This window comes from Vogesella urethralis (genome assembly GCF_007644045.2).
Lineage (GTDB): Bacteria > Pseudomonadota > Gammaproteobacteria > Burkholderiales > Chromobacteriaceae > Vogesella > Vogesella urethralis.
This window is the reverse complement of the sequence record NZ_VMDW02000057.1, coordinates 1-57,171: the sequence shown is the minus strand read 5'-3', so window position 1 is coordinate 57,171 and position 57,171 is coordinate 1. Positions and strand designations below refer to the sequence as shown.

The 57,171-nt window shown below is 62.9% G+C and carries 47 protein-coding genes and 1 tRNA gene (1 of these 48 only partly in view); 27 read left to right on the top strand and 21 right to left on the bottom strand.

All coding sequences use genetic code 11. From position 1 onward, the window contains the following. The 5 genes in view from FLQ03_RS04095 to FLQ03_RS04075 are tightly spaced (at most 11 nt apart) and all read right to left on the bottom strand, a layout consistent with a single transcriptional unit that may run on beyond the window. Window positions 1–619, bottom strand: the 5' end (the start) of a protein-coding gene (locus FLQ03_RS04095; protein WP_144372759.1) for a type IV pilus secretin PilQ. The gene continues 1,520 nt to the left of window position 1, outside the view; 619 of the gene's 2,139 nt are visible here — the first part of the coding sequence; the start codon lies at window positions 617–619; its stop codon lies beyond the left edge, outside the window. Then, entirely contained in the window at window positions 616–1,134 is a 519-nt protein-coding gene (locus FLQ03_RS04090; protein WP_206210854.1) for a pilus assembly protein PilP, read from the bottom strand. Before FLQ03_RS04090 ends, FLQ03_RS04095 begins: the two co-directional genes overlap by 4 nt. Window positions 1,135–1,145: 11 nt before the next feature. Next, on the bottom strand, window positions 1,146–1,751 hold the full coding sequence (locus FLQ03_RS04085; RefSeq protein ID WP_144372758.1) for a type IV pilus inner membrane component PilO: 606 nt from the start codon (window positions 1,749–1,751) through the stop codon (window positions 1,146–1,148). Beyond that, window positions 1,748–2,323, bottom strand: a complete 576-nt coding sequence (locus FLQ03_RS04080; protein WP_144372757.1) for a PilN domain-containing protein — start codon at window positions 2,321–2,323, stop codon at window positions 1,748–1,750. Before FLQ03_RS04080 ends, FLQ03_RS04085 begins: the two co-directional genes overlap by 4 nt. Further along, complete coding sequence (locus FLQ03_RS04075) at window positions 2,324–3,364, bottom strand: pilus assembly protein PilM (RefSeq protein ID WP_144372756.1); 1,041 nt, start codon at window positions 3,362–3,364, stop codon at window positions 2,324–2,326. It lies immediately after the preceding gene. A gap of 213 nt (window positions 3,365–3,577) precedes the next feature. Here FLQ03_RS04075 and FLQ03_RS04070 point away from each other — a divergent pair, with 213 nt between their 5' ends. Beyond that, window positions 3,578–5,953 (top strand): penicillin-binding protein 1A, encoded by a 2,376-nt coding sequence (locus FLQ03_RS04070; protein ID WP_144372755.1) that lies wholly within the window; start codon window positions 3,578–3,580, stop codon window positions 5,951–5,953. A 156-nt stretch (window positions 5,954–6,109) separates the two neighbouring features. Here the strand turns inward: FLQ03_RS04070 and arsC are convergent, their stop codons facing one another. Then, complete coding sequence (gene arsC / locus FLQ03_RS04065) at window positions 6,110–6,454, bottom strand: arsenate reductase (glutaredoxin) (protein ID WP_144372753.1); 345 nt, start codon at window positions 6,452–6,454, stop codon at window positions 6,110–6,112. 70 nt (window positions 6,455–6,524) lie between these two features. Here arsC and FLQ03_RS04060 point away from each other — a divergent pair, with 70 nt between their 5' ends. Then, window positions 6,525–7,727 (top strand): multidrug effflux MFS transporter, encoded by a 1,203-nt coding sequence (locus FLQ03_RS04060; protein ID WP_144372751.1) that lies wholly within the window; start codon window positions 6,525–6,527, stop codon window positions 7,725–7,727. Between the two features lie 7 nt (window positions 7,728–7,734). On the opposite strand, the gene ybaK is transcribed toward FLQ03_RS04060, so the two are convergent. From ybaK to FLQ03_RS04040, 4 genes are all read right to left on the bottom strand, one after another. Further along, window positions 7,735–8,217 (bottom strand): Cys-tRNA(Pro) deacylase, encoded by a 483-nt coding sequence (ybaK, locus tag FLQ03_RS04055; RefSeq protein WP_144372750.1) that lies wholly within the window; start codon window positions 8,215–8,217, stop codon window positions 7,735–7,737. A 31-nt stretch (window positions 8,218–8,248) separates the two neighbouring features. Next, window positions 8,249–8,863, bottom strand: coding sequence for a protein-methionine-sulfoxide reductase heme-binding subunit MsrQ (locus tag FLQ03_RS04050; protein WP_240802196.1), 615 nt, complete (start codon window positions 8,861–8,863; stop codon window positions 8,249–8,251). An 11-nt stretch (window positions 8,864–8,874) separates the two neighbouring features. Further along, on the bottom strand, window positions 8,875–9,783 hold the full coding sequence (gene msrP, locus FLQ03_RS04045; protein WP_144372748.1) for a protein-methionine-sulfoxide reductase catalytic subunit MsrP: 909 nt from the start codon (window positions 9,781–9,783) through the stop codon (window positions 8,875–8,877). 76 nt (window positions 9,784–9,859) lie between these two features. After that, window positions 9,860–10,039, bottom strand: coding sequence for a protein MIGRI (locus FLQ03_RS04040; RefSeq protein WP_144372747.1), 180 nt, complete (start codon window positions 10,037–10,039; stop codon window positions 9,860–9,862). 180 nt (window positions 10,040–10,219) lie between these two features. On the opposite strand from FLQ03_RS04040, the gene metX reads away from it, so the two are divergent. The 5 genes from metX (at window position 10,220) to pbpC (ending at window position 21,724) form a co-directional block, all read left to right on the top strand. Beyond that, window positions 10,220–11,362, top strand: coding sequence for a homoserine O-succinyltransferase MetX (metX, locus tag FLQ03_RS04035; protein ID WP_144372746.1), 1,143 nt, complete (start codon window positions 10,220–10,222; stop codon window positions 11,360–11,362). Continuing rightward, window positions 11,359–11,958, top strand: coding sequence for a methionine biosynthesis protein MetW (gene metW / locus FLQ03_RS04030; protein ID WP_144372745.1), 600 nt, complete (start codon window positions 11,359–11,361; stop codon window positions 11,956–11,958). The genes metX and metW overlap by 4 nt, the downstream gene beginning before the upstream one ends. Before the next feature lie 64 nt (window positions 11,959–12,022). Next, a complete protein-coding gene (locus FLQ03_RS04025; protein WP_144372744.1) occupies window positions 12,023–13,702 on the top strand; it encodes an AmpG family muropeptide MFS transporter in 1,680 nt (559 codons plus the stop codon). A gap of 143 nt (window positions 13,703–13,845) precedes the next feature. Then, window positions 13,846–19,524, top strand: a complete 5,679-nt coding sequence (locus tag FLQ03_RS04020) for an alpha-2-macroglobulin family protein (RefSeq protein ID WP_240802195.1) — start codon at window positions 13,846–13,848, stop codon at window positions 19,522–19,524. After that, on the top strand, window positions 19,493–21,724 hold the full coding sequence (gene pbpC / locus FLQ03_RS04015; RefSeq protein WP_144372741.1) for a penicillin-binding protein 1C: 2,232 nt from the start codon (window positions 19,493–19,495) through the stop codon (window positions 21,722–21,724). Before FLQ03_RS04020 ends, pbpC begins: the two co-directional genes overlap by 32 nt. Before the next feature lie 8 nt (window positions 21,725–21,732). Here the strand turns inward: pbpC and wrbA are convergent, their stop codons facing one another. Continuing rightward, window positions 21,733–22,323, bottom strand: coding sequence for an NAD(P)H:quinone oxidoreductase (gene wrbA / locus FLQ03_RS04010; protein WP_026107906.1), 591 nt, complete (start codon window positions 22,321–22,323; stop codon window positions 21,733–21,735). A 61-nt stretch (window positions 22,324–22,384) separates the two neighbouring features. Between wrbA and FLQ03_RS04005 the strand changes: the two genes are divergently transcribed. Next, on the top strand, window positions 22,385–23,590 hold the full coding sequence (locus FLQ03_RS04005) for a YihY family inner membrane protein (protein WP_144372740.1): 1,206 nt from the start codon (window positions 22,385–22,387) through the stop codon (window positions 23,588–23,590). Here the strand turns inward: FLQ03_RS04005 and FLQ03_RS04000 are convergent. From FLQ03_RS04000 to ispB, 3 genes are all read right to left on the bottom strand, one after another. Next, complete coding sequence (locus FLQ03_RS04000; protein ID WP_144372739.1) at window positions 23,536–24,369, bottom strand: DUF3025 domain-containing protein; 834 nt, start codon at window positions 24,367–24,369, stop codon at window positions 23,536–23,538. The two genes, FLQ03_RS04005 and FLQ03_RS04000, sit on opposite strands and share 55 nt — an antisense overlap. A gap of 190 nt (window positions 24,370–24,559) precedes the next feature. After that, a tRNA-Arg gene (locus FLQ03_RS03995) sits at window positions 24,560–24,634 on the bottom strand. Between the two features lie 20 nt (window positions 24,635–24,654). Next, a complete protein-coding gene (gene ispB / locus FLQ03_RS03990) occupies window positions 24,655–25,626 on the bottom strand; it encodes an octaprenyl diphosphate synthase (RefSeq protein WP_144372738.1) in 972 nt (323 codons plus the stop codon). A 191-nt stretch (window positions 25,627–25,817) separates the two neighbouring features. Here ispB and rplU point away from each other — a divergent pair, with 191 nt between their 5' ends. The 12 genes from rplU (at window position 25,818) to tpx (ending at window position 38,448) form a co-directional block, all read left to right on the top strand. Beyond that, window positions 25,818–26,129, top strand: a complete 312-nt coding sequence (rplU, locus tag FLQ03_RS03985; RefSeq protein WP_144372737.1) for a 50S ribosomal protein L21 — start codon at window positions 25,818–25,820, stop codon at window positions 26,127–26,129. A 12-nt stretch (window positions 26,130–26,141) separates the two neighbouring features. After that, on the top strand, window positions 26,142–26,417 hold the full coding sequence (rpmA, locus tag FLQ03_RS03980) for a 50S ribosomal protein L27 (protein WP_017508668.1): 276 nt from the start codon (window positions 26,142–26,144) through the stop codon (window positions 26,415–26,417). Window positions 26,418–26,557: 140 nt separating this feature from the next. After that, window positions 26,558–27,760: a GTPase ObgE gene (gene obgE / locus FLQ03_RS03975; protein WP_144372736.1), complete on the top strand. Its 1,203-nt coding sequence runs from the start codon at window positions 26,558–26,560 to the stop codon at window positions 27,758–27,760. A 50-nt stretch (window positions 27,761–27,810) separates the two neighbouring features. Beyond that, window positions 27,811–29,082 (top strand): hypothetical protein, encoded by a 1,272-nt coding sequence (locus tag FLQ03_RS03970; RefSeq protein WP_240802194.1) that lies wholly within the window; start codon window positions 27,811–27,813, stop codon window positions 29,080–29,082. Further along, a complete protein-coding gene (locus FLQ03_RS03965; protein ID WP_144372735.1) occupies window positions 29,083–29,811 on the top strand; it encodes a hypothetical protein in 729 nt (242 codons plus the stop codon). Further along, a complete protein-coding gene (locus FLQ03_RS03960; protein ID WP_144372734.1) occupies window positions 29,811–32,621 on the top strand; it encodes an AAA family ATPase in 2,811 nt (936 codons plus the stop codon). The genes FLQ03_RS03965 and FLQ03_RS03960 overlap by 1 nt, the downstream gene beginning before the upstream one ends. Window positions 32,622–32,793: 172 nt before the next feature. After that, entirely contained in the window at window positions 32,794–33,531 is a 738-nt protein-coding gene (locus tag FLQ03_RS03955) for a M48 family metalloprotease (protein ID WP_144372733.1), read from the top strand. A gap of 119 nt (window positions 33,532–33,650) precedes the next feature. Continuing rightward, entirely contained in the window at window positions 33,651–34,520 is an 870-nt protein-coding gene (locus FLQ03_RS03950; protein ID WP_144372732.1) for an MBL fold metallo-hydrolase, read from the top strand. A 394-nt stretch (window positions 34,521–34,914) separates the two neighbouring features. After that, window positions 34,915–36,375: a high affinity choline transporter 1 gene (locus tag FLQ03_RS03945; protein ID WP_144372731.1), complete on the top strand. Its 1,461-nt coding sequence runs from the start codon at window positions 34,915–34,917 to the stop codon at window positions 36,373–36,375. A gap of 153 nt (window positions 36,376–36,528) precedes the next feature. Further along, the gene (locus FLQ03_RS03940; RefSeq protein WP_144372730.1) at window positions 36,529–37,422 is read left to right on the top strand and encodes a DMT family transporter; all 894 of its coding nucleotides are present in this window, start codon (window positions 36,529–36,531) and stop codon (window positions 37,420–37,422) included. A gap of 23 nt (window positions 37,423–37,445) precedes the next feature. Next, complete coding sequence (locus tag FLQ03_RS03935; protein ID WP_144372729.1) at window positions 37,446–37,847, top strand: carboxymuconolactone decarboxylase family protein; 402 nt, start codon at window positions 37,446–37,448, stop codon at window positions 37,845–37,847. A 103-nt stretch (window positions 37,848–37,950) separates the two neighbouring features. Further along, the gene (gene tpx, locus FLQ03_RS03930; protein WP_144372728.1) at window positions 37,951–38,448 is read left to right on the top strand and encodes a thiol peroxidase; all 498 of its coding nucleotides are present in this window, start codon (window positions 37,951–37,953) and stop codon (window positions 38,446–38,448) included. 79 nt (window positions 38,449–38,527) lie between these two features. On the opposite strand, the gene FLQ03_RS03925 is transcribed toward tpx, so the two are convergent. Together FLQ03_RS03925 and FLQ03_RS03920 are read right to left on the bottom strand one after the other, a co-directional pair. Next, window positions 38,528–40,180 carry a methyl-accepting chemotaxis protein gene (locus FLQ03_RS03925; protein WP_144372727.1) on the bottom strand — a complete coding sequence of 551 codons (1,653 nt, stop codon included), beginning with the start codon at window positions 40,178–40,180 and terminating at the stop codon, window positions 38,528–38,530. Window positions 40,181–40,358: 178 nt separating this feature from the next. Beyond that, a complete protein-coding gene (locus FLQ03_RS03920; RefSeq protein ID WP_144372726.1) occupies window positions 40,359–40,916 on the bottom strand; it encodes a gamma carbonic anhydrase family protein in 558 nt (185 codons plus the stop codon). A gap of 69 nt (window positions 40,917–40,985) precedes the next feature. On the opposite strand from FLQ03_RS03920, the gene FLQ03_RS03915 reads away from it, so the two are divergent. From FLQ03_RS03915 to FLQ03_RS03900, 4 genes are all read left to right on the top strand, one after another. After that, window positions 40,986–43,028 (top strand): M3 family metallopeptidase, encoded by a 2,043-nt coding sequence (locus FLQ03_RS03915; protein ID WP_144372725.1) that lies wholly within the window; start codon window positions 40,986–40,988, stop codon window positions 43,026–43,028. A gap of 244 nt (window positions 43,029–43,272) precedes the next feature. Next, window positions 43,273–43,926 carry a TIGR02594 family protein gene (locus FLQ03_RS03910; protein ID WP_206210852.1) on the top strand — a complete coding sequence of 218 codons (654 nt, stop codon included), beginning with the start codon at window positions 43,273–43,275 and terminating at the stop codon, window positions 43,924–43,926. 197 nt (window positions 43,927–44,123) lie between these two features. Beyond that, window positions 44,124–44,432, top strand: a complete 309-nt coding sequence (locus tag FLQ03_RS03905; protein WP_144372724.1) for a hypothetical protein — start codon at window positions 44,124–44,126, stop codon at window positions 44,430–44,432. Window positions 44,433–44,630: 198 nt separating this feature from the next. After that, complete coding sequence (locus tag FLQ03_RS03900; RefSeq protein WP_144372723.1) at window positions 44,631–45,629, top strand: CE1 family esterase; 999 nt, start codon at window positions 44,631–44,633, stop codon at window positions 45,627–45,629. Window positions 45,630–45,638: 9 nt separating this feature from the next. On the opposite strand, the gene FLQ03_RS03895 is transcribed toward FLQ03_RS03900, so the two are convergent. Beyond that, complete coding sequence (locus FLQ03_RS03895) at window positions 45,639–46,424, bottom strand: hypothetical protein (protein WP_144372722.1); 786 nt, start codon at window positions 46,422–46,424, stop codon at window positions 45,639–45,641. 297 nt (window positions 46,425–46,721) lie between these two features. Here FLQ03_RS03895 and FLQ03_RS03890 point away from each other — a divergent pair, with 297 nt between their 5' ends. Further along, complete coding sequence (locus FLQ03_RS03890) at window positions 46,722–47,096, top strand: VOC family protein (protein WP_144372721.1); 375 nt, start codon at window positions 46,722–46,724, stop codon at window positions 47,094–47,096. A 154-nt stretch (window positions 47,097–47,250) separates the two neighbouring features. Here the strand turns inward: FLQ03_RS03890 and FLQ03_RS03885 are convergent, their stop codons facing one another. Then, a complete protein-coding gene (locus FLQ03_RS03885; RefSeq protein ID WP_170252301.1) occupies window positions 47,251–47,868 on the bottom strand; it encodes a LysE family translocator in 618 nt (205 codons plus the stop codon). Between the two features lie 738 nt (window positions 47,869–48,606). Here FLQ03_RS03885 and FLQ03_RS03880 point away from each other — a divergent pair. Both FLQ03_RS03880 and FLQ03_RS03875 read left to right on the top strand, forming a co-directional pair. Then, window positions 48,607–49,800 (top strand): tyrosine-type recombinase/integrase, encoded by a 1,194-nt coding sequence (locus FLQ03_RS03880; RefSeq protein ID WP_144372719.1) that lies wholly within the window; start codon window positions 48,607–48,609, stop codon window positions 49,798–49,800. 354 nt (window positions 49,801–50,154) lie between these two features. Then, window positions 50,155–50,400: a hypothetical protein gene (locus tag FLQ03_RS03875; protein ID WP_144372718.1), complete on the top strand. Its 246-nt coding sequence runs from the start codon at window positions 50,155–50,157 to the stop codon at window positions 50,398–50,400. A gap of 727 nt (window positions 50,401–51,127) precedes the next feature. Here the strand turns inward: FLQ03_RS03875 and FLQ03_RS03870 are convergent. The 3 genes from FLQ03_RS03870 to FLQ03_RS03860 all read right to left on the bottom strand — a co-directional run bounded on the left by FLQ03_RS03870 (window position 51,128) and on the right by FLQ03_RS03860 (window position 57,075). After that, a complete protein-coding gene (locus FLQ03_RS03870; protein ID WP_144372717.1) occupies window positions 51,128–54,532 on the bottom strand; it encodes a DEAD/DEAH box helicase family protein in 3,405 nt (1,134 codons plus the stop codon). Window positions 54,533–54,688: 156 nt separating this feature from the next. Next, entirely contained in the window at window positions 54,689–56,434 is a 1,746-nt protein-coding gene (locus FLQ03_RS03865) for a GmrSD restriction endonuclease domain-containing protein (RefSeq protein WP_144372716.1), read from the bottom strand. 2 nt (window positions 56,435–56,436) lie between these two features. Then, window positions 56,437–57,075 (bottom strand): restriction endonuclease subunit S, encoded by a 639-nt coding sequence (locus FLQ03_RS03860; RefSeq protein ID WP_206210851.1) that lies wholly within the window; start codon window positions 57,073–57,075, stop codon window positions 56,437–56,439. Between the last annotated feature and the right edge of the window lie 96 nt (window positions 57,076–57,171).

Genomic DNA, 57,171 nt, shown 5'->3' with positions numbered 1-57,171 from the left:
GGTCGATCACGACGTTCTTGCCTTCCCGCTTGATATCGACTGGCGTGCTGGCACTGTTGAGGTCGATCAGTACCCGAGCTTCGCCGTTGTCGCCGCGTTTGAAGTCCACGTTCTGGACCACGCCATTCGGCGCAATGGCATTCGGTGCCGCAGCAAAGACCGGTGGCAGGATTTCGGTTGGTGCTTCCTGGATGCGGCTGGCAGGCGCGCTGACTGGCTGGCTGGCACTGCCAGGGGCATTCAGCGTGATCAGCAGCTTGTTATCTTCCAGTTTGCTGGTATAGGCAGTCGATTTGTTCAGGTTCAGTACCAGGCGTGCCTTGCCCTGGCCTTCTACCACCGTGGCGGCGTTGAGCAGGCTGGCGGCAAAGGGCAGCTGGGTCTTTCCGGTCTGGTTGCGGGTATCGGGAAAGTCGAATGCCACCCGTGGCGGATTGGAAATGGCAAAGCTGTTGGGCGAGACGGGCAGCGGGTTGCTGAAGGTCACCGCCAGCACTTGCTGTTCCTGGGCATTCTTGAGCAGTTCGATCTGGGTAATGCTGTTGGCCGCAATGGCCAGGCCGGAAAGGCCGGCAAGGGTAAGGGCGGCGGCCAGCTGCGTCAGGGTCATTGTTTTCATGGTGCTTTTCCTTGTTCCTGAAGCAGGTAGAGGTTGTTATCCTGCTTTACCCACTCGCCGTTTACATCTTCGACAGTTTCTTCCAGTTTGATTTCGGTTTCGCTGACAGCACGCACAATGCCGTAATTCGGGCCGATAAAGCTACCGATGCGTACCCGGTAGATTCCCCCTTCCGGCGTCTGGATCAGCCCGATGCGTTCTTTTTGCAGCAGCATGGTGCCCACCAGCTTCAGTTTGTCCAGTTCGTAGTTTTCCAGTATTTCCCGTGGGCGACCGGTGTCAGGCAGGTTGCTGCTGGCATTCTTGCGTGCCAGTTGCAGACGGTTGGTGTCGAATGGCGAGACCAGGTCCTGACCACGGTACTGGTAGGGCTTGTAGGGCTCGATCTGGGGCAATGGCTCGACCTGACCATGCAGGCCGCTACCGGCCTGCTGCATCCATTGCTCCAGGTCGTCCTGCTCGGTCAGGCTGCAGGCTGACAGCAGCAGTAGCAAGACAGGAAACAGTCTAGACATCGTGATTGTGCTCATTTCGGTGCGGCGACTTTCTCTTCCGCTTCCAGCGCGCGGTAGGTCTTGGCCGTGGCCATCATCACCAGGCGGCTGTTTTTGGCATCGGCGGGTGTCAGCGAGATGTCGCCGATGGTGACGATGCGCGACAGCTGGGAAACGTCGGTCGCAAAGGCTGCCAGTTCGTTATAGGTGCCGGTCAGGCGAATCTGGATCGGCATCTCGGCCATCTGGTCGGTTTTGACTTCGGTGGCCGGGCGAAACAACTCGAACTGCAAACCGCGGCCGATGCCGGCCTGGTTGATTTCGGTCAGCAGCGCGTCCATTTCCGACTTGCTGGGCAATTGCTTGAGCAGCGTGCCAAACGAGGTTTCGATCTGTTTGAGCTGGTTTTCCAGTGCAGCCAGGTTGCTGGCCTGACGCTTCTTGTCGACGAAGGTCTGCCGCAGCTCTTCTTCTTTCAGTTTGGCCTGGGCAATTTCATCCTGTATGGACGAAAACACAAGCAGGTAAGCTGCCCCCAGTACCATCAGGATCATCACGAGCAGGGCGGCCAACTGGCCTTGCAGCGGCCAGTTGGGCATGTCCTTGAAGTCAAGGGTGCGCAATTCGTCCAGGGTCATTTGGCGGCTCCTTGCGGCGGTGCGGCGGCATGTTGTGCCTTCAGTGTTACGCTCAGGCTGAACTGGTTGGCACGGATCTTGTCGACGTTGGTGGCGCTGACTTCGATCAGCACCGGGTCGGCGAAAGTATTCGATTCTGCCAAGCTGCGCATCAGCAGCGATACACGGGCACTGGACAGGGCGACGCCGCTAAGGGCGATGTTACTGCCTGTCTGGCGGAAGTCCTTCAGAAACACGCCTTCCGGCATCAGGCGGATCAGCTCGTCAAAAATGTACACAGCCTGGGTACGATCGTACTGCAGGCGTTCCACCAGCTGTTTGCGCGCCAGCAACTCGGCTTTTTTCTGGCGTAGCGACTCGATATTGCTGAGTTTGGCGTTGATCTTGCCGATCTCTTCATCCAGCCGCTGGTTGCGCGCCAGTTGGCTTGCCTTGGCGTCCTCTAGCTGCAAGTAACACAGGTAGGTCAGGCCGATGGCTACCAGCAGGCTGGCCAGCATCAGGGTCTGGAAGCGTTTCCGGTGCGCTGCCTTTTTCTGTTCGCGGTGCGGTAGCAGGTTGATGCGGATCATTTAGTCAAATCTCCGCAAAGCCAGGCCGCAGGCCACCAGCAATGACGGTGCATCCAGTAGCAGCTCCTTGAGCTGGATGCCGGGTGCCTGGGTCATGGTCGTGAACGGGTTGGCAATCATGGTGCTGATCTGGGTACGGTTGAGGATGGCATCGTCCAGGCCGGACAACATGCTGCATCCCCCGGCCAGCAGGATGTAGTCCACACGCAGGTATTGCGACACACTGACCGTGGTGTAGAAAAACTGCAGTGCACGCTGGATTTCTTGCGCCAGCGAATCGACAAACGGGTACAACAGCTCTGCCTCGTAGCCGTCCGGTAGCGACATGCTGCGCTTGCCGGCTTCGGCTTCTTCGTAGGTATAGCCATAGCGGCGCTGGATATCGCGCGTCAGTTGTACCCCGCCGAATACCTGCTCACGGTAGTACAGTTGCTGGTTGTTGCGGATGACCGAGCAGTGGATCTTGCTGGCGCCGATATCGAACAGGGCAAAGGTCTGGTTCATGCCTTGGTCGGGCAGTTGCTGCTGGATCTGTTCGAACGCCGTCAGCATGGCAAAGGCGTCGATATCGACGATCTCCACCTTCAGGCCTGCCATTTCCGCGACTGCTACGCGTTCTTCCACTTTTTCTTTGCGCGACGCGCAGATCATCACGTCCAGATCGTCTGCGCTGTTGCTTGCCGGCCCCAGTACCTGATAATCCAGGTTTACTTCTTCCAGCGGGAACGGTATGTACTGATTGGCTTCGCTTTCTACCTGCAGCTCAAGGTCATCGCCCAGTGCGCCAGCCGGGACCAGGATCTTCTTGTAGATGGCCATGGAGGTTGGCAGGGCAATCGCAGCCCGTTTTGTCGGCGAGCCCATGCGGTGCCAGGCGCGACGGATGGCGTCGGCCACCTCGTCCATATTGTTGATGTTGCCTTCGGTAATCAGGTCTTTGGCCAGCGGCTCCACCACGTAGCGTTCCAGCTGCGGCGTGCGGCCGTGGCGGCTGAGTTCGACCATCTTGATGGCAGTGGAACTGATATCCAGCCCCAGCATGGAGTGGCGGGAGGAGGGGAGCCAGCTGCTGAACAGCTGTTGAAGGCGGTTTCTATCGAAACGTCTTGTTTCTCCAGGCATCATAATCTGGCACCAACGCTAGGGTTGGCCACCAACCTCCTTGTTGCAGGGCACAGGCTTGTGCGTTGCTAATCGTCTTGCGGCGCAGCCTTGCAGGTATAATGCGCCATCACTTTTATAGGCTAGAACAAGATGCTCCAGCGTTTTATTACCCTGACAGCCGGTCTGCTTGCCGGTCTGGCCATCATCGTGGCAGGCCTGGTGCTGATCGCTGTGGTGATTACCTACCCGCGTCTGCCCAGTCTGGATGTCCTGACCGACTACCGTCCCAAAATGCCGTTGCGCGTCTACTCGGCGGATAACGTCCTGATTGGCGAGTTCGGCGAAGAGCGCCGTTCGTTCACGCGCATCCAGGACGTGCCGCAGCATATGAAGCAAGCGTTGCTGGCGGCGGAGGACGAGCGTTTTTATCAACACGGTGGTATCGATTACCTCGGTGTATTACGCGCTGCAGTGGGCAATATAGTATCCGGTCGCACGCACTCTGGTGCAAGCACCATTACCATGCAGGTAGCTAAAAATTTCTTTTTATCGAGTGAAAGAACTTTCACCCGTAAATTCAATGAAGCTTTATTGGCTTTCAAAATTGAGCATACTTTATCGAAAGACCAGATCTTAGAACTGTATTTTAATCAAATTTATCTCGGTCAGCGGGCTTACGGTTTTGCCGCCGCTGCCCAGGCTTACTATGGTAAGCCCTTGGCAAACCTCAATATTGCCGAGATGGCGATGCTGGCCGGCCTGCCCAAGGCGCCGTCCAGCTACAACCCGGTGGTGAACCCGGAGCGCGCGCGCTTGCGTCAACTGTATGTATTGCGTCGCATGCACGAGCTGCGTTTCATTACTACCGAGCAATACGAAGAAGCGAAAGCGGCACCCATGGTATTGGCCAAGCCGACACTGGAAGCCAGCCTCCCGGCGCAATACATGGCGGAAATGGTGCGCCAGGCCATGTATGGCCGTTATAAAGAAGCGGCTTATACCGAAGGCTATCGCGTGTATACCACGCTGGATAGCCGCCATCAGCAATGGGCATTCGATTCCTTGCGCGCCGGTTTGATGGATTACGACCGCCGCCAAGCCTACCGTGGTCCGGAAGCATTTACCGATTTGTCTGCCATTCCGCAAGAAGAGCTGGAAGAAGCGCTGGACGAAGCCCTGGCCGCCGTGCGCGACAGTGGCAACCTGCAACCGGCCATCGTACTGGCCGCCAACAGCGGCAAGGTGACGGTGTATTTGCGTGGCGGCAAGAAAGTGGCCATTACCGGTACCGGCCTGAGTTTTGCCCGTTCGGCCTTGTCGGAGCGCGTGACCCCGGCGCAGCGCCTGCGCCCAGGTGCCCATGTGCGCGTGGTACAGGACGCCAAAGGCAACTGGCAGATTACCCAGATGCCGGAAGTAGAAGGCGGTTTCGTCTCGATGGACCCGCGTTCCGGTGCCATCCGTGCCCTGGTGGGGGGCTTTGATTTCAATCGCAGCCCGTTCAACCATGTGACCCAATCCATCCGTCAGCCGGGCTCCACCTTCAAGCCATTCATTTATTCTGCAGCGCTGGATCGTGGTTTTACGCCGTCCACCATGATCAACGATGCCCCGATTACGGTTGACCCGCAGACCATCGGCGGCCAGAGCTGGGACCCGAAGAACGACGATGGCCGTTACGCCGGCATGATCACCATGCGTCGTGCGCTGGCGCTGTCGAAGAACCTGGTGTCCATCCGTATCCTGATGTCGATCGGCACCGACTTTGGCCAGCAGTACGTACAGCGTTTCGGTTTTGACGGCAAGAGCATCCCGGCCTATCTCACCATGGCGCTGGGGGCCGGTACTGCCACGCCGTTGCAGATTGCCGAGGGCTACTCGGTGTTCGCCAACGGTGGTTTCCGCACCCGTGCCTACTTCATCGATCGCATCGAGGATGCCAGCGGCCGCGTGCTGGCGCGTACCCAGCCGGCGATTGCCGGCCAGAATGCGCCGCTGGCCATCGACCCGCGCAACGCCTTCATCATCAGCAACATGATGAGAGACGTGGTGCGCTACGGTACGGCCAACCGTGCCATGGCGCTGGGCCGCAATGACCTTTCCGGCAAGACCGGTACCACCAACGATTTCCGCGATGCCTGGTTTGCCGGTTTCAACCCCAATCTGGTGGCGGTGACCTGGGTCGGTTTCGACCAGCCGCGCAGCCTGGGCCGCTACGGTTATGGTGGCACCGCAGCATTGCCGATCTGGGTGAACTACATGAGCAATGCGCTGAAAGGTGTGCCGGATGTCGAGCTGCCGCCGCCCGCCGGCGTGGTGGTGAAACCGGGTGCGGGCTTGCGTGGCAATGACGAGTACTACCTGGAAGAATTCCAGCGTACCAACCCCGAACTTCGCATCAATAACCGTGGTTCGGTGCCGGGTAGCGGCCAGGGGCCTGCTGAGGAAGCGTCCGGTGCCACGGCTGACGAGCCGGCGGCTCCGGTGCAAGATGCGGTGGAGAACGTGAAGGATCAGCTGTTCTGACGGGCAGGAAACACAGAAATCAGTCAGCAAGAACAATCCCCGGCTAGCCGGGGATTGTTGTTTATCCTGTTGAAGCGGCAGGGTTTTACGCCGTGCGGCGTACCAGGCAGGTACGCCGGGCTGCTGGTGGCCGCCGCGTGGGGCGGCCTGCTTTCTCTATAATAGCGACAGCAGGTTTTCCGGCGGCCGGCCGATGGCTGCCTTGCCGTCGGTCACGGCCAGTGGTCGTTCGATCAGCTTGGGGTGGGCCAGCATGGCCTGGATCAGGTGCTTGTCTTCCAGCGTCACATCGTCCAGGTGCAGGGCTGTGTATTCCTCTTCCTTCTTGCGCATCATGCTGCGCGGGTCACCGCCCAGCAAGGCGATGATGGCGGCCAGCTCGTCGGCAGTGGGCGGGGTTTTCAGGTACTCGATCACGTCCAGCTCGGCGCCGTGCTGTTGCAACAGCTGCAGGCCTTCGCGGGATTTCGAGCAGCGCGGGTTGTGGTAGTAACGAATCATGATGCTTTCCGTAGGCTGCGAGAGTGTCACTTTTATATCGCAGTTTCGTGTTTCAGAAAGTAGTTTTCTCATGACAGACTCTTCCGGCCGCCGCTTTGGCGTATTGGCGCTGCTGTTGGCCGCACTGGCTTCGCTGGGGCCATTTTCTATCGATACCTTCTTGCCCGCCATGCACGATATGGGGCAGTCGCTGGGCGCCTCTCCCATCGAAATGCAGCAAACGCTGTCGATCTACCTGTTCTGCTATGCGCTGATGATGCTGTGGCACGGTGCCATTTCCGACACCGTTGGCCGCCGGCCGGTCATTTTGCTGTCCACGCTGACCTTTGCCGTGGCCTCGATCGGTTGTGCGCTGGCGCCCAATCTGGGCACGCTGCTGCTGTTCCGCGCCATGCAGGGGCTGTGTGGTGGTGCCGGGCTGGTGGTAGGGCGGGCCATCATCCGCGATACCTTTCACGGTCATGATGCGCAGCGCATGATGTCGCAGGTCACCATGCTGTTTTCGCTGTCGCCGGCGGTAGCCCCGTTGGTGGGCGGCTTGCTGTTCGGCGCGCTGGGCTGGCGGTCCATTTTCGTGTTTCTGGCTGTGCTCGGGCTGCTGGTGTTTGCCGTGTGCTGGCGGGCGATGCCGGAAACCCACGCTCCGGCAGCACGTACGCCGTTTGCCTGGCGGCAGTTGCTGGCCAACTACCTGGAGGTTGGCCGCAAGCGCGAATTCCAGCTGCTGGCACTGGCGGTATCGTGCAATTTTGCCGGCTTTTTTGTCTACATCCCGTCGGCGCCAGTGTTTGTCATGCAGCATCTGGGGCTGGGCCATAACGACTTCCTGTGGATGTTCGGCCCCATCGTGTCCGGCATCATGTTCGGCGCGTTTTTGTCCGGCAAGCTGGCCGGGCGGCGCGACACCCGCACCATCGTCAATATCGGCTACACGCTGATGTTTGCCGCCACGGCGGCCAACCTGCTGCAGGCCTTCCTGATCACGCCGGCGGTACCGTGGGCAGTGCTGCCGCTGGCGCTGTACACCACCGGCATGTCGCTGGCGGCGCCGTCGATGACGCTGACGCTGATGGATCAGTTCCCGCACCTGCGCGGCACGGTGTCGTCGGTGCAGGGCTTTGTGCAGACCATGTTCTCCACGCTGCTGGCCGGGGTGATTTCACCGCTGGTGTGGGGCAGCGTGCAAAGCCTGGCGCTGACCATGCTGGGCTTCCTGGTGGCCGGCTTTGTGCTGCGCAGCGCCTATCGCCGCCGCATCCAGCGGCCGGTGTAGCCGCTTATCACGCGCTGGCCGTCACCAGTACCGGCTGTAGCACGCGCTGCAGCTCGGCCGGCGCCATGCCTACCAGAAAGCCGCGCTTGCCGCCGTTGATGTAGATGCGTGCCAGCTCGGCAATGCCGGCTTCCATGTACACCGGCATCTTGCTCTTGGTACCGAACGGGCTGGTGCCGCCCACCTGGTAGCCGCTGTGCTTGTCGGCGGTTTTCGGGTCGCACGGCGTGATTTTCTTGGCGCCGATCTGCTTGGCCAGCATGCCGGTGGCCACTTCGCGGTCGCCGTGCATCAGCACCACCAGCGGTTTGCGCTGCTCGTCTTCCATGATCAGGGTCTTGATCACCGCATGCTCGTCCACGCCCAGCTCGCGTGACGACACGCGGGTGCCGCCTTTTTCTTCGTATTTGTACAGATGCTCGGTATAGGCCACCTGGTGTTCGCGCAGCATGCGCACCGCCTGGGTGACCGGGGCTTTTTCCTTGGACATAGCTATCGATAGGGCAGGGTAAGACAGGGCGCTATTGTACCCGCGGCCCAGAGGTTGGCCGCAAGCGCCACCACAGCCGCATCCCCAGCAGCACCGCCAGTACGGCGGCGTACAGTAGCGGCTCGGTCAGGTCGCGCTTCACCAGCCACAGGTAGTGCAGCACAGCTAGCAGCGCCAGCGGGTAGACCAGCCGGTGCAGCTGGCCCCAGCGCCGCTTCAGCCGTCGTAGCCAGCCGTCGGTAGAGGTGATGGCTAGCGGCAGCAGCAACGCAAACGCCGCCATGCCCACGGTGATGAACGGGCGCTTGATGATGTCTTGCACGATGGCGGCCCAGTCGAACAGCTGGTCCAGCCACAGGTAGATCAGCAGGTGGACGCTGGCGTAGAAAAAGGCGTACAGCCCCAGCATGCGGCGCAGGCGCAGCAGCCAGCCCGGCGCGCCCAGCCGACGCAGCGGCGTAATGGCGAGGCCGGCCAGCAGCAGGTTCAACGCCCAGCTACCACTGTCGCGGGTAAGCGTTTCTACCGGGTTCACCGCTTGGCCGCTCAAGGCTTGCCACAGGCTGGCCGCCAGCGGCAGCAGGCACAGCACGAACAGCAGCGCCTTGATGCGGCCAACCGTGGCCGCCGAAGGGTTGTGGAGCAAGGTTGGCCGCATCAGAAGTTTTTCACCAGGTCCATGCCGCGGTACAGGCCGGCCACCTGATCGGCGTAACCGTTGAATGGCAGCGTCTTGCGCTTCAGGAACTCGCCGATGCGGCGCTCGCTGGCCTGGCTCCAGCGCGGGTGGTCTACCGCCGGGTTCACATTGGAATAGAAGCCGTACTCGTTTGGTGCAGCCATATTCCAGCTGGTGGGCGGCTGCTTTTCCAGCAGTGTGATGCGGCTGATCGACTTGATGCTCTTGAAGCCGTACTTCCACGGCACCACCAGCCGCACCGGCGCGCCGTTCTGGCCCGGCAGCAGCTCGCCGTACAGGCCCACGGCCAGAAGGGTGAGCGGGTGCATGGCTTCGTCGATGCGCAGGCCTTCGCGGTACGGCCAGTCCAGCACGCGGCGCGCCACGCCGGGCATCTCGCCAGGGCGCAGCGCGGTTTCGAAGGCTACGTACTTGGCGCGGCTGGTCGGATCCACCTGTTTCAGCAGGCTGGCCAGCGGAAAGCCCACCCACGGAATCACCATGCTCCAGCCTTCGACGCAGCGCAGGCGGTAGATGCGTTCTTCCAGCGGAAACTTCAGCAGCTCCTCGATGCTGAAACTGCGCGGCTTGGCCGCTTCGCCGCCCACGGCCACCGACCACGGTCGCGTCTTCAGCCGGCCGGCGTACAGCGCCGGTTCGTCCTTGCCGGTGCCGAACTCGTAAAAGTTGTTGTAGCTGGTGATCTCCTGCCGGCTATTGGGCTTGTCGCTGGCGGAGTAAGGGCTTTTGCTGGCCGGCAAGGCGGCGATGGACGCCACCGGCAGCAGCAAGCCGGCACTGCCGGCCATGAACTGGCGGCGGTTGAGGTACACGCTGTGCGGGGTAATCTCCGACGGCGCAATATCGGGGGGGCGACGAATCAGCATGGGGCGGGCTCCGGGTAGGCATGCACGTCAGTCGTGCCAGAGAGGGCGATCTGACAGCTACCCGTGCAAAAGATTCTTACAAATGGATGCCCGCCATGTTCAGCACAAAGAACAGTACCGAGCTGAGTACCAGCGCAATGGCCAGCGTATGCACGAACTCGTGCAGCGTGGCGCGCTGGCGGCGGTTGAACAGCCAGCGCACCACCATCACTAGCACCAGGCACAGCAGGGCAAGGCGGAACAGGCGGCCTATCATCGGGAACGGTCCGTAAAAGGAAGGCCACGATTATCGGCAGCGACAGGACAGGTGCGCAAGCCGGTGTTGCCTATATAATCGACGCATTGCCCGGAGAAGCCTTGAACAAGGGGTGGCAGAGCCGCAAAGGCCGCCTGTAGCCAAGCTACCCGCCCCTGGCCGACTATCAAAGAGACAACCATGTCCAGTAATGCATCCTCTGTCGGTATTGTCAGCGCGCAGCGCGCGCTGTTCGAAACACCGCTGCCGCTCGCTGGCGGTACGGTGTTGCCCAGCTACGAGCTGGTGTTTGAAACCTATGGCGAGCTGAACGCGGCGCGCAGTAATGCCATCCTGATCTGCCACGCGCTGTCCGGCCACCATCACGTCGCCGGCCGTTATCGCGACGACGATAAAGCTGCCGGCTGGTGGGACAACATGATCGGCCCCGGCAAGCCCATCGATACCAACCGCTTTTTCGTGGTGGGCGTCAACAACCTGGGCGGCTGCCACGGCAGTACCGGCCCGTCCAGCATCGACCCGGCCAGCGGCCAGCCGTGGGGCTCGCGCTTTCCAGTGGTAACGGTGCCCGACTGGGTCACGGCGCAGGCGCGCCTGGCCGACCGTCTGGGCGTGGAGCGCTGGGCGGCGGTGATCGGCGGCAGCCTGGGCGGCATGCAGGCGCTGCAGTGGAGCATCAACTACCCCGACCGCGTGGCCAACGCGCTGGTGATCGCCTCGGCGCCCAAGCTGTCGGCGCAGAACATCGCCTTCAACGACGTGGCCCGCCAGGCCATCATCACCGACCCCGATTTCTGCGGCGGCGACTTCTACGCCCAGGGCACCATCCCGCGCCGCGGCCTGCGCCTGGCGCGCATGCTGGGCCACATCACCTATCTGTCCGACGACGGCATGGGCGAGAAATTCGGCCGCATGCTGCGCTCCGGCGAGTACAAGTTCGGCTACGACGTCGAGTTCGAGATCGAGAGCTACCTGCGCTACCAGGGCGACAAGTTTTCCGACTACTTCGACGCCAATACCTACCTGCTGATGACCAAGGCGCTGGACTACTTCGACCCGGCCAAGGATTACGGCGGCGACCTGGTGGCCGCCTTGCAGCGCGCCACCGCCAACTTCCTGGTGGCCAGCTTTACCAGCGACTGGCGCTTCTCGCCTGAACGCTCGCGCGAGACGGTGAAGGCGCTGATCGCCGCCGGCAAGCGCGTGGCCTACGCCGAAATCGAATCCGTACACGGCCACGATGCCTTCCTGATGACCGACGAACCGTATATGAACCTGATGCGTGCCTACCTGCAGCGCGTTGCCGTGGAGGTTGCCGCATGAGCCAGCCCGTTTCCGCCCTGCGTCCCGACCTGCAACTGATCGCCGACTGGGTCAGCCCCGGCAGCCGCGTGCTCGACCTGGGCTGCGGCGAGGGCGACCTGCTGGCCTGGCTGCAGGCCCACAAGCAGGTATCCGCCTATGGTGTGGATTTCGACGTCAACAATGTGGTGCGCTGCGTGGCGGCCAACGTCAACGCCATCCAGGGCGACCTGGAAGCCGGCCTGGCCGAGTTTGCCGACCAGCGTTTCGACCACGTGGTGCTGTCGCAAACCATCCAGGCCATGCACAACACCGAGCAGATTCTGCTGGAAATGCTGCGCGTTGGCCGCGAAGCCATCGTTACCTTCCCCAACTTCGGTTACTGGGAAAACCGCTGGCAGATCCTCAAGGGCCGCATGCCGGTGTCCGACGACATGCCCTACCAGTGGTACAACACCCCCAACATCCACTGGTGTATGCTCGGCGACTTTGACGAACTGTGCGCCAAGAACGGTCTGCGTGTGCTGGAGCGGGTGGTGATGACCGGCGGCCGCCGCGTGACCTTCCTGCCCAATCTGCGTGGCAGTCTGGCGTTTTACCGCGTCACGCGCGGCTAGGCAGCAACCGACATGGCGCTTCGGCGCCATTTTTCATCGATAACAACAAAAACGGGAGGCGCGGATGCGCGATATCCGGCAGCAGGGCGCGTGGCGCATGCTGATGATCTGGGTGCTGGGTTTTGCCAGCGGCTTGCCACTGGCGCTGTCCGGCACCGCCATGCAGGCGTGGCTGACGCTGGACGGCATCGACGTGGCCACCATCGGCTTCCTGAGCCTGGTGGGCTTGCCGTATACCTTTAAGTTCTTGTGGGCGCCGCTGATGGACCGCTTCGAGCCGCCGTGGCTGGGCCGCCGTCGCGGCTGGCTGGTGCTTACCCAGCTGGGCTTGGCCGCCGTGCTGCTGGCCATGTCCGGCATGCAGCCGGCCCGCGACGTGCAGGGTTTTGCCTTGCTGGCGGTGCTGCTGTCTTTTCTGTCCGCCTCGCAAGACGTGGTGATCGACGCCTACCGTACCGACGTGGTGCAGCCGGCCGAGCGCGGCCTGGCGTCGTCGCTGGGCGTGTTTGGCTACCGTTTGGCCATGGTGCTGTCCGGCGGTATCGCCATGGTGTGGGCCGACCCGCTCAACGGCAACGGCTGGAGCTGGGGCACCGTTTATCAGGTGATGGCCGCCATCATGCTGGCCGCCGCCGTCATCTCGCTGCTGTTTGTACCGCCGGTACCCAAGGACAATGTGGCGCCGGTCAGCGACGCGCGCAACGACCTGAAGGGCTTTGCCGCCGTGTTGCTGGCGGTGGTCATCGGTTACCAGTGCACCGCCCACGTGGCGGCGCCGCTGGCAGAACGTGTGGTGGCACCGTTCTACCCGGCGGTGGCCGAAGCGCCGGCAGGCCCTGCGGCCAACCCTGTGCCTGCGACGCCGGTCGCCAGCGCGGTGGCTGCCAAGGCCGCCGAGGTAGCCAAGCCTGCGACGGACAAGGGCGACAAGAAAGGCAACCCTAACCAGAAGAAATGGGTAGACCTGCTGTCGCTGCTGCTGGGCATGGCCTTCACCCTGCCGTTGGCGTGGTGGGCGGCGCAGAAGGCGCGCTTCGATACGCTGAACCGCTCGCTGGGCAACTATTTCAGCATGGAAGCCGCCGGCGCTTTCCTGGCGCTGATCATCCTGTACAAGCTGGGCGACGCCTTTGCCGGCGCGCTGACCACCACCTTTCTGCTGAAGGGGGCCGGTTTTGCCCAGGCCGAGATCGGCGTGGTGAACAAGGTGATCGGTATCTGGCTCACCATCGTCGGCGCGCTGGCCGGTGGCGCGCTGATGCTGCGTCTGGGCCTGTACCGTTCGCTGATGGCGTTCGGCGTGCTGCAGCTGCTGTCCAACCTGGGCTTCTGGCTGGTGGCGGTGTCGGGCAAGGGCGCGTGGGGCAGCTTTACCTTACCGGCTTTCGACTGGTTGATCGTGGCGCTGAAAGACAGCAGCCAGGTGGACTACCTGCTGCTGTTCGCGGTGGCAGTGGAAAACCTGTCCAGCGGCATGGGCACCGCCGCTTTCGTGGCCTTCCTGATGGCGCTGTGCAACCAGAAATTCACCGCCACCCAGTTTGCGCTGCTGTCGGCGTTTGCCGCCGTTGGCCGCGTGTGGGTGGGGCCGCTGTCCGGCGTGCTGACCGAAAGCATAGGCTGGCCGGCGTTCTTCCTGTTCTCCACCGCTGCGGCGCTGCCAGGCCTGCTGATGCTGGCGCGGCTGAAAGCCCGGGTGCAGGCGCTGGACGTACCCAAGGGGCCGGTAGCGCTGGACGATTAGCCCGTCTTGTCGCAGGCAAACAAAGCGCGATGCCGCCTGCGGGCGGCATTTTCTTGCCCGCCAGCCGGCTTTTACTTATCGAAATGTCACATGCCGGGTGAATGTCGGGGATAATGGCGGCCTGCATTTTCCGGGCCTCCACCATGAAAACCCTGCTTGCCGGCGCGCTGCTGCTGGCCTCCTTGTTCAGCCACGCCGCCAGCGTGGCCACCTTCAGCCCGCAAGGCGAGGTGAAGGCGCCGCAACAGGTGCGCATCAGCTTCAGCACCCCCATGGTGCGCCTGGGCGACAGCCAGGCCGCGGCGCCGCTGCAGTGGGACTGCCGGCTGGACGGCAGCGGCCACTGGGTAGACGACAAGAGCTGGGTGCTGGACTTGCGCACGGTGCCGGACGCCGACACCCGCTGCCGCTTCAGCCTCAAGAGCGGGCTGAAGGACGCGCAGGGCGAGGCGCTGGCGCCGGCCAGCTACCAGTTTGCCACCGGCGCGCCCAGCATCGTGCAGAGTTGGCCGCAGGATGGCGAGCGCATCGAGGAAGACCAGGCTTTCGTGCTGCGCCTGAACGCCCGTCGCAGCAGCCTGCCCGGCCTGTACTGCCAGAGCTCGGCGCTGGCCGAACGCCTGCCGCTGCTGCCGCTGCCCGCCGCCGAGCGCCAGCGCCTGCTGCAGCACCTGAAGCTGGAAAAAGACGCTGCCAGCGTGCTGACGCTGCGTTGCGGCCAACGTCTGTCGGCCGACAGCAAGGTGTCGCTGCACAACCCGCGCCCCGGCGAAGCCGAGCGGCTGGATTTCCGCGTGCGCCCGCCGTTTAGCGCCACCCTCAGCTGCACCCGCGAAAACACACGCGGAGCCTGCATCCCGTTCAAACCGATCAGCCTGGTGTTCAGCTCGCCGGTGCCGGCGGCGCAGGCCGCCGCCATCCGCCTGCAAGGGGAGGGCGAGGCCAAGGCCCGTACGCCGCAGCTGGACGGCCAGCGCGGCGAGCCGGTAGACAGCATCCAGTTCAAGCCGCCGTTTACCCCGCAGCAGACGCTGCAGCTGCAGTTGCCCGACGGCCTGGTGGACGAGGTTGGCCGCAAGCTGGTGAACGCCGCCAAGTTTCCGCTGGCCGTGCGCATTGGCGACTTTCCGCCGCTGGCCAAGTTTGCCGCCGCGCCGTTCGGCATTATCGAAGCCGGCAGCGACGCCAGCCTGCCGGTGACGCTGCGCGGCGTGGAAGCCGCGCTGCCGCTGCGCAGCGTATCGCTGAGCGGGCAGGGCGTGCTGGCGCGCGACGACCGCAACATGATGCGCTGGCTGGGCAAGGTGCTGCGCTACCACGAAAGCACGCTGCCGCAAGGCCAGGGCAAAGAGGTGGAAAGCCGCCGCCTGTCGCTGCTGAAAAAACTGCCGCAGGCGCACAAGCTGTCGCTGCCAGCGCAGCCGGACGCCAAAGGGCGCTGGCCGTTCGAGGTAGTGGGCATTCCGCTGCCGCAACGTGGCCTGCACGTGGTGGAAATCGAATCGCGGCTGCTGGGCCGCGCCTTGCTGGGCAAAGCGGCGCCGATGTACGTGCGCAGCGCGGCGCTGGTGACCAACCTGGCGGTACACCTGAAGCGCTCGCCGGAAAACGCCGCGGTGTGGGTCACCTCGCTGGACCGCGCCGTGCCGCAAGCCGACGCGCTGGTCAGCGTCTACGACTGCCGCGAAACGCTGCTGTGGCAGGGCCGCACCGGCAAGGACGGCGTGGCGCGCATCGCCAAGCCGCTGCCGGAAGCCCAGTGCGACGGGCCGGAAAGCCTGGACGGCCTGTTTGTCACCGCACGCCTGAAACTGGCCGACGGCAGCGAGGACGTGTCCTTCGTGCGTAGCGGCTGGAACCGGGGCATCGAAAGCTGGCGCTTCCCGTTCCCCACCAGCAGCGGCGAGCAGCCGTCGGTGGTGGCGCACAGCATTCTGGACCGCAGCCTGCTGCGTGCCGGCGAGACGGTATCGATGAAGCACCTGCTGCGGGTGCAGAACAGCCGCGGCCTGGCGCTGCTGAAAGCCGGCGAGCTGCCGCAAAGCGTGCGCATCAAGCACGACGCCAGCGACGACGAGTTCGTGCTGCCGCTGCAATGGCGCCGTGGCCGCTACGCCGAGACCAGCTTCACCCTGCCCAAGGCCGCCAAGCTGGGCGAATACAGCATTTACCTGCTGCGCAAGGGCAGCCGCAGCAGCGGCGACCATCAAGCCGCATCGCTGGCGCTGGACGGCTACGAGCTGTACAGCGGCAACTTCCGCGTGGAGGCGTTCCGCCTGCCAGTGATGAGCGGGCGCATCGGCTACCCGGCCGGCGCCGGCATTGCTGCCGAGCGGCTACCGCTCAGCGTCAACCTGGCCTGGGGCAACGGCGGCGCGGCGCGCAACTGGCCGCTGCAAGTGAGCGCCACGCTGCAAGCGCGTTACGAGCAGCCGCGTGGCTACAACGGTTTCAGCTTCAACCCGCCGCAGGGCGGCGACGAGGACGAGGCCGAGCGCAACAAGCTGGACGGCAAAGTGGTGCTGGACAAAGCCCCGCTGCAGCTGGACGGCAACGGCAACGGCAAGCTGGCCATCGACAAGCTGCCGGTGCTGGACCGCCCGTACTGGTTGCTGGCCGAAGCCAGCCTGCGCGACCCGTCCGGTGAAACGCAGACCCTGTCGCGCATGGTGCCGCTGTGGCCGGCGGCGTTGCAGGTGGGGGTGGCGGTGGACGACTGGGTCTCGGTGGGCCGCACGCTGAGCGTCAAAACCGTGGTGCTGGACACGCTGGGCAAGCCGCAAGTTGGCCGCAAGGTCACGCTGCGCCTGGCTAGCCACCATTACCTGTCCAGCCGCAAACGGCTGGTGGGCGGTTTTTACGCCTGGGAGCACACGCACGAGCGCAGCGACGAGGGCAAGCTGTGCAGCGGCACCACCGACGCCAGCGGCCTGCTGATCTGCGAGCTGTCGCCCAAGGAAGAAGGCAATCTGGAAGTGATTGCCGAAGTCGAAGACGACAAGGGCCATACCGCGCGCGCGGCGCAGCAGGTGTGGGTCAGCCGTCACGACGAGGTGTGGTTCGACGTGGCCGACAACGACCGCATCGACCTGCTGCCGGAGCAGCGCAGCTACAACCCCGGCGATACCGCGCGCTTCCAGGTGCGCATGCCGTTCCGCAAGGCCACCGTGTGGCTGGCCATCGAGCGCGAAGGCATCATCGACACCCGCGTGCTGCAGCTGGAAGGCAAGTCGCCGGTGGTCGAACTGAAAGTGGGCGAGGGCTGGGGGCCGAACGTGTACGTGTCGGTGTTGGCGGTGCGCGGCCGCGTGCGCGACGTGCCGTGGTACTCGTTCTTTACCTGGGGCTGGAAAACGCCGGTGGAGTGGTGGGACGCCTACTGGCACGAAGGCAGCGACTACACGCCGCCGTCCAGCATGGTGGACCTGTCGCGGCCGGCGTTCAAATACGGCGTGGCCGAGATCGAGGTTGGCGACAAGGCGCGCCGGCTGCAGGTAACGGTGACGCCGCAGCGCACCCGTTACGGCATTCGCGAAACGGTGCCGGTGCGCATCCAGGTACGCATGCCGGACGGCAAGCCGGCGCCCGCCGGTAGCGAGGTGGCGTTTGCCGCGGTGGACGAAGCGCTGCTGCGCCTGCAACCGAATAACAGCTGGCAGCTGATGGAGGCGATGTACCAGCGCCGCAGCTACGGTGTGGACACCGCCACCGCGCAGCTGGAGGTAGTCGGCAAGCGCCACTACGGTCGCAAGGCGCTGCCGCCGGGCGGCGGTGGCGGCCAGGCGCCCACGCGCGAGCTGCTGGATACGCTGCTGCTGTGGCGGCCGTCGGTGGTGCTGGACGCCAACGGTGCGGCCAACCTTAACGTGCCGCTGAACGACGCGCTGACCCGCTTCCGCCTGGTGGCGGTGGCCGACGTGGGCAGTCATTTCTTTGGCACCGGCCAGGCCGACGTGGAGGTGGTGCAAGACGTGCAGATCAGCAACGGCCTGCCGGCGCTGGTGCGCGAGGGCGACCAGCTGGCCGCCACCGTCACCGTGCGCAACGGCAGCGACAAGGCGCTGACGCTGGACGTGGCCGCCAGCGCCGGTAGCCAGAAGCTGCCGCCGCAGCGCATCAGCCTGCCGGCGGGCGAGGCACGCGAACTGCGCTGGCCGTTCACGGTACCGGCCGGCATCGACACGCTGGACTGGGTGATCAGTGCGCAGGCGGTGGCCGGCAAGGGCAGCGACCGGCTGGCCTTCCGCCAGCAGGTGGCGCCGGCAGTCCCGGTGACGGTAGAACAGGCCACGCTGCTGCGGCTGGACGCGGCGCAAACGCTGCCGGTGGGCCTGCCGGCCGGCGCCTTGCCGGGGCGTGGCGGGGTCAGTGTGAGCCTGCAATCGCGGCTGGGCAGCAGCCTGCCGGGGGTGCAGCGCTGGTTCGAGCAATACCCGTACAGCTGCCTGGAGCAACGTGCGTCGCGTGCGCTGGGCACCGCCAATGCCGCGCAGTGGGACGCGCTGGGCAAGGAGCTGCCGCTCTACCTCGATAGCGACGGCCTGGCCGCGTACTTCCCGCTGTCGGAAGGCAGCGGGCCGTGGGGCAGCGACGTACTCACAGCCTACTTGCTGCAAGTGAGCCATCAGGCCGGGCAAGCGCTGCCGGAAGGCCCGCGCCAGCGCATGCTGGCCGGCCTGGCCGCCTTTGTGGAAGGCCGTTTGCAGCGCCCGCTGCCGCTGGCCAGCCAGCATCGCGACTCGCGGCTGCTATCGGCCATGCTGGCATTGGCGCGCCACGGCAAACTGCAGCCGGCCATGCTGGAGGTGCTGGACGGCCAGACGCAGCGCTACAGCACCGCCATGCTGATCGACTGGCTGGAGCTGCTGCAGCGCACGCCGGCGGCGGCCAACCGCGCCGCCGCCATGGCGCAGGCCGGCCAGCTGCTGCGCAGCCGCCTCAGCTACCAGGGCACGCGGCTGGTGTTCAGCAGCGAGGCCGACGACAACGCCTGGTGGCTGATGGGCAGCGCCAACCAGAACGCCGCCCGCCTGCTGCTGCTGGCCAGCACGTTGCCGGACTGGCAGGCCGACGTGCCGCGCCTGCTCACCGGCCTGCTGGCGCGCCAGCAGCGCGGCCACTGGCAGGGCACCACCGCCAACCTGTGGGGCAGCCTGGCGGTAGCGCAGTTCTCGCGCCAGTACGAAAGCGTGCCGGTCAGCGGCAGCAGCAGCGTCACGCTGGGCGGGCGTCAGGTCAGCCTCAGCCCCACCGATACCCCGCAGCGATTGCCGCTATTGCCGTGGCCGGCGGGCGGCAAGGGCACGCTGACGCTGGCGCACCAGGGCAGCGGCGCGCCGTGGGCCACGGTGGAAGCGTTGGCCGCGGTGAAGTTCAGCGGCGAGCGTAGCGCTGGCTACCGCATCAGCAAGACGCTGACGCCGGTCAGCCAGCAGGTGTCCGGCGAGTACCGCCCCGGCGACGTGATGAAGGTGACGCTGCAGATCGACGCCCAGGCCGACATGGGCTGGGTGGTGGTGGACGACCCGGTGCCGGCCGGTGCCAGTATTCTGGGCAGCGGACTGGGCAACGACTCGGCCATCGCCGTGGCGCAGGCGCGCGAGCGCGGCAACGGCTGGGCCGACTTTATCGAACGCCTGCCGGGCAACTACCGCGCCTACTACCGCTACCTGCCGCGCGGCGCGCTGACGGTGGAATACACGGTACGGCTGAACACGCCGGGCCGCTTCCAGCTGCCGCCGACGCGGGTCGAGGCGATGTACGCGCCGGGTGTGTTCGGCATACTGGCCAATGCGCCGTTCGAGGTGGCCGGTGCGCGCTAAGGCGGCGATCGGGCTGTGGCTGGCAGGCTTGGCCGCCGCCCAGCCGGTGGCGGCCAACCCCGGCTTTGCCGAGGTACGCGCCGCGTGGCGGCCGTCGGACGTGATCGTGCTGGACCGCCACGGCACGCCGCTGCAGCGTGTGCGGCAGGACAAACGCGCGCTGCGGCTGGACTGGCTGCGGCTGGCCGACACCTCGGCGCCGCTGCGTTACGCGCTGCTGCTGTCGGAAGACCGCCGCTTTTACCAGCACAGCGGCGTGGACTGGTCCGGCGTGGCGGCGGCAGCCTGGGGCAATCTGTGGCATAGCCGCACCCGTGGCGCGTCCACCCTCACCATGCAGCTGGCCGGCTTGCTGGACGCCGACCTGAAAGCCGGCAGCGGCGGGCGCAGCCTGTGGCAGAAGCTGGGCCAGACCTGGTCGGCCAGCGCGCTGGAAAAACAGTGGCGCAAGGACGAGATCCTGGAGGCCTACTTGAACCTGGTGAGCTTTCGCGGCGAGCTGGTGGGGCTGCCTGCGGTGTCGCGCGCGCTGTTCGGCAAGTGGCCGCAGGGGCTGAACCGGCAGGAGTCGGCCATCATCGTGGCCCTGCTGCGCGGTCCCAACGCCGGGCCGGAGCGGGTAGCCGCCCGCGCCTGCGGCATCCTGCGCGACATGGCGCTGGACACCGCCCGCCAGCAGCGCCGCCCGCCGCCGCCGGAGGCCACGCTACAGCGCGATTGCGACCGCGCCAGCATCCAGACCCGCCAGGCGCTGGCGCGCCGGCTGCCGGTGGTGGATACACAGGCGCAGCTGGCACCTCACTTCGCCCAGAAACTATTGCAACAGCAGCCGCAGACGGCCGGCAGCGTACTGCGCAGCACGCTGGATGCGGCCTTGCAGCGCTACGCCGGCGCCTTGCTGCAGCGCCACCTGCTGGCGCTGCGCCAGCGCAATGTGCAGGATGGCGCCTTGCTGGTGCTGGACAACGCCAGCGGCGACATCCTGGCCTGGGTGGGCTCCAGCGGGGCCTTGTCGGCGGCGGCCAACGTGGATGGTGTTACCGCCTTGCGCCAGGCCGGCTCCACGCTGAAGCCCTTCCTGTACCAGCTGGCGTTGCAGCAGCATTACCTGACCGCGGCCAGCCTGCTGGACGACAGCCCGCTGGACCTGCAAACCGCCGCCGGCCTGTACGCGCCGCAAAACTACGCCCGCGACTTCAAGGGCCCGGTGTCGGTGCGCAGCGCGCTGGGCGCTTCGCTCAACATCCCTGCCGTGCGCACCATCACCATGGTCGGCCCCACTGCGCTGCGCGACCGCCTGTACGCGCTGGGGCTGCATAGCCTGCAGCAGGACGGCGACTACTACGGCTACAGCCTGGCGCTGGGCGCGGCCGACGTGCGGCTGATCGAGCTGGCCAACGCCTACCGCACACTGGCGCAAGGCGGGTTGTACAGCGCGCCGCGCTGGACGCTGGCACAGCCGCCGGCCACGCTGCAACGCCAGCTGGACGCGGCGTCCAGCTTCATCGTCAGCGACATGCTGGCCGACCGCAGCGCGCGGGCGCGCACCTTCGGGCTGGAAAGCGTGCTGTCCACCCGCTACTGGAGCGCGGTGAAAACCGGCACCAGCAAGGACATGCGCGACAACTGGGCCATCGGCTTCAGCCGCCACTACACGGTGGCGGTGTGGGTGGGCAACGCCAGCGGCGAACCGATGTGGGATGTGTCCGGCATGCACGGGGCGGCGCCGGTGTGGCAGGGGGTCATGGACTGGTTGCAGCGCGGCCGGCCATCGCTACCGCCCACGCCGCCGGCCGGGGTGAGCCAGCGCCGCGTGCGCTACGCCGGTGGCGAAGAGGCGACGCGGCAGGAGTACTTTTTGGCTGGCACCGAGCGCACGCTGATTACCGGCCAGCGGCGTGGCAGCGCGCAGCCGCCGGGCATCGTGTCGCCGCTGGGCGGCAGCATCTACGCGGTGGACCCGGACGTGCCTCCAGCCAACCAGCGCCTGCTGCTGCAGGCGCGCGGCGTAGCAGCGGCGCAGTGGTGGCTGGACGGCCGCCTGCTGGGGCGCGGCGAGCGCCTGCCGTGGTTCCCGTGGCCGGGGCGCCACGTGCTGGAGCTGCGCGACGGCCGCGGCAAGGTGGTGGAGCGGGTGCGTTTCGAGGTACGTGGCGCGGTGGCCAAGCCGGGCACGCAGCGCCCGGCTAGCTTTGGTTAGCGGCAGGCTTACGCGGCCAACCTTTTTGCCATCTCGGCCAGGCGCTTGCCCTGGGCGATGGCCAGCTTCTTTTCATCCTCGCTGATCGGCGCGTTGTTGCTGCCGGCCACGTGGGTCACGCCGTAGGGGCTGCCGCCGGTGGTGGTGTGGCTGAGCGCCGGCTCGCTGTACGGCAGCCCCACCAGCAGCATGCCGTGGTGCAGCAGCGGCACCATCATGGTCAGCAGCGTGCTTTCCTGGCCGCCATGCTGGGTACTGCTGCTGGTGAACACGCAGGCCGGCTTGCCAGCCAGCGTGCCCTGCATCCACTGCGGCGCGGTGCCGTCCAGAAAGTATTTCATCGCGGCGGCCATATTGCCGAAGCGGGTAGGGCTGCCCAGCGCCAGGCCGCTGCATTCGGCCAGGTCTTGCGCTTCCACGTACGGTGCGCCGCTGTCCGGCACCGCCGGGGCGGTGGCTTCGCACACGGTGGACACCTTGGGCACGGTGCGCAGGCGGGCGCGGCAGCCTTCCACGCTATCGATGCCGCGGGCAATCAGGCGTGCCAGCTCGCGCGTGGCGCCGTGCTGGCTGTAGTAGAGCACCAGAATTTCCTGCATGGCCATTCCTATCGGTTAACATTGCGGATCTCAAAATTTTACCTGATATTGCAGACTTATCGTGACCAAGCCATTGTCGTTCTGGGGCTTTGCCGCCTTCCTGCGCCGCCGTCTGGCGCAACAACGCGTGATGCAGGTGGCCGGCAGCCTGACCTTTACCACGCTGCTGGCGCTGGTGCCGCTGCTGACCATCGCGCTGACGGTGATGTCGGCGTTTCCGGTGTTTTCCGACTACAGCACCCGCTTCAAGGTGATGCTGCTATCCACGCTGGTGCCGGAATTCGCCGGCAAGGTGATTTCGGTATACATGCGCCAGTTTGCCGACAACGCCGAAAAGCTTACCGCCGCCGGTATCGTGATGCTGGGTGCCACCTCGTTGATGCTGATGGCTACCGTGGAGCGCACCTTCAACAGCATTTGGGGCGTGCGCCGCGCGCGGCCGTGGCTGCAGCAGAGCATGGTGTACTGGACGGTGCTGACGCTGGGGCCGCTGGCGCTGGGCGGCGGCCTGCTGGGCTGGCGCTTGCTGTTCAAGCTGACGCATATCGAGCGCATTTCGCCGCTGCTGGACGAGACCCTGCAGTCAGTGGGCAGCGTCACGCTGACCATGCTGGTGCTGTCGCTGGTGTTTCGTATCGTGCCCAACCGCTACGTGCCGGTAAAGCACGCCATGCTGGGCGGCCTGCTCACCGCCATCCTGCTGGAAATCACCAAGCTGGGCTTCGGCTTTTACATCGGCCAGATCGCCAGCTACCAGCTGGTGTACGGCGCCTTTGCCAGCGTGCCGATCCTGCTGCTGTGGCTGTTCTGCCTGTGGCTGGTGGTGCTGGCGGGGGCGGTGCTGACGGCGTCGTTCTCGTACTGGGAAGGCGGGGCCTGGCAGCGCCGTAACGAGCCGCGCCGCCGTTTTCTGGATGCGGTGGAGGTGCTGGTGATGCTGGATCGCGCCCAGGACGAAGGCCGCGCGCTGCGGCCGGAAGACCTGCGCCGCGAGGTGAAGGTGGGCTACGACGAGTTGGGCAGCGTGCTGGACCGGCTGGCGCAAGCCGGTTACGTGCAGCGCGGCGCGCGCGATGGCTGGGCGCTGCTGCGTCGTGCCGAGCAGATTCCGCTGGCTGAATTGTTCCGCCTGTTTGTGTACCGGCCGGAGCAGCACGCGCAAGACGACGACATCGCTGCCGAGGTCGAGGCCTTGCTGGGCCCGGCAATGGCTCAGCTGGGCGAGGTGTCGGTGGCGGCGTTTGCCCGCCGCGTGGGGCGGAAGTAAGCCGTATTGGCGTAGAAGGCCGCATCCTGTTGCGGCCACCAGCCGGGCAGGCCTAGCAGCGGGAGCGGCAGCAGTGCGCGCGGGCGGGTCAGCCAGCTGTCGTCCTGCAGCAGGGTGGCCAGGCGGGCGTCCAGCTGTTGCTGGCGCTGCGTGTAGTCCAGCGTAAAGAAGGCGGGGTCTACCGGCAGCAGCAGCGCCTTGCCGCACCAGCCGATATGCATGGCCAGCCCCTGTTCGAACAGCGCGTGGCCCAGCACGTGGGTGTCGATGCGCGTGCCCCAGGCGTCGGCGTGCGTCACCAGCAACGTTTGCCAGTCCATGCCCTGCAGCGCCGCAGCCAGCGCCGGGTCGGCGACCGGCACGATCACCCCGCATTCATCCAGCAAGGTGGCTGCGTCGCGGAACGGGCCGCGGCCCACCTCGCCGCGCTCGATGGCGCGTACGTGGCGGGCGTTCAGCTCGGTCTTGCTGCGCGGCCACGCTAGCCACGCCAGCGCGCCAAACCAGTCGTGCCAGTTCTGTGTGCGGGTAGGCACCTCGCCGTGGGCGCCGATGTGCATCTCGTAATACAGCGCGGGGTCGAGGTCGCAGGCAAAGCGCAGCCCGGGCGGCAGCGGCTGGCCAAGTTGCCGGGCGTGGGCGGTGAGGCGGTCGAAGTCGGCCTGTTGCGGCCAACCCTGCGGCTGCAGCGCCTGCCACGGCGCCAGGCTGCGGTACAGCGGGTGGTCCGGCCACGGGCGAAAGGCCGCCGGCAGGCAGCCCTGGGCGATCATGCGCATGGCGCGGGCTTACTGCGCCTGGCTGGCGGTAGCGTTGGCCGCGGCTTGCGGCTGGGTGTAATGGTGGATGGCGACGGACAGTACCACGCCGATGACGGCGAGCAGGGCAAGGCGTTGCAGCAGGTTCATGTGTATGACTCCGTGTTCGGAAAGACAAACGCCACCCGGCGGGGTGGCGTGCAGGTCGGGGTGGCGCCCCCGCCGGGAATCGAACCCAGAACTGCCCCTTAGGAGGGGGCCGTTATATCCATTTAACTACAGGGACAGCCAGAAAACGTTGCCCGGTCAGGCGTTGCGCGCTACCGACAGGCGGGCGATTTCCACCAGCGCCGCCTTGTGTTCGCTGTCGGGCAGCGGGGCCAGCACGGCCACCGCGCGTTCGGCGGCTTTTTCGGCTTCGTGACGGGCGTAGTCCAGCGCGCCGCAGGATTGTACCGCAGCCAGCACGTCATTGAAACGCTCGCGGTTGGCCGCTTCCAGCGCTTCGCGTACCACGGTGGCGGCGTCGGCCGGGCCTTGGCGCATGGTGTAAATCAGCGGCAGCGTGGGCTTACCTTCGGCCAGGTCGTCACCCAGGCTCTTGCCGATGGTGGCGGCGTCGCCGCTGTAATCCAGTACGTCGTCGATGATCTGGAAGGCGGTGCCCAGGTGCATGCCGTACTCGGCCAGCGCCTGTTCCTGTTCCGGCGTGGCGGCGGCGATGATGGCGCCGACGCGGGTAGCGGCCTCGAACAGCTTGGCGGTCTTGTACTGGATCACTTTCAGGTAGTCGTCTTCGCTGACGTCCACATTGCCGATGTTCAGCAGCTGCAGCACCTCGCCTTCGGCGATGATGTTGGTGGCGTCGGCCATCACTTCCAGAATGCGCATGCTGCCGGTGGACACCATCATCTGGAAGGCGCGGGTGTACAGGAAGTCGCCTACCAGCACGCTGGCGGCATTGCCGAACAGCGCGTTGGCGGTCTGGCGGCCACGGCGCATGTCGGACTCGTCCACCACGTCGTCGTGCAGCAGGGTGGCGGTGTGGATGAATTCGATCATCGCAGCCAGCTCGAACAGGTGCTTGTCGCCGTAACCCAGCGCGCGGCCGGCCAGCAGCGTCAGCATCGGACGCAGGCGTTTGCCGCCGGCCGAGATGATGTACTCGGCTACCTGGCGGATCAGGACAACATCGGAGTGCAGGCGCTGGCGGATGGCCTGATCGACCGTGTTCATGTCGCCGGCTACAAGCGTGCGGAAGTGCGGGGTAGAAGACATCGCGACCGTGTTCTTTATCGGAATTGGCTGGAAAACCGCGCGATATTAGCAGATATCACGCTGGTCTTGCCATTGCCGGCCTGTTGCGGCGTGTAGTTTTACAGAAAAAATTGACAGCAAACAGGCACTTGCGTATAGTGCTGCGTTCCTCGCGCACACCGCGCGTGGACAGAATATTAGGAGCTATACGAATGTATGCGGTCGTAAAAACTGGCGGTAAACAATACAAAGTTGCCGTTGGCGAAAAACTCAAAGTAGAACAGATACCTGCAGACATCGACAGCCAAATCGTACTGGAAGAAGTGCTGATGGTTGTGGACGGTGATCAGGTTTCCGTAGGTGCCCCGCTGGTAGCTGGCGCAAAAGTACAAGCTACCGTTGTTGCCCACGGTCGTGGCGAAAAGGTACGTATCTTCAAGATGCGTCGCCGTAAGCACTACCAGAAGCACCAAGGTCACCGTCAAAACTTCACCGAAATCCGCATCGACGCGATTTCCAAGTAAGGATAAACAGACATGGCACACAAAAAAGCAGGCGGTAGCTCCCGCAACGGTCGTGACTCCGAAGCCAAACGCCTGGGCGTTAAGGTTTACGGCGGCGAACTGATCCCGGCAGGTTCCATCATCGTGCGTCAGCGCGGTACCAAGTTCCACGCTGGCGAAAACGTCGGCATGGGCAAAGACCACACCCTGTTCGCCAAGGTGGATGGTTACGTTGAATTCGCCGTTAAAGGCTCCTTCAACCGCAAGACCATTACCGTTGTTCCGTACACCGGTGTTGACGCCGAGTAATCTCGCGTTGACGGAAAAAAGCCCTATCCTGTGATAGGGCTTTTTTGTTTGACATACCTTACTGAGGTGTGAGGCGCAAGCGGCTGCGGCCAACCTTGGCGGCTGTTTGCGCCTGACTCCTCGGCAATACTGGAGGTTCCATGAAGTTTATCGATGAAGCACGCATTGAAGTGCGTGCCGGCAAGGGCGGCAATGGCTGCTGCAGTTTCCGTCGCGAGAAGTTCGTGCCGCGCGGCGGCCCGGATGGTGGCGACGGTGGTCGTGGCGGTAGCGTGATCGCCATTGCCGATGAAAACATCAACACCCTGGTGGAATACCGCTTCGTGAAGAAGTACCTGGGTGGCCACGGCGAAAACGGCCGTGGTGCCGATTGCTACGGCAAGGGCGCCGAAGACGTCTACCTGCGCATGCCGGTGGGCACCCAGATCATCGACGCCGACAGCGAAGAAATCGTGGCCGACCTCACCCACAACGGCCAGGAAGTGATTCTGGCCAAGGGCGGCAAGGGCGGCCTGGGCAACATCCACTTCAAGAGCTCGGTCAACCGCGCCCCGCGCCAGTTCACCCGTGGCGAAGAAGGCGAGATCCGCAACCTGAAGCTGGAACTGAAAGTGCTTGCCGACGTCGGCCTGCTGGGCATGCCCAACGCCGGCAAGTCCACCTTCATCCGTTCCGTGTCCGCCGCCAAGCCGAAAGTGGCCGACTACCCGTTCACCACACTGCACCCCAACCTGGGCGTGGTGCGCATGGATGACACCTCCAGCTTCGTCATCGCCGACATCCCGGGCCTGATCGAAGGCGCGGCCGAAGGCGCCGGCCTGGGTCACCGCTTCCTGAAGCACCTGCAGCGTACCGGCATCCTGCTGCATCTGGTGGACCTGGCCCCGTTCGACGAAGAAGTGGACCCGGTGCGCGAGGCACGTGCCATCGTCGAAGAGCTGAAAAAGTACGACGAAGAGCTGTACCACAAGCCGCGCTGGCTGGTGCTGAACAAAGTCGACATGCTGCTGGACGAAGAACGCGACGAGAAGGTGAAAGCCTTCCTGGAAGCCTACGACTGGCCGCAACAGCAGCCGGACGACCGCTTCGGCTTCGACATGAACGCGCAGCGTTACTTTGTGATCTCCGGCCTGACCGGCGAAGGCACCCGTGACCTGGTATTCGCGATGAACGAGTACATCAAGGTACTGCGCGAACGCGAACGCAAGGCGCGCCAGGAGGCCGAAGAAGCCGCCCGCGCGCTGAAGCTGGCCAAGGCCGCTGCCGCCGTGATCCAGCCGGCCCCGGCTGACAGCGCCCCGGTGACCGATGCTGCCGGCGATACCGTCGCCATTGACGAGTAAGTCATCCCGCTCTGACAATCCGGTCTGTTTCTGCAGACCGGATTGTTTCCTTGGATTCCCTCTCCGATTTCTTCCGCCCGGGCATGGCCCCGGACAGCCTGCCGGCGCTATCGCGCCTGAGCGCAGCCTGGCCCTACCTGGCGGTATTCGTCACACTGTTCCGCGGCGGTGACGAAGAAGTGCTGATGCGCCTGCTGGTGCTGCGCGAGCTTGGCAACCGTGCCGACGCGCCGTACTGGACGCCGCAAGACATCGCCCAGCGCTTTGCCTACCTGAACGACACCAAACTCGGCACCATTCTCGGCCGCCTGCGCGAAGGCGAGCTGCTGGTCTACGACAGCGACGCCGGCCACTACGCGCTGAGCGAAGGCGCGCGCGTGGCCTTGGCCGCGCTGGCCACGCTGATCGACTTTGCCGGCGACGACGTGGAGCTGGGCTACCTCACCAGCCAGGTGGCCGCCGGCCAGTCGGTGGGGCAGGTGTCGGACGAGGCCATGCAGCATTTGCTGGCGCGCCTGAACGAACTGCACGCCGAGTTTGCCGATGCGCTGGAAAGCCAGTCCGAATTCCGCATCCGCGCCGCCCAGCACCGGCTGGAGTCGGTATGGCGCTGGGTGGGGCGTTCCACCGACGTGGTGCGCAGCCTCACCGCCGACGACACGCTCAGCCTGGCCACGCTGAAACAGGCGCAGGCCATTGCGCTGGCGCAAAGCCGCATGCTGGCGCTGGCCGGCACCTTCGAGCGCCGCCTGGCGCAGTTGGCCGCACAGCGCGTGCACCTGGGCAGCTCCGGCCTCACCTCTACCGATATTGCCGACTGGCTGCGCCACCTGGGCAGCGCCACGCTGGCCGGCCTGCTGGATGGCGCGTTGCGTTATGGCGTGGAGCCCGCGTTCCTGACCACCCCCGAGCTGGGCGACGTGGCCGAGTTCGAACTGCTGGGCCGCGAAAGGTTGGCCGCCGCCGACAATGCACTGCCGCAGGCGGCGCGTGCCGAAGACGCCGACGCGCCCGAGATGGAACGCCTGCTGGAAGCCGAAGCGCTGTACGACACCCTGCTGCAGCTGGGGCTGGACGCGCAGCCGGCCGGCGACGGCTTCCCCATTGCCGACGCGGTACTGGCCGACAGCTACAACGAAACCGCCTACCGCCTGTCGCTGCTATCGTTGCTGGGCGACCCGGAAAGCAGCAGCGACCAGAGCGTGGTGGCCGCGCTGGCCCGTCTGCCGCTGCAACTGGCCGGCGGCGACGCCGTCATCACTCCCGATCACCCCGAAGTCGCCACGCTGTCCGATGCGCGGCTGATAGCGCTGAAACCGTAAATGGAACAACAACTCACTACCCTCATCGCGCGCCTGCTGGCGCACCGCGTGCTGCCGCGCAGCGACGCGCTGGCGCGCCGCGCGCTGCTGGACGAAACCTTCCGCCAGGAGCTGGACCAGCGCCTGGCCGCCGCCGGCTTGCAGCTGGTAGAAAACCCCTACGCCGAGCACATCACCGTGGCGCTGCTGCCGGCGCTCACCGAGCCGGTATTCGGCAGCGGCGAGGCCTGGCTCAACAACAACCTGGCGCTGCCGCGCGACGGCGTGGCGCTGCTGGTGATCGTGTGGGCGCTGATCATCCTGCCCAAGCGCGAACGCCAGGTATCGCGCGTGGAAGCCGGCAAGGAAGGCCAGCACGACATGTTCGGCGCGCAAAAGCCGCTGGAAACCGGCGATACCGTGTCGGTGGGCGTGTCGGAAGACGCGCTGTACGCCGACTTCGGCAAGCAGCTGGGCGGCCGTACCCGCTTCAATGCCAACCTGGGCCGGCTGGTGAACCTGGGCTTCCTGCAGCGGCGTAACCGCTGGCTGGTAGAGGGCCCGCTGCTGGACGTACTGATCGACTACAGTCAGCTGGCGCCGCGCATCATCGAAGGCGCGCTGGCCGACGTGCTTGCCCGCCGCGGCCAGCTATCGCAGCACCTTACCGCGCAGCAGCTGCAGGACGGCCCGCCGGGGTTGGCCGCAGACAGCGCAGAAACAGACAAGCCACACGAGGAGCAGGCCTGATGTTCCAGATGAAATCGGTAGAAATGGTGCACTGGGACTTCTGGCAACGCCTGACCGTGCCGCTGGACGCGCAGATCGTCACCATCATCGGCCCCAACGGCTCCGGCAAGACCACGCTGCTGGACGCGCTGCGTACGCTGCTGGCCATCAAGTGCTCCGGCAAGCGCGACTACAAGCGCTACGTGCGCAACAACCGCGAACCGTACGCCTTCCTGAAAGGCGTGGTGGACAACCCGCGCAGCCTGCAGGGCGGACTGTACCCGACGCCGTTCTTCCCGCTGCTGCAGCCGGAAGTCACCCTGCTGTGCCGTATCAAGAAACAAGGTGGCGACTGGGTGCGCCACTACGCCATCGTCGAGGGCGACCTGCCGCTGGACCAGGCCATCGGCGACAGCAGCGTACAGTGGCTGGGGGTGCAGGAGTACCGCCGCCGGCTGGAAGGCGCCGGCCTCACCGCCGCCGTGGCCGAGGTGCTGGCGCTGGAGCAGGGCGATACCGACAAGCTCACCGAATACAGCCCGCGCCAGCTGCTGGACCTGGTGTTCCAGGTGTTTGGCGATAAAGACGTGCTGGCCAACTACCAGCACGCCCGCGACGAGCAGAAAGCCGCCGAGGCCGAGTTGGCCGCGCTGGCACGGCAGGAAGAGGCGCTGCAAGGCCGCGTCGAGATGATGAAAAGCCGCGCCGGCCGCTACCTGGAGTGGGTGGGCCTGAACAAGCGCATCACCCGCCTGCGCGACGAGGCGCTGCCGGTGCTGGGCCTGATCGATGGCCGCGCCGCCACCGGCAAGCTGTGGCAGGACTACCGCCGCCTGCAGGCCGATTACCTCGGCGTCAGCCGCCAGCACCGCGACACGCTGCAGCTGGTGGCCACGCTGCGCGACGCCGAGGCCGGCGCGCTGGCCGCGCGTAACGCCGCCGAGACCGTACGCAAGCAGGCGCAGGACGCCTTCATGCAGGCGCGCGACGCCGAACGCGACATCGCCAGCCAGCTGAAAGAGCGCGACCGCCTGCAAGCGCTGGCCAGCCGCGAATACGGCGAAGACGCTGCCACGCTCGGCCACAAGCTGGCCGCGCTGCGCGACGGCAACGAGCGCCTGCGCGACACGCTGAAAGCGCAAAAGATCGAACGCGATGGCTACAGCGCCGAGTTGGCCGCGCTGGAAGGCGGCAAGCCGCGGGCACCGGAAGACGTGCGTCACTTCCGCGCCGCGCTGGACGAAGCCGGCATCGGCCACCAGATGTTGGCCGACATCGTGGAAGTGACCGACAGCCGCTGGCAAGGCGCAGTCGAGGCACTGCTCAAACCGTACCGCCACGTGGTATTGCTGCAAGACGCCGCCGACCGCCGCGCCGCCTGGCAGCTGGGCGAGAAGCTGCGCTACCGCCACTTCGTGGTGCCGGAAACCGCCAGCGCGCCGCGGGCGCGCAGCGGCAGCCTGCTGGAAGTGGTGCGCTTTGCCGCCGACGCGCCGGACTGGCTGTACCAGCAGATGAACCGCGTCAGCCGCGTGGCCAGCGTGGCCGACGGTGCCGCCGAAGACGGCGACTGGATCACGCCGGAAGGCTACTTCCGCGAGCGCCGCGGTGCGCGCCACATCGGCGTGCCTGCGCACGATTTCGCCTTTGGCGAAGCCGCGCGCCAGGCCCGCTTGCAGGCGCTGCGCGACGCGCTGAAAGCGCTGAACGTGGCCATCCTGCGCCACGAGGAACAGCTGGTGGCCGGCACCCGCGACGCGGCGCAGCTGGCCGAGTACCTGTCCGGTATGGACGCCATCCGTTTGCTGGATAGCCGTGCCGAAGAGTTTGCCGCGCTGGCGGCGCAAGCCGACAGCCTGAAGCAGGCGGTGGCCGAGGCTGGCGAAAGGTTGGCCGCAGCCCAGGCCGAGCGCGACGCTGCCGAGCAGCGTTACAGCGACGCTCGCATCGCCCACGACCGCGTGTGCCAGCGCGAGCAGGATAGCCTGCAGCGCGAGCACAAGGCACGCGCCGACATGGAGCAGGCGCGCCGTGCGCTGCGCCGCCATCTGGCCGAGCTGCGCGACTGTCGCAACCATCTGCCAGCCGCCGCGCAGGACGCCGCCTTTGTGGCGCAGCTGGCCGACGAGTTCGAATCGGCCGCCGACGTGCGCCACGAGATCAACTATCTGGAAGAAAGGTTGGCCGCCGGCGACTGGGAGCGCGACGACGCGGTGCTGCAGCTGAAAGACAAGCTGCAGGAAGACCTCACCTCGCTCACCCGCGAATGCCAGCGCCGCCAGGCCGAGGTAGAGCGCGCCGCCGGCCTGACCAGCGACGCCCGCGAGGCCTATCTGGGCAAGCTGCGCGCCACGGTGCGGGCCTACGGCCACAACGTGAAGCGGCTGGGCGAGCTGGCCGGCATCGGCGTGGAGGTGGAGCTGCCGACGCTCAGCAACGACGACGCGGTGCTGGCGCAGGCCGGCCTGGTGCTGAAGTTCAACTTCGATCAGAAAGGCCTGATGGGCCTGAACGACGGCGAGGCATCCGGCGGCCAGCAGGTGATGAAGTCGCTGATCATGCTGATCGGCCTGATGATGGACGAGGCCAACCCGTCCGGCTTCGTGTTCATCGACGAGCCGTTCGCCCACCTCGACATCTTCAACATCGATCGCGTGGCCGGCTTCCTGAAAGCCACCGAGGCGCAGTACCTGATCACCACGCCCAACACGCACAACATCAACATCTTTGCGCCATCCGGCCTGACGCTGGCCACGCGCAAGAAGCGGCCGGGCGAGCAGTGGGCGCCGGCCATCCTGCAGACGCGGCGCAAGCAGCCGCAGGCAGAGTAAGGCGCGTCAGCGCTGCCGCCCCCTCACCGCCGTAGCCTGTGCTGCGGCGGTTTTTTGTTGCTGGCGTTACCCGTTTTGTGCAGTTTGCTGCGCGGCTTGCCGCTTTATGCTATGGACATCGCTGCGGGTGGCGCCTAGAATGCCGGCTCTTTTTGCATACGGCATATCGAAAATGAAAAAACTGCTGCTGGTTTCCCTGGTTTCGCTGGCTGTGGCCGGCCCGGTCAACGCTTTTGGCCTCAACAACCTGTTGAGCGCCGGTACCGATCTGGTGAAGTCCGCTACGCTGTCTGACAGCGAAGTACAGGCCATGGCCGCCGAATCCAGCAAGGTGCTGGACAAACAAGCCAAGGTGGCACCGGCAGGCAGCGCCTACGGCAAGCGTCTGGCCAAGATTGTTGCCGGTCTCAATAACGAAGACGGCCTGAAACTGAACTTCAAGGTGTACCAGGATAAAGAGGTGAACGCCTTCGCCATGGCCGACGGCACCGTACGCGTGTACAGCGGTCTGCTGGACAAGATGACCGACGACGAAGTGCGCTACGTCATCGGCCATGAAATCGGCCACGTGAAGCTGGGCCACACCAAGAAGGCGATGCAGGTGGCCTACGCTGCGTCGGCAGCGCGCAAGGCGGCGGCCGATAGCGGCAACGCCAAGCTGGCTGCGTTCTCGGAAAGCGAGATGGGCGATCTGGCCGAGCAAGTGCTGCACGCGCAGTTCTCGCAATCGCAGGAAAGCGACGCCGACGCTTATGCAGTGGACTTCCTCAAGCGCCACAACTACAAGCTGGACGCAGCCCCGGCCGCGCTGCGCAAGCTGGCCGCCCTGTACGGCAACGACAGCAGCGTGCTGTCCAGCCACCCGGCTGCCGGCGACCGTGCCGACAAGGTAGAAAAGCTGATCAAGTAAGCCAGGCTGTGGCGGACAGTAGCCGACCCTGCTTGCCGGGTCGGCTTTTTGTTGCCCTGCGGCATGACATATTCAAGCACTTGCTCGACAATGTGGCGTCATCTTTCCGGGAGAAGCCGATGCGTACCCTGACTTCCTTGCTGGGCAATTCACAAAAACTGGACGGCGGTGCCATGTTCGGCAACGCGCCACGCGCGATGTGGGCCGGCTGGCTGGCGCCGGACGCCGACAACCGTGTGGAGCTGGCCTGTCGTTGCTTGCTGGTGCAAGAGGCCGATGGCCGCCGCATTTTGCTGGAAACCGGTATCGGCGCCTTCTTCGACCCCAAGCTGCGCGCCCGCTACGGCGTGCAGCAGGACGGCCACGTGCTGCTGGATGCGCTGGCAGAGCAGTGCGTACGCCACGAGGATGTCGATGTGGTGGTGCTGTCGCATCTGCACTTCGACCATGCCGGCGGCCTGCTGGCCGCGTGGGATGGCGGGCCGGCGCGCTTGCTGTTTCCCAATGCGCAGTTCGTGGTGGGGCGCGAAGCCTGGCAGCGGGCGCTGAACCCGCATCCGCGCGACCGGGCGTCGTTCGTGCCGGAGCTGGTCGCCTTGCTGGAGGCCAGCGGCCGCCTGGTGCTGGTGGACGGCGAACTGCCGCCGCCGTGCCTGCCGCAGGACTGGCGCTTTACCGTGTCGCACGGCCACACGCCGGGCATGCTGCTGACCGAGATCCCGATGCCGGACGGCCCGCTGCTGTTTGCCGCCGACCTGATCCCCGGCGTGCCGTGGGTACACGTGCCGATTACTATGGGCTACGACCGTTTCCCCGAACTGTTGATCGACGAAAAGCGCGCGCTGCTGCAACGGTTGGCCGCTGCGGGCGGGCGCCTGTTCTTTACCCACGACCCGGCCACGGCCTGTGCCACGGTATGGCTGGACGGCGAGAAGCAGCGTTTCGGTACGCTGGGGCCGCTGCCGCAGTTACGGCAATTGGCTCACTGAAAACCCGTCTTGCCGGCAAAAGTGTGGCGTATGTTTAACATATTCTACGACACGTAAACGCTTGTTTGCGGCACAATAAGCCACCGTTTTGCCCCCTGTTTACCAGGGGTGAAACGGTGGCTTTCTTGTTGTTCTGGCTGGCTTATTGCCTTGTTTTTTAAGTCTTTATGACGGGGGTGTTAAGCAGCGCTTTGGCGGTTTAGTGGCAGGATCGGCGGCAGCTTGGCTGCCGCTTGGTTTTTGTCGTGTTTAATAAATTGCTCGGCTTGTTGCTGCTGCTGGCTATAATGGCCCGCACAACAAAAGCAACACGCTGATTGAGGGCGGCCCGGTGTCCTGCCGGATAGTTGGCCGCACTTGCCGAAACACTGCATTAGGAGAAGGAGACTCAGACATGCTTGTCTGGTTCGTCGTCATGTATCTGGCCGTGACCGTGGGGATTGGCCTGTACGCGTCTACACGCGTGAAAAACGCGAAAGATTTTGCGGCCGGTGGTCGTAGCATGCCGTTCCACATTGTGGCGGCCATGGTGTTTGCGACCTGGTTCGGTTCGGAGGCGGTGCTGGGCATCCCTTCCACCTTCATCGAAGAAGGTTTCCACGGCATCGTGGAAGACCCGTTCGGTTCGTTTACCTGCCTGATGCTGGTGGGCTTGTTCTTTGCCCGCCCGCTATACCGCATGAACCTGCTGACGATGGGCGACTTCTTCCGCCAGCGTTACGGCAGCACCGTCGAGGTGATCACCAGCCTGGCGATCATGATGTCTTATCTGGGCTGGATTGCCGCCCAGCTCACCGCTTTGGGTGTGGTATTCAACGTGTTGTCCGACGGTAGCATCACCACCACGCAAGGCATGCTGATCGGTGCTGGCATCGTCCTGGTCTACACGCTGTTTGGCGGCATGTGGTCGGTGGCGCTGACCGACTTCTTCCAGATGGTGATCATCGTTGGCGGCCTGCTGTATCTGGTGTGGCTGTTCAGCGGCATGGCCGGTGGTGCCGACAAGGTGATTGCCAAGGCTGCGGGGGAGGGCAAGTTCACCTTCATTACCAGTACCGAACCACGTGACCTGGTGGCCTTCATCGGCGCGGCGGTGACCATGATGTTCGGCTCCATCCCGCAGCAGGACGTGTTCCAGCGCGTGATGTCGGCCAAGAGCGAGAAAATCGCGGTGCGTGCCACCATCGTCGGCGCCGTGTTCTACCTCACCTTCTGCCTGCTGCCGGTGTTCCTGATCTACGCCGCGTCGATGATCAACCCGGCGCTGGTACAGAAATGGCTGGCGGAAGACTCGCAGATGATCCTGCCGCGCATGATCCTGGAAGAAACGCCGCTGTTTGCCCAGGTGATGTTCTTTGGCGCGCTGCTGTCCGCCATCATGTCTACCGCGTCGGGCACCCTGCTGGCACCGTCGGTCATTTTCGTGGAAAACATCTTCAAACACTTCAAGCCGAAGATGAGCGACCGTGAATTCCTGCTGGCTACCCGTGCGGCGATCCTGATCTGCGCTGTGGGTACCACGCTGTTTGCGCTGTATTCCGACGCCTCCATCTACGAGATGGTGGGCAATGCCTACAAGGTGACGCTGGTGGCAGCCTTTGTGCCCTTGGCCGCCGGCCTGTTCTGGCAGCGTGCCACTACCCAAGGTGCCATGCTGGCGATTGCGCTGGGCGTAGGTACCTGGATTCCGCTGGAGCTGACCGCTACCGACGCAGACTTCTGGCCACCGCAACTGGCCGGCCTGCTGATGAGCGCGCTGGGCATGCTGCTGGGGTCGCTGCTGCCACAACGGGTGACACCGCAGCAAAGCCAGAAAGCCGGCCATGCGCCGGCCGCCCAGACCCAGGCGGGTTGATCGCTCTGCCTGCTGCCGGACAGGGGACCATGACTTTGGGTCGGGCAGCAGGGTCATGCTGATACCGGGGCACCTGCCCCGGTTTTTTTGCGTGAACAGTTTGTTGCCGTCAGCCGCTTGCCGGCAACGCCGGCGCCGTGGCATGGTGTTTTCATGAAAACCGCCTCCCCCCGTCTTGCTTATCTGCTGCTGACGCTGACCGCGCTGTTCTGGTCTGGCAATTTCGTGCTGGCGCGCGCCATGCACGCCAGCGTGGCCCCGATGACGCTTTCCTTCGCCCGCTGGGCCATCGCCCTGTGCCTGCTGCTGCCGTTCGGCCTGCGGCCGGCCTGGCAACAGCGTGCGCTGTGGCTGCCGTACTGGCGGCGCCTGCTGCTGTTGGCGTTGTTGGGCGTCACCGGCTTCAACTCGCTGGCCTATTGGGGGCTGCAGTACACCGCGGCCACCAACGCGGTGCTGCTCAACTCCTTCATTCCCATCCTGATCGTGCTGTTTGGCGCCTTGTTTTTCGGCATGAAAATCGGCCTGCGCCAGGCGTTGGCAGTGGGCATTTCCTTTATCGGCGTGCTGTTTATCGTGGCGCACGGCGACTGGCAAAGGTTGGCCGCACTGGACATTAACCGTGGCGACGCGGTGGTGTTCCTGGCCATGGTGGCGTGGGCGCTGTATACCCTGTTGCTCAAACCGTTGCCGCCGGCGCTTGACCGCATCGGCCTGCTGACGGTACTGGTGGCCATCGGCCTGCTGGGCATCGTGCCGCTGTTTGTGGCCGAGCTGGCCAGCGGCCGCCATACCCCGCTTAGCGGCGGCACGCTGGCTACTTTTGCCTACGTCGGCACCTTGCCGTCGGTGGCGGCGTACTATTTTTACAACCTGGGCGTGGCCCGTGTCGGCGCGGCGCGCGCCGGCATGTTCATCCACCTGATGCCGGGCTTTGGCGCCGTGCTGTCGATGCTGTTTCTGGGCGAGGCGCTGCAGTGGTACCACCTGGCCGGTATCGGCTTGATCCTGTCGGGCGTGGTGCTGGCGACGCGGGCGGGTAAATAGCCTATTCCCACAGGAGATAAACGATGAGCGAACAAGACAAACAGGCCGGGCTGGCGCGGCGCACGCAAGTGATGGGCGAGGCGTTTGCCACGCGGGCGATGAGCGGTCTGGATGGTTTCAGCCGCCCGCTACAAGACTGGCTGAACGAGCACGCCTGGGGCAGCACCTGGCAGCGCGACGGTATCGACCTGAAAACCCGCAGCCTGCTGACCTGTGCCATGTTGGCCGCGCTGGGGCGTAGCCAGGAGCTGAAAGGCCATATCCGCGGCGCCATCAACAACGGCGCCAGCTTGGTGGAAATCCGCGAAACGCTGTTGCACTGCGCGGTCTACGCCGGCGCGCCGGCGGCGGTAGAAGCGTTCCGCGCCGCACGCGAGGTGCTGGCCGAGCTGGGGTTGTCGCTACCGGACGAAGGCCAGCCCTGAGGCGGCACTGGCGGCCAACCCTGTTAGCAACGGGGTTGAATTTTCGCCGCCATGCCTCACACTCAGCGCATTACCCACTGTTGTTATCCAAAGGAACCCTGCAATGGCAACCGTAACCCTGAAAGGCAACCCCGTAGACGTGGCTGGCACCCTGCCGGCCGTTGGCACTGCTGCCCCGGCTTTCACCCTGACCGCTGGCGACCTGTCCGACGTGGGCCTGGCCGCTTTTGCCGGCAAGAAGAAGATCCTGAACATTTTCCCGTCGGTGGATACCCCGACCTGCGCTACCTCGGTACGCAAGTTCAACGAGAAAGCCGCTGCCCGTGACGGCGTGGCCGTACTGTGCATTTCCGCTGACCTGCCGTTCGCACAAAAGCGCTTCTGCGGCGCCGAAGGCATCGAGGGCGTGGCCAACCTGTCCACCTTCCGCAACCCGGGCTTTGCCGAAGCCTACGGCGTGAAGCTGGCGTCCGGCCCGCTGGCCGGTCTGACCGCCCGCGCGGTGGTGGTACTGGATGAAAACGATCAGGTGCTGCACAGCGAGCTGGTGGCCGAGATCGCCGACGAGCCGAACTACGACGCTGCGCTGGCCGTGCTGTAAGTACTGCTGCGCCCGCCATGAAAAAACCGGTCATCAGACCGGTTTTTTTTATGGGTACGGCAGGGGAGTGGGTGGTGGCTCAGGCTGCCGACGGCAGTACATCACCGGCACCGGGCAAGGCCGGGGGCGGGGTGCGGCCAACCTTGGTTTGCGGCTGGGTGCGGAACCAGGCCAGGTCGCGGTTCAGCTGTTGCGAGGCGTCGGTCAGCCGGCTCATGGCCGGTGCCAGCGTCTGCATCTGGCCGAAGATGCTGGCCGCCATGGCCGCCACTTCGTCGCCGTGGCCAACGATATTGTCGCTGGCGGCGTGCTGCGCCTGGCGCGCGTCTTCGATGTCGCGCATGGCCAGGCGGAAGGCGGCCATGGCGTCGTCGGCCTGCAGCAGCGCCTGGTTAAGCGTTTCTTGCGCGCCGATGCTGTGCTCGCCCGCCTGGTGGGCTTCTTCCATGGTGGCGGCCAACGCCTGGCTGGCCGACTCTACCCGCAGCAGGGTGTCGAAGATGCGGGCGGTGGCGTTTTCGGTGCGCTCCGACAGCTTTCGTACCTCGTCGGCCACCACGGCAAAGCCGCGCCCTTGCTCGCCGGCACGGGCAGCTTCGATGGCGGCGTTCAGCGCCAGCAGGTTGGTTTGCTCTGCCACGTCGCGGATCAGCGTGCTGATCTGCGCAATGTCGCGGATGGCGGTTTTCAGTTGCTCGGCGTCGTTGACGGCGCCGCGCAGGCGGCCGGACAGGTTCTGTAGCGTGTGCGCTGTGGCGGTCGCCAGCCCGCGCGCGTGGCCGGTGCGCTCGCTGCCGTGGTCGGCGTCCTGCATCGCCCGCTGCAGTGCCTGGCTGATGCGCTGGTTGCTGTCGGCAATCTGCCCGGCGGCGGTGCGGGTGTTTTCGGCCTTGTCGGCCTGCTGCTGGGTAACCTGGATCACCTGGCCGGTCAGCGCCAGAATGCCGCGCGCTTCGCGTTCGCTGTCGGCGGCGGTGCGGCGCACGGTGCCCAGCAGCGTGGCCAGCTGGTCGAGGAAGCGGTTGATGTGGCGGGCGGCTTGCGACAGCTCGTCGGCGCCGGCTACCGGCAGCCGTACCGCCAGTTCGCCTTCACCCAGCTGGTCGGCAGCGCGCTGCATGGCGGCAATCTGCTGTTTCAGGCGTCGTGCCAACAGTACTTGCGACAGCACCACGATGGCACTGGCCAGGCCCAGCGGGCCCAGTACCAGCAGCACCAGCCGCCCCAGCGCGGCCTGCATGGCGGTTTCGGCTTGCGCCAGCAGCTGGCGTTCGGACGCCAGGCGCTGGTCGATCAGCCCGGCCAGCGGCTGCAGGCTCATTTTGTAGGCTTCTTCGGGGATGGACAGCGCGTCTTCCGGCGAGGTCTCGGCAATCTTGATCGCCGATTGCAGGTTCTGGTGGTAGGCCTGCCAGTGCTGGCTGGCCTGCTTGCCGAAGCTGTCGCGCTCGGCGGCGGGCAGGGCGGCCACGATGGCGGCAATCAGCTGGCGGCTGCTGCCGTTGACGGCGGCCAGGCGGCTGGCGGTATCGGGCAGCAGCGGGTCGGCGCGCGACAGCGACAGCACGTCGGCTTTCAAGGTTTGCAGGTTGGCCGACAGCAGCTGCCGGCTGCGGTATTGCTCGAAGTCGGCGCGCAGCGACCACAGCTGCTGGCTGCTCAACAGCATCACCGCCAGCAGGCAGGCGAGGGTGAGGATTACCGTAAGCCACAAGCGTTTGACCAGCGTCATTTTAAATCCATCCTTATTAAAGCTGGGCGCAGTGTAGGCGGCCAACGTTACTGGCAGATGACACTTAACCTGAATGACGCAGGCTTGTAACCAAGGCGGAGTCTATCCGTTTGGCAATAGAAAGCGGCACCCGCTTTCCAGCCTAGGTGCCGCTTGTTAAGGTGCGGTGAAAGATGCGTTACAGCGCTGCGTCGGCGGCGGCGCTTGCCTTGTGCTTGTCCATTACCTTCACGTAGTGCTCGGCCGAATACTTGAAGTAGGCCAGTTCGCCGTCGGTGAGCGGGCGTACTTGTTTGACCGGGTTGCCCAGGTACAGGTAGCCGCTTTCCAGGCGCTTGTTGGGCGGTACCAGGCTGCCAGCACCGATCAGCACGCGGTCTTCGATGACGGCGCGGTCCAGGATGATGCTGCCGATGCCGATCAGTACTTCGTCGCCGATGGTGCAGCCGTGCAGCGTGACGTGGTGGCCGATGGTGACGTGGCGGCCGATGATCAGCGGCGCGCCTTCCGGGTCGCTTTCCTTGCGATGGCTAACGTGTAGCATGGCAAAATCCTGCACATTGCTGCCTTCGCCGATGCTGATGCGGTTGACGTCGCCGCGTACCACCGCACACGGCCACACCGACACGTTGGCCGCCAGCGCTACCTCGCCGATCACCACGGCGGCGTCGTCGATATAGCAGCTGGGGTCGATTTGCGGGCGGTGCCCGTCGTAGGAACGGATATTGCGATTCACGGAATTGTCCTTATCTTCAGTCTGTCTATGCGCGGATGATGCTGCGCCACTTTCCACAGGATGCCAAACATGACCACCAATCCGCTACTGGACTTTAGCGATCTGCCGCGCTTTGCCGCGATCAAACCCGAACACGTTACCCCGGCGCTGGACGTGCTGCTGGCCGAAGCGCGCGCTGCGGTAGCGCAGGTGATCGCCGCCGGCGGCGACGACTGGGACTCGGTATCCGAGCCGCTGTCCGACGCCACCGAGCGCCTGTCGCGCGCCTGGGGCGTGGTGGGCCACCTCAATAGCGTGATGGGCAATACCGAAGGCCTGCGCGAGGTGTACAACGCCGAAATTCCGCGCATTTCCGCCTTCTTTACCGAGCTGGGGCAAAACCTCGACCTATACGCGCGCTTCAAGGCGGTGGCGGCCAACCCGGCCTTTGCCAACGCCAGCGCTGCGCGCAAGAAGATCATCGACAACGACCTGCGCGACTTCCGCCTGTCTGGCGCCGAGCTGCCGGACGCCCAGAAAGCGCGCTTTGCCGAGCTGTCCAGCCGCCTGGCCGAGCTGTCCAGCCAGTTCTCGCAAAACGTGATGGACGCTACCGACAGCTTCAGCCTGTATATCGATGATGCGGCCGAGCTGGCCGGCATCCCGGAAGACACGCTGGCGCTGTACGCCGCCATGGCCGAGGCCGACGGCCAGCCGGGCAAGTACAAGCTGGGCCTGCAGTTCCCGGTGCTGTTCCCGGTGCTGCAGTACGCCGACAACCGCGCGCTGCGCCAGCAACTGTACGAAGCCAACGCCAAGCGCGCCAGCGAGTTCGGCCCGGCCGAGCAGGACAACACCGCGCTGATCCGCGAGCGCCTGGTGCTGGCCGCCGAAGAGGCGCAGCTGCTGGGCTTTGCCAACTACGCCGAGCTGTCGCTGTACACCAAGATGGCCGAAAGCCCGCAACAGGTGATCGACTTCCTGCGCGACCTGGCCGCCCGCGCCAAGCCTTACGCGCAGCAGGATCGCGCCGAGCTGGAAGCCTTCGCCCGCACCGAGCTAGGCCTGGACACGCTGGAAGCGTGGGACATCAGCTACGCCGCCGAAAAACTGCGCGTGGCGCGCTATGCGTTCTCCGAGCATGAAGTGAAACAGTACTTCCCCGAGCACAAGGTGCTGGCCGGCCTGTTCAGCGTGGTACACAAGCTGTACGGCATCAGCGTAGCAGCCCGCGACGCCGAAACCTGGCACCCGGACGTGCGCTACTACCAGATCCACAAGGACGGCGCGCTGCTGGGCGGTTTCTACCTCGACCTGTACGCCCGTGACGGCAAGCGCCCCGGCGCCTGGATGGACGACGTGCGCGGCCGTCGCGTAAAAGGGGGCCAGGTGCAGACGCCGGTAGCCTACCTGGTGTGCAACTTCACCCGCCCGGTGGGCGACAAGCCGGCCACCTTCAGCCACGACGAAGTGACCACGCTGTTCCACGAATTCGGCCACGGTCTGCACCATTTGCTGACGCGCGTGGACGAGCTGGGCGTATCCGGCATCAGCGGCGTGGAGTGGGACGCGGTGGAACTGCCCAGCCAGTTCATGGAGAACTTCTGCTGGGAATGGGACGTGCTGCAAGGCATGAGCGCCCACGTGGATAGCGGCGAGCCGCTGCCGCGCGCGCTGTACGACAAGATGCTGGCCGCCAAGAACTTCCAGAGCGGCATGCAGACTGTGCGCCAGCTGGAGTTCTCGCTGTTCGACATGCTGCTGTACAGCGCGGCCAACCCCGACAGCATCGACTGGCTGGCCTTGCTGGAGCAGGTGCGCGACGAAGTGGCGGTCAACCGCCCGCCGGCGTACAACCGCTTCCCCAACAGCTTCAGCCACATCTTTGCCGGCGGTTACGCTGCGGGCTACTACAGCTACAAGTGGGCAGAAGTGCTGTCGGCTGATGCCTACGCCGCCTTCGAGGAAGCCGGCGGCGCCAACCCGGCGGTGGGCTACAAGTTCTGGGACGAAGTGCTGGCAGTGGGCGGTAGCCGCCCGGCACTGGAATCGTTCCGTGCTTTCCGCGGCCGCGACCCGCAGATCGACGCGCTGCTGCGCCATAGCGGCATGAGCACGCCCGTGGCTGCCTGACGCGCTGCTGCGGCCAACGCCGGGCAAGGTTGGCCGCACGGCCGCACGGCCGCACTGCCTGGCGCAGGCTGGCGGCTTGCCTGCCGGACCTGGGCTGACGCTAGCCGTACCGGCAGGTTTGCCATCCCCGGTTTGCATTGCAAGCGGGGGTTTTTCATTTCAGCGGGGGCAGGATGGGCGCGTGGCAGCAAACCGGCTAATTCAATATTTAGAAATTACCGTGTTTTAATAGTATCGATATTAAATGCTGCTTTATTGCCGGAATCATCAAAATGCAGCTGGCGTATTGGCCTCTGACTGCGTATGCCTGAATAAGCTGCAATTGGCAGCATTGATTCAGGAGGCGGTAATGACTCTTCCAGCAGAATACCAATGGCTGAATGCCGAGCCCGGCCCGAAAATGGTGAAAGAAGCGATCAAGGAGTATGGTGTTTTCGAGCAGCCTGGGGATAAAAATAACCCGATAATCATGGCTTGGGCCAAGGAAATGGGTGAGGACGTGGTCCGCGTCTACTACGCCGACGCGGTGCCGTGGTGCGGTCTGTTCATGGCGGTGGTGGCCAAGCGGGCAGGCAAGGTTGTGGTCAAGGAGCCGCTGTGGGCCTTGAACTGGGGCAGTTTCGGCCACCATGTCAGCACGCCGATGCTGGGGGACGTGCTGGTGTTCACCCGCACCACGCCAGGCGGCAGCAGGGCCGGGCACGTGGGCTTGTACATCGGGGAAACGGATACCCATTATCTGGTACTTGGCGGCAACCAGAACGATAAGGTCTGTATCGCGCGGCAAGCCAAAAGCCGGCTGTATACGGCGCGGCGGCCCGATTACAAGGTGCAGCCGTCCAATGTGCGGGTGGTGAAGTTACAGGTTAAAAGCAAAGAGCCGGTGAAAAACGACTGAGCACCACACCACGACCAGTGGCTGGTGAGCGTAAATGGTTTGGTGATTGGTTTTAATTATTATTGAAGCCTTGTATTTATTTAATAATCCAATGCTGCGCAAAAGGGAATTGTTTTATCGAAATTCTTTTATGACGTTACGGTGCGATACGTTCCTCGGGCATGGGTCGGAGGAAATAGCCGCAAAGGAGAATGACGATGAAATCGATTTGGATGCTTCTGCCTGCCACGCTGCTGGCAACGGCTTGCGCCAGCATGATGAGTGTGGGTGATAAACCTGGCGATATCCCGCCGCGTCTGGTGCGTAGTGACGACGGCCGTATCGGCTGGGATCGGCCATCCGCGTTTGGCCCGGTGCCGGCGGCGGTGGCGGCAAAAGGCGCAGCAGTGTGCGGCTCGCTCGATAGCGCGAGCGTGCATTACCGGGCGCTGGGTTATCACCCGCAAGCGCTGGACCTGCAAGGCAAGCCTTTTGCGGATGGCGGTTTTTACTGCGTACCGCGTTAGACGCCTGCCAGGCTACGGCCTGCTGTTGTCCAACCCCGCCGCGTTAGCCGGCGGGGTGTTTTTTTTGCCGGCGTTACCACGCGGCGCTGTTGCCAGCGGCGGGGGCAGCTTTGCATTTGTTAACCAATAGCCCTTTGAAATGTGCGTGCGTTCGCGCCAGCATGGCTGGGATCGATACTGAGCGTGAGGGTTGCTACCATGCTGCGTTTTGTCCGTTTCCTGTTGTTGACGCTGAGCCTGGCATTGGCCTGGTGCTATGGCGTGTTGGGCGTTGACGAGGTGCGTGCCGGCCCGCTGCGGGAGGCGTTCCGCCAAGCGCCGCCGCCGCTTGCCACGGTGTCTCAGGCAGGGCAGACGCAGTCGCTAACCGTCAACGGGCGGCGCTTTCTGCTGCACGTACCACCCGGTTACCAGCCGCAACAGCCGATGCCGCTGGTGATGGCCCTGCATGGTGGCGGCGGCAGCATGGACTGGATGGCGGATGACCGTCGCTACGGGCTGATCCGCCACAGCAACGCCAGTGGCTACCTGCTGGTGTTGCCCAACGGTACCGGCGCCGTGGGCGACAAGCTGGCTACCTGGCACGCCGGGCGTTGCTGTGGCAAGGCCCGCGACCAAGCGGTGGACGACGTGGCGTTTCTGCGTGCCGTCGTGGCCTGGGTGCAGCAGCATTACGCGGTGACGCCAGGCCGGGTGTACGCGGTGGGCATGTCCAACGGCGGCATGATGGCGTACCGGCTGGCGTGCGAGGCCGCCGATGTGTTTGCCGGTATCGCGTCGGTCGCCGGCACCGACAATACCCGGCTTTGCCAGCCATCACAACCGCTGGCCGTGCTGCATATCCATGCGCAGGACGATGACCATGTGCTGTTTGACGGTGGGGCCGGGCCGGGTGCCTTTCGCGACGACAGCAAGGTGACCGACTTCCGCTCGGTGCCTGCTACTGTCCAGCACTGGCAACAGTACAACCGGTGCCTGCCGCATGCGCAGCGCAGCCTGGCGGTGCCCGGCGCCTACTGCGAGCGCTATGACGGCTGTGCGGCGGGTGGTGCTGTGCAGCTGTGTGTGACAGCTAGCGGTGGCCACAGTTGGCCGGGGGGTGGTACCACGCGGCGCGGCAAGGCTGGCCCCAGCCAGGCGCTGGATGCCAATGCCACGTTCTGGGCTTTCTTCAGCCAGCTACCGCCGCGTCCGTGACGGTATGCCCTAGCTTGCCAGCCAGTGCAGCTCGCCGCTGAGCGACTGGCTGTCATCGGCGCAATGCAGGTCAAAGCGCAGGTCCAGTTGCACCAGTTGTTGTTGCTGGAAAACCGCCTGCTGGATGCTGAAGCTGGCCCCGGTTTGCTGGCAGCTGCGGCCGTTTTCGTGCCAGCTCATGCCGCCGGCCGCGTCCTGCTGGGCGTAGGGGGCGACATCCGGGTAGCTGCCGGGGCTCAGGCGCGGGGTATGCGCCGGCAACTGGAAATCGCCGTGCCACTGGCTGCTGCCGCTCACGTCCACGCTGAGCGCGCCGCCACCCAGGTCCTGTACCTGGATCATCGCCTGTTCACTCCCCAGTTTCAGGGTTCCCGTGGCCCGCTGCAGGGTCAGCCGGCTGGCTTCGCGTACTTGTACCTGGTAGTAACTGCTGTCCTGCGCGCTGCGCAGTTCGAACTCCTGCGCCAGCTGGTAATCGAGCGCGCTCTGGCCGCTGAACTGCGGCTGACCGTTTACCAGCACCTTGTCCGTGCTGGCGCGGAAGTTGGCCACCAGGCCATTCAGCGAGGTATAGGCAGGTACCGTCACGATGACCGTGCGTCGCGCGTCATCGATCACCGCGCTGACGGCAGGCTGTTCCAGCGAGAACGTCAGCAGGCGCGGCAGGTCTTCTGCCACCCGGCTCCTGGCCGCTACGGGGGAGGCTGGCGCTTGCCACTGACTGCCGGCCCCGCCCGCGCCCAGGCAGGCGCTAAGCAGCAGCGGCAGCAGGAGGGCGGTAAACAAGGCGCGCATGATGGTCTTCCCAAGGGGACGGCACCTGTCGCCGTGACGGTGCCATGTCTTATATTAAACGCTAACTTTTAGATGATGGTGTTCATTTGAAAGTTAATTTTATTTTACCCAGTTTGGGCACACAGGCCAGTGTGAGATGGCTGGCATTTGCGTTAGCGCAAACTGTGGCGGGCGGGCAGGCCAGGGGCGCTGGTGGCGTCGGGGCAAGTGCGGGGTGGGAGGAGGGGCGCGTGAAGCTGGCTGTCGCGGTGGCCGTGCGTGTAGCATGGGGCATCGTTACCCATGCCGGAGCCTGTCATGATCAGCCATATCGACCACGTGGTACTGACTGTTACCGATATCGAAGCATCGGTTGCTTTTTACAGCCGAGTATTGCTGATGGAGGCGGTGACCTTTGCCAACGGCCGCCGCGCATTGCACTTTGGCCAGCAGAAGATCAATTTGCAGCTGCTTGGGCAGGAGCCACGCAACCGTGCTGGGGTGGGGTCAGGCGATTTATGCCTGATTACGCACTGGCCACTGTCGCAGGTGGTGGCCCATCTGCAGGCCGAGGGCGTGGAGATTGTCGAAGGGCCGGTGGCCAAGACCGGTGCGCAAGGCGCGATCCAGTCGGTGTATTTCCTCGATCCGGACCAGAACCTGATCGAGGTCAGCGTCTACCCAGTGGCCTGACAAAAAGCCGGTGCGGCGGGAACCAAGTTCCGCCTGCGGTGCTCCCAGCTTTACCTGTATGTCACCCAGACACGACAGCGAGCGAACTTGACTGTGTTTGCCCCCGCCAGCGCGGGGGCATTTTTTTTACTGCAAGTTGGCCGCAGTGCCGCGATCAGCGCTGTACGGCGGCCAGCATCACGCCGGCCAGCACGAACAGGCCGCCCGAGGTGCGCGAAAAGCGCTGCAGGCGCTGGCCGTGTGCCAGCCAGCCACCGAGGCGGCCACCGGCGGCGGCCAACATCACGGCGATGACCATGTCGGCCACCACCCAGGTTGCGGCCATCGTCAGGTACTGCGGCCACAGCTCGCGCGCCGGGTCGAGAAAGCGTGGCAGCAGCGCCGAGAAGAACACGGTGTCTTCCGGGTTGCTGACGGCCAGCAGGAAGGCCGGGCGGAAGCCGCTCCACAGCCGGGTGCTGCTTTGGCCGCTACCATCTTGCAGGCTGAACGGCTTGCGCCACAGTGTGACACCCAGCCACACCAGGTAGCCGGCGCCCAACATCTTGACGATATTGAACGCGGTAGGCGACGCGAACAGCAGGGCGCTGATGCCCAGCGCCGATAGCGCCATCAGGGTAAGCGCGCCGGCAGAAAAGCCCAGCGCATTGGGAATGCCGCCGCGGGCACCGTGTTGTGCGCCGTGCGACAGGGTCAGCAGCGGGCCGGGGCCCGGCGCCAGCATCAAGAGCACGATGGTGCCCAGGTACATCATCCAGTTGTGAAAATCCATGGTCATGTCTCGTTCTGCCCCGGCGCCACGCGCAGGCAGGCGGCAAACGTCAGGGGACGGTTGCAAGCAGGGCAAGCGGGCGGCGGCAAGGCGATGCGCTGCTACCGGTCAGGGCCGGTGGCAGACAGAAATCGGGTATTGACAGCGAGGCAGGCAGCGAGGGGCGCTAACGCGGCGGTTCGGACTGGGTGTCCGGTTCGGCGGCAGCATTCAGGCTATGACGATGGGCGTAGCTTGGGGTGCGCAGGGCAAAGCTTTGGGCCAGGGGGGCCAGGCGACCGCGATGAGCGGCTTGGGTCGGGCACTGAGTACCCATTTGGGGCGCGTTGACACGCGGTTTGCGGGAAAGCAATTTGAACATCCGGTAATGACGACCTGGCCATTCTAGGGGGGCCAACAGCGGCTTGGCAAGTTTTGTGTCTAATTTATTAATCACTGCGTCGCGCTAAGTGCCGGTTTTAAGGCGTTGTTTTGTGATGGGGTGTTTGTGATTTTAGCCGCGTTGCCAGCCAGCCGCCTGCGCGCTAAGGTGTCGGCCTGTTATCTACCGGAGTACCTGCCATGCAACTTGCCACCTGGAACGTCAATTGATGTCTGGTGAACTCTGTTGTTGTATGGATTTTCGTTTTATTTGTTTAAAAAACAATTGGTTGTGTTTGTTTTTAGTCTGATGAAGTCCGCCGTTGTCTAACTGCAGCCAAGGTTGATGGCGGGTATCAAAGCGGGTATCGTTTCAGTATGAGAAGCGAAAATCACCTCACTGACATTCAAGTCAAGCAAGCCAAGCCTGGAGATAAGCTCTCGGATGGCGGCGGCCTCTATCTGGTTGTTAAGCCGAACGGTACGAAGCTATGGCACTACCGCTTCAAGATACTTGGGAAAGAAAGCACGCATGCTATAGGTGTTTACCATCCAACGACGCTTTCGCTGCGCGAAGCAAGGCGCCGTCGCAATGTTGCCCGTGACCTCGTGCGTCAAGGATTCAATCCCAACCTAGTGCGCCAGGACGAGCGTCGCAAAGTCGCTCAAGATGAGCTCCGCAAGAAGACTGACACTTTCAAAGCTGCGTATGAAAAGTGGATGGCAGCTACCGAAAATGGCCTTGATTCAAAAACAGTCTCTCAGCGCAAAAGAGAAATTGAGAAGTATGCGAAATCACTCCTCCCTAAGGCAGTAACTGAGATTACTCGGAGGAATATTGTAGAAATTATTGAACCGGTAGAAAAAACTGCTGTGGAAGTGGCGCGTAACTTGCGTCAATATTTTATGGCAATTTTTGAGTCGCTTATTGATGATGGAGTTTTGGAAAGCAATCCTTGCCCGACTCGCCGGAATATCAAGAGAAGGCCAGTAAGGCATCACCCTGCGATATTTGAAGATGCGCTTGTCGAATTTATGACAAGTCTTTCTCAAGATAAAAATAGCGAGATGAAAACTATCGTTGCTACTAAACTGGTTATGTTGACGGTGTGTCGTAAATCAGAAGCGACATCTGCACGTTGGAATGAGTTTGATTTGGATGAGGGCGAATGGTTTATTTCGGGCGTGCGAATGAAATCCGGGGTGGCGCACTGGGTTCCATTATCTACTCAAGCAGTAGCGTTACTTAAGGATTGGCGAATCTACTCCAATAATGCCTCTCCATATGTTTTCCCTAATCGCCGAAATCCGATGAGACCAATGGCGGGTAATACTTTAAATAATCTTATGAACCGGCATGGACTAAAAGGAGAGGGCACGCCACATGGGCTCAGGTCCGGATTTAGCACCTACTTCAATAAGCGAAACGAAGATAAAGATGTAATTGAGCGCTGTCTTGCACACGAGCCTGGTAATAAAGTACGTGCTGCCTATAATCGTTGGGATTATGCGCCTGAGCGTCGAAAGTTACTTCAGCAATGGGCTGACTATCTTCTAAAAAGCAGCGATTGATAAGTTTAATCTTTGATAGAATTGAGAATATTTTGTGCGGCTATTGGGAGGTGGTGTGATTTTTAAGGCAATGGCGTGAAAATAAATTATAAAATTGCAGAAGGTCATGAGGAGGTGTGTGACTGGTCAGCTGTTTAGAATTGCATAACGCCGTTATCTAATTCTGCTTGATTTTTGGTGGTGTTATCTATTGCCGACTAATTTCGTAACGCCGTTGTGAAATTTTTATGATATCTGTAACGGCGTTACGTTTTTACGGTAATTTCGTAACAAAAAGTAGGGCTGGCCATTTGGTCACGAACATGCACGTTTTGTGGAGCTATACCTAGCATCCCCACTGCTAGGAGCAGCACAATGAAAGACTTGCATGACAATCAGACCCTTGAACTCGCTGGTATGCAGTTGCCAGCCAAAAAACGTGGTCGCCCGGCCAAATATGCTAATGCAGCGGCACGTCAGAAAGCTTATCGAGAGCGTAAGAAGGATGAAGGAATGCGTGAAGTTAAAGTCTGGACGAGAGATGTTCGCGATGAAGAACAGACGTTGCAGTCGGACATCATTGACTTGTCTGAGGTAAGGGTCAATCGTTTCCGCTTGTAGATGGGTCCATGTGCATGAACCTTGAACGTGCCTTGGGCTTTTGTCTGTGTAGATATCTTGATTGCTTTGGCTGCAGTAGAAACAATTGCCATTGGTGCGCTATACCTTGATGCAGCATGTGCTGCCTCAAGAGGACATCAATCGATGAGTGTTTCAGACTACTTGTCTCGTATTGAGACCGTCGTATCAGGAAGTAATTACTTAGAAACCGAGTTGGAGAATATCTGGTCAGAGGTTCAAGACCTATTTTTGCATGACTCGCATTGTTGCCTGACCCTTGACCAGGTGTTGAAAGTACATACCCGCCTAGTATCGCTAGGCTATAACATGCCAGTCAGTCAGCGAATCAAAAGTGTCGATTTCGTGTACGAGAGACTTTGGGAAAAGATGGGCAGGTAACATGGTCTCTATCGCCCGGGATATGCCCGGGCTGTTTAGGTGCTGCCCTTGAAGCACCAAGATGTGTTCTGAGCTGTGGTAAGAATGTGCTGTCTACCAATTTTGTGAAAAAAATTTACCACGGCAAGAAGTAGGCGTTAGTCGTGCCTATACTGTGGTGTGGAAATTATCAGGTAAGTAAAGGAAAACAGGAGCAGGCTGGGCCGGACTGCTTGATAAAATTCTCGATACAAACGGCAGGGGTTTGTATCCTTGGTGTCCTCCCCTGAAGGAGCCGGCCCCACCCAAATATTGCCAGTCAGTTTTCCGATATGCTTATCAGCATTATCTATGCAGTTGCCCTCATCTTAATTTCAGCTAGCACATCAACAAGCTGCGTTACCTTGGTTGGTTGAAAAATACCCATTGGCCCCTGGGCATTCATGTCGGTGAATGGCGACTGGAACAAGCGTTCCGGCTCCATTACACCGGTCTGGGTCAGTTCCTGTACCACCAGGTTGATGAACTCAATTTGATTCGGGGTTGCTGTTGAACCGCTGATGAAGTCACTGAAAGCATTCATAGCAGCTTCATGGTCAAGTCCAACCAGGGAGCGTACAAACAGCCCAAGGCCGTGCGATTGCTCTTTAGCTTCTGTAATCAGCGCCGGTGTGCCCCCTGCATCCAGTAGCATTTTTTCCAACTCACTCAAATCGGTTTCCGTCATTGGCTGGTTTCGACGGAGGCGCTGCAGCGACAGGTGCGATTCATGTGACTTCAGGAAAACGCGTGCTTTTTCCTTGAACTTACTCATGTTTAGACCGGCAGTTACCTGCGGCAAGTCGATGATGGCGGCGTCGCCTAGCTCATCCTGAAAGTCGGTGTAGACGACCTTCTTCTGGCCTTTCGGGATAAGCTTGATTAGCGCCCGCAACCGCCTGCGAACAGTTTCCAGCATGGGAACGGTTACGCCTTCCCACCATTCATCGCTAGCCAGTGCCTGAATCAGTTCGGCTTCTGTCTTGATGGCAGGGATAGCCATCTGCCCCTCCAGCTCGATGGCGATGCGCTGGATGCGTTCACGTAGCGATGCGAACTCCGGTTTGGCCTGCAAGATGGCCAATTGGGTACGCAATACCAGCATGTCGAAACGCTTGGCTTCTTCATCGTCATCGTTGACGGTGGATGGCAGGTTTGCCAATTTGGAGTTCAGTTCTTCAACTTCATTGGGACCCAGCTGGGTCCATGCCTTGGCATCTGCAAATTTCTCCACATAACGACGCTGCGGTCGTACGACGAAGTTGTCCACATTCATGGTTTGGACTTTCTCGTGCAGCATCTCGGCGATATCTTTACGCAGCTGTTCCTCGGTAAAAGAGTAGGCATCCTGATGTTGCTCGTCTTCTGATGGGCTCTGGGCTAGCTTGAGTTTCTTGTCGAGTTCAAGGATGACCTGCAGTCGAGCTTTGAACAGCCGGGCAGATAGTGATTCAGTTGTAGAACCTTCGGTGAAATCAGGATTTTGGCCGAAGAATTCCAAATTGCTGCAGAAGTCGAAGATGTAAAAGTCCTTCTTGTCTTCGCCGGGGCCGAACAAGTCTTTGCATAGCCGGGTACCACGGCCGACCATCTGCCAAAACTTGGTTTTTGAGCGGACGGACTTGAAGAAAACTAGATTGACCACTTCCGGCACATCAATACCCGTATCCAACATGTCGACGGAAACGGCAATGTGCGGCATCTTGTCTTTCTTCGAAAAATCATCGATGAGGCTTTGCGCGTACTCGGTCTTGTAGGTCACCACGCGCGCGAAATGGCCTTTGTACTGCGGGTAATTAGCGTTGAAGCGCTCAGCAATGAAATTGGCATGGTCGTTGTTCTTGGCAAAGATAATGGTTTTGCCCAAGCAGTCGCCGCCGGCCACTTTCCGGCCATTGGTCATCAGCAATTCGAGTACCTTGTCTACGGTGTCGATGTTGAACAGCCACTGGTTCAGTTCCGCCGGGTCTACCTCAGCGGGCACCGTGCCTTCATCATTCCAATCCAACGAGTCCCACTGTTCCTTTTCTTCATCGCTCAGGTCGCTGTATTTGATGCCCTCGCGTTGGAACTTCAGTGGTACCGAGATGGGAACAGGCTTGACCAGGTGTTTGTCGGCAATCGCTTGCTCCAGAGTGTAGGCATCGGTTGGCACGCCGGTTTCTAGGTCAAACAGCCCATAGGTGTTCTTGTCGATTTCATCTTTGGGTGTGGCGGTGAGCCCCACCAGCATGCTGTCGAAGTAGTCGAAGATGGCTCGGTACTTTTGGTAGACCGAACGGTGTGCCTCATCAATGACGATGAGGTCAAAGTGGCCTACGCCGAAACGGCGCTGCCCATTCAGTGTCTCGTCGATAAGCCCCATCATCGTGGGGTAGGTCGAAACAAAGACCCGGCCATCCGTATTCTTTTCGGTCACCAGGTTGACGGGTGCTGCATCAGGCAGATGCGTCTTGAAAGCATTGACCGCTTGATTGACTAGCGCAACACGGTCTGCCAGGAACAGGATACGTTTGACCCAGTTGCTGCGCATCAGTACATCTGCCAATGCAATCACCGTACGCGTCTTGCCGGAGCCTGTAGCCATCACCAGCAGTGATTTGCGCTGGTTATCTACTTCAAAGGTTTCACCGACGCGTCGCACGGCACGGGTCTGGTAATAACGCTCGATGATGTTGGAGTTGATAACAGCTTCCGCCAGCTTCTTGCGACTGCTGCGGCGCTGAATCAAGAGTTCCAGCTCGTCTTTTTTGTAGAAGCCTTGCACTGCTCGTGGTGGATAAGACTTATCATCCCACATCCAATGCTCGTAACCATTGGAGTAGAAGATGATGGGGCGTTGGCCAAACGTCTGCTCCAGACAGTCGGCATACAACTTGGCCTGTTGCTGACCGACATTCGGGTCTTTGGTGGTACGTTTGGCTTCGACCAACATCAACGGCTTGCCGTCATTGCCCCAGAGTACGTAATCGACGTAGCCCTTACCTTCGTTATTGGGCATCCCGATAACTTCAAACTCGAAGTTTGTTTCTGGGTCGAGGCTCCAGCCGGCTTCGCGTAACAGCAGGTCGATGTATGCCTTGCGAGTCTCTGCTTCGGAGTAGTCGTGATTGTCTGGTTCTGCCGCATTAGCTTGTTTGGCCTTGGCTAACTCGGCACGAAGTTGCTGCAACTCTGCATCGAGCTCAGCTTTCTCGTTGCGTAGGATGGACAGCGCTGCATTCTGTTCTGCGAGTTCATCAGACAGCTTCTGAAGCTGGCTCTGGGTTAATGCCGGAACGCTAGCTGCTTTGGGTAATAGTTCAGGTGCGAAGCTTAGTCCTGGGGCCGGACGTGTTGTACGTCCATAGTTGCGTGCTAGCCAGAAGCAGAAGTGAAACAACTCACGAGTGGCAGACAGCGCATCGGATTCCAATACCTTCTTGTTGCTGTGCACGGCCATGTTGCCAAGGTCTTTGATGAGCTTGGCCTTGGCAAACAGAGCTTCACCAACTTGCTTGCGGAAGCTTGGTTCAAAGATGAAGGCACTCAGGTTGTCTTGATAAGGCACCTTGAAGGCTTTGTCGTGGGCGAACAGCCAAGCAACACCAAGCTCCAGGCTTCGACGGGCGTAAAAGCAGGCGGTACGTGGGTCGCTATGGACTGTTTGCTCAGCCTTGTAGGCGGCCTCATGCAAGAAGGTCCACTCGGCCCGTAGGAAGCTGAAGTTGCTCATAAGTTTTCCAGACAACGATTATGCTGAGAATTGGAAATTCTATTGCCAAAGCATAATTAATGCCATTGCAATTTATGTGAGTTGCTAGCTTTAACTTCATGGCCGAGGCTCTGTCTATTTTTGCCATAGCAGCAGAGCGTAGGCATATATCGTGGCTTATCCTTTTTGGTAGCTAGGCAGCTTTGCCTTCTCCTGTATGAATGCATTCATACGTGCTGCCAGTGCCGCCCTCCGAACCACCAAGAAGTCCCGGTAAGCCTCGGTAGACCACAGCGCAGGGTCGGTCGGTACGCACTGGCTTTCCAGCGCTTCCTTGCCCTGCTTCTCTACGATGTCCACCAGATACTGGGTCGCTTCCTTGTTGCTGATGCGGCGGTTGGTCTGGCCGGTGATGAAGGCCATGTTGGCGATTTCGTTGATTTCACCGGTCTCGTAGCTGCGCTCCTTCAGCAGCGACTTGGGGATGACGTGGTGCCACTGGATGAAGTGCAGCTTGCCCTGATGGGTGAGCGACAGGCCCAGCCCGCTGTACCAGTCCTTCGCGCCGGCATGTTTCAATGCCAGATAGGCCAGCGAGAACAGCGGGCTGTTCACGCCGCGCTTCTCCAAATCGCCCACTTCAATGTGCAGCCGTCCAAACTGGCGCTTCACTGGCTCCATCAGCGCTCCAATGCCATCACCCCGGAACAGGATGGCCAAGTCCTCGTTCAGCAAGGTCTCGGTCGAACCGCGTGAGTACCGGCCACGGGCATTCGCCACCAGCAACCAGTGCAGCAGCGCGTTCTGTTCATCCGCCGTCAGCTTGTTGTCCTTGATGCGGCTCACCGCTGCCAGCACATGAATGAACATGGGCGAGGACAGCAGCGATTCGTCCTCGATGCCGGCATTGGTGCGCAGGAAGTTGATGGCGAAACGCAGCCCCTCCTGCGCCTGCTTCCAGCCTTCCTTCAGCTTCTCGACCGGCGTGCTGGCCACCGTGCGGAACAGACACTGCTGGGTTGCGAACACCACGATGGCGCGCACCAAGTGGCCCAGTTCGATGGTGAACCAGCTTTGCTCGCATTCCTCCTGAAAGGCTTCCAGTTCCTTCAGCAGATTGGGCCAGCGCGAGGTGATTTGGGCCAGCGCAAGGTCGGACGAACGCAGCTTGGCCCCCAGCGAGTTAACCCGCACGAAGATTTCGGTGACTTCCTCGTAGCTCATGGCCCTCTCCAGCACATGCACCACGTACTGGTAGTCCTTGATGGCCCGCAGCTTCTTCAGCCGGTCGGAATACTTCTGGAAACGCGGGTCCTTGAACGACTCGATGCCGGCCTTCTCCAAGATTTCCGCATCGTTGGCGGTGCGGAACACCTCACTGACCGACACCCATTGCGGTTGCGAAGCCAAGTTCTTGCTGGCCACCACGAAAGTGCGCCGGTTCAGCTTCTCCTGCAGGCCCTGCTCACCGTCTTCCGCCTCGTCACCTTCGTCGCTGACCTCATCGTCGGGTGTAACGGGCGAAGGTTCGTCGCTCTCCACCTCCACGATGTCGGTCGGCGGCCCGTCCGGGTGTTCCAGATTGAACAGGATGTCGATGGGCCGCTTGCGCCCGCGCACCGAGACCGGCTCACCATTCAGCACCGCCGTCAGCGAGGTTAGGCGCTGCTGACCATCCAACAACAGCTTGCGGCCAGCAAAGGCGTTGGACTCCTGTGCAATCGCGAAGTCACGGGTCGGCACCGGTTCGTCGGTCTCCCACATCAGGATGGAGCCGCTGGGGTAGCCCCGGTAGAGCGAATCCAGCAAGTCACGCACCCGCGTTCCCTGCCAGACGTAATGGCGCTGGATTTCCGGCAGGCGTAGTTCACCGCGCTTGTACATGTCCACCAAGGTGCCGATGGGGATGTTTTGCTGCTGCATGGTCAGAGTTCTCCCCGGAAGGCGCGGTGTTGGAGGGAGGAAAATAGTGACTCCGCCTCGGTAAGTGCGGCGCGCCCATTTGTCTTTAGCGTGGCTAGCGCATCCATCCGCCTTACGAACTCGCGTTGTTCATCCTGTGATGGGTTTGGAACGAGTGCCTGTCGAATTTCCTTAAGATGGAGATTTGGCACACCAATACCCTTCAATGAGCCATTGAACTGTTTCTTGCAGGCTGGTGAATTGATGGCCGCAAGCAGGTATTTGGGCAGCACATCGGCACGTGGTCGGAGCAGCGCAAGACTGACGTAAATGTCAAAGATGCAGTCACGGTCAACAACAGCGGCGACGCCAGTGGTGCCGTTCTTAGCCAAGAGAATGTCGCCAACCTTCGGGGCCAATCGGCGGTGTAGTTCAAGATGCAGGGACTGCGGGATGTACTTGATTTGCTCCCAATCAATTTCACCGCTCGTGACGTTCTTGGCAGATAGAAAGATTACGCCCTCATCGGCGTAAGTCGGTGTCTGGTGAGTGCCATCCGTGATTAGGTCGCACAAGTCTTGGAGCGGTTTCTGCTCGTGTGAACTTGCGTCCCCAAACATCTCCACAAAAATTGACTGCGCGAGACGGTCGAGTTGGGCCAAGGCCTCGCGGCGCTTGGTGCGCTGAATCGCCCTCACTTTCCTAGATACCTCGTGAGCCTCACACTAGGCCCTACAAGGAGGTGTCATGAGCAAGCC

What these genes read in the sequence shown, in the direction of transcription:
- obgE (WP_144372736.1), top strand. Translation starts at nt 26,558, where the DNA reads ATGAAGTTTATCGATGAAGCACGCATTGAAGTGCGTGCCGGCAAGGGC.
- FLQ03_RS04080 (WP_144372757.1), bottom strand. Translation starts at nt 2,323, where the DNA reads ATGATCCGCATCAACCTGCTACCGCACCGCGAACAGAAAAAGGCAGCG.
- FLQ03_RS04085 (WP_144372758.1), bottom strand. Translation starts at nt 1,751, where the DNA reads ATGACCCTGGACGAATTGCGCACCCTTGACTTCAAGGACATGCCCAAC.
- FLQ03_RS04040 (WP_144372747.1), bottom strand. Translation starts at nt 10,039, where the DNA reads ATGATAGGCCGCCTGTTCCGCCTTGCCCTGCTGTGCCTGGTGCTAGTG.
- FLQ03_RS03890 (WP_144372721.1), top strand. Translation starts at nt 46,722, where the DNA reads ATGATCAGCCATATCGACCACGTGGTACTGACTGTTACCGATATCGAA.
- FLQ03_RS04075 (WP_144372756.1), bottom strand. Translation starts at nt 3,364, where the DNA reads ATGCTGGGGCTGGATATCAGTTCCACTGCCATCAAGATGGTCGAACTC.
- FLQ03_RS03870 (WP_144372717.1), bottom strand. Translation starts at nt 54,532, where the DNA reads ATGAGCAACTTCAGCTTCCTACGGGCCGAGTGGACCTTCTTGCATGAG.
- FLQ03_RS03965 (WP_144372735.1), top strand. Translation starts at nt 29,083, where the DNA reads ATGGAACAACAACTCACTACCCTCATCGCGCGCCTGCTGGCGCACCGC.
- msrP (WP_144372748.1), bottom strand. Translation starts at nt 9,783, where the DNA reads ATGCTGATTCGTCGCCCCCCCGATATTGCGCCGTCGGAGATTACCCCG.
- FLQ03_RS03910 (WP_206210852.1), top strand. Translation starts at nt 43,273, where the DNA reads ATGCTGCTTTATTGCCGGAATCATCAAAATGCAGCTGGCGTATTGGCC.
- metW (WP_144372745.1), top strand. Translation starts at nt 11,359, where the DNA reads ATGAGCCAGCCCGTTTCCGCCCTGCGTCCCGACCTGCAACTGATCGCC.
- FLQ03_RS03895 (WP_144372722.1), bottom strand. Translation starts at nt 46,424, where the DNA reads ATGCGCGCCTTGTTTACCGCCCTCCTGCTGCCGCTGCTGCTTAGCGCC.
- FLQ03_RS04090 (WP_206210854.1), bottom strand. Translation starts at nt 1,134, where the DNA reads ATGTCTAGACTGTTTCCTGTCTTGCTACTGCTGCTGTCAGCCTGCAGC.
- wrbA (WP_026107906.1), bottom strand. Translation starts at nt 22,323, where the DNA reads ATGCAGGAAATTCTGGTGCTCTACTACAGCCAGCACGGCGCCACGCGC.
- rpmA (WP_017508668.1), top strand. Translation starts at nt 26,142, where the DNA reads ATGGCACACAAAAAAGCAGGCGGTAGCTCCCGCAACGGTCGTGACTCC.
- FLQ03_RS04025 (WP_144372744.1), top strand. Translation starts at nt 12,023, where the DNA reads ATGCGCGATATCCGGCAGCAGGGCGCGTGGCGCATGCTGATGATCTGG.
- FLQ03_RS04000 (WP_144372739.1), bottom strand. Translation starts at nt 24,369, where the DNA reads ATGCGCATGATCGCCCAGGGCTGCCTGCCGGCGGCCTTTCGCCCGTGG.
- FLQ03_RS03925 (WP_144372727.1), bottom strand. Translation starts at nt 40,180, where the DNA reads ATGACGCTGGTCAAACGCTTGTGGCTTACGGTAATCCTCACCCTCGCC.
- FLQ03_RS04070 (WP_144372755.1), top strand. Translation starts at nt 3,578, where the DNA reads ATGCTCCAGCGTTTTATTACCCTGACAGCCGGTCTGCTTGCCGGTCTG.
- FLQ03_RS03905 (WP_144372724.1), top strand. Translation starts at nt 44,124, where the DNA reads ATGAAATCGATTTGGATGCTTCTGCCTGCCACGCTGCTGGCAACGGCT.
- FLQ03_RS03945 (WP_144372731.1), top strand. Translation starts at nt 34,915, where the DNA reads ATGCTTGTCTGGTTCGTCGTCATGTATCTGGCCGTGACCGTGGGGATT.
- pbpC (WP_144372741.1), top strand. Translation starts at nt 19,493, where the DNA reads ATGCGCCGTTCGAGGTGGCCGGTGCGCGCTAAGGCGGCGATCGGGCTG.
- FLQ03_RS03950 (WP_144372732.1), top strand. Translation starts at nt 33,651, where the DNA reads ATGCGTACCCTGACTTCCTTGCTGGGCAATTCACAAAAACTGGACGGC.
- FLQ03_RS03880 (WP_144372719.1), top strand. Translation starts at nt 48,607, where the DNA reads ATGAGAAGCGAAAATCACCTCACTGACATTCAAGTCAAGCAAGCCAAG.
- metX (WP_144372746.1), top strand. Translation starts at nt 10,220, where the DNA reads ATGTCCAGTAATGCATCCTCTGTCGGTATTGTCAGCGCGCAGCGCGCG.
- ybaK (WP_144372750.1), bottom strand. Translation starts at nt 8,217, where the DNA reads ATGTCCAAGGAAAAAGCCCCGGTCACCCAGGCGGTGCGCATGCTGCGC.
- arsC (WP_144372753.1), bottom strand. Translation starts at nt 6,454, where the DNA reads ATGATTCGTTACTACCACAACCCGCGCTGCTCGAAATCCCGCGAAGGC.
- FLQ03_RS03915 (WP_144372725.1), top strand. Translation starts at nt 40,986, where the DNA reads ATGACCACCAATCCGCTACTGGACTTTAGCGATCTGCCGCGCTTTGCC.
- FLQ03_RS03875 (WP_144372718.1), top strand. Translation starts at nt 50,155, where the DNA reads ATGAAAGACTTGCATGACAATCAGACCCTTGAACTCGCTGGTATGCAG.
- tpx (WP_144372728.1), top strand. Translation starts at nt 37,951, where the DNA reads ATGGCAACCGTAACCCTGAAAGGCAACCCCGTAGACGTGGCTGGCACC.
- FLQ03_RS03960 (WP_144372734.1), top strand. Translation starts at nt 29,811, where the DNA reads ATGTTCCAGATGAAATCGGTAGAAATGGTGCACTGGGACTTCTGGCAA.
- FLQ03_RS03955 (WP_144372733.1), top strand. Translation starts at nt 32,794, where the DNA reads ATGAAAAAACTGCTGCTGGTTTCCCTGGTTTCGCTGGCTGTGGCCGGC.
- FLQ03_RS03900 (WP_144372723.1), top strand. Translation starts at nt 44,631, where the DNA reads ATGCTGCGTTTTGTCCGTTTCCTGTTGTTGACGCTGAGCCTGGCATTG.
- FLQ03_RS04060 (WP_144372751.1), top strand. Translation starts at nt 6,525, where the DNA reads ATGACAGACTCTTCCGGCCGCCGCTTTGGCGTATTGGCGCTGCTGTTG.
- FLQ03_RS03935 (WP_144372729.1), top strand. Translation starts at nt 37,446, where the DNA reads ATGAGCGAACAAGACAAACAGGCCGGGCTGGCGCGGCGCACGCAAGTG.
- ispB (WP_144372738.1), bottom strand. Translation starts at nt 25,626, where the DNA reads ATGTCTTCTACCCCGCACTTCCGCACGCTTGTAGCCGGCGACATGAAC.
- FLQ03_RS03865 (WP_144372716.1), bottom strand. Translation starts at nt 56,434, where the DNA reads ATGCAGCAGCAAAACATCCCCATCGGCACCTTGGTGGACATGTACAAG.
- FLQ03_RS03940 (WP_144372730.1), top strand. Translation starts at nt 36,529, where the DNA reads ATGAAAACCGCCTCCCCCCGTCTTGCTTATCTGCTGCTGACGCTGACC.
- FLQ03_RS03885 (WP_170252301.1), bottom strand. Translation starts at nt 47,868, where the DNA reads ATGGATTTTCACAACTGGATGATGTACCTGGGCACCATCGTGCTCTTG.
- FLQ03_RS04020 (WP_240802195.1), top strand. Translation starts at nt 13,846, where the DNA reads ATGAAAACCCTGCTTGCCGGCGCGCTGCTGCTGGCCTCCTTGTTCAGC.
- rplU (WP_144372737.1), top strand. Translation starts at nt 25,818, where the DNA reads ATGTATGCGGTCGTAAAAACTGGCGGTAAACAATACAAAGTTGCCGTT.